We start from the raw sequence: 56,767 nt of genomic DNA on the forward strand, positions 1-56,767 counted from the left end.
GGTCAGTGACCGGCCGCTGCTCGGTGGTACCCAGTCCCGCGAGGCGAAGGCGGACGGCGAGTGGAACGTCCGGCGGGTCTCCGGATCCGCGTCGGCGAAGTCGTACCGCTGCCCGGGCTGCGACCAGCAGATCCCACCGGCCACCCCGCACGTCGTCGTGTGGCCGGACAACCCCAGCCTGCTCGGCGCCCTCGGCGGTGCGCAGTCCCTCGACGAGCGGCGGCACTGGCACACGGCGTGCTGGCAACGGAGCCGCTGAAAGGTGTGCGGATGAAGCTTCCGGTCACGGCGTACGGCGAGACGGGATCGCCGGTCGTGGTGATGCACGGGCTGTTCGGCTCGGGGCGGAACTGGATGACCGCCGCGCGCCGGCTCGCGGACCGGCACCGAGTGTTCGCGCTCGACCTGCGCAACCACGGCACGTCGCCGCACGTCGCCACGATGAGCTACCCGGAGATGGCCGACGACGTCCGGGAGACGATCGAGTCGCTCGGGGTCGGGCCGGTCGCGCTCGTCGGGCACTCGATGGGCGGCAAGACGGCGATGCTCACCGCGCTGCGGTACCCGGCCGCGGTCGAGCGGCTCGTCGTCGTGGACGCGGCGCCGGTCGCGTACCCGCCGGCGTTCGTCGAGTACGCGCGGGCGATGCGGACCGCCGACCTGTCGTCGGTCACCCGGCGCGCCGAGGTCGACGCCCAGCTCGCGGACGCCGTACCGACGCCGGGGACCCGGGCGTTCCTGCTGCAGAACCTGATCCTGGACTCCGACGGCGCCCGGTGGCGGCCGAACCTGCCGGTGATCGAGGCCGCGCTGCCGGCCATCTCCGGCTGGCCCGCGGTCGAGGGGCTGCACTACGACGGACCGACGCTGTTCATCTACGGCGGCAAGTCCGACTACGTCCAGCAGGACCACCGCGCGACCATCGCGACGTACTTCCCGCACGTCCAGTACGCCGAGGTACCCGAGGCCGGCCACTGGGTCCACGCCGAACGCCTCGACGACTTCCTGGCGGCTCTGACACCGTTCCTCCCGTGACCCCGGCAAACGGTTGTCAGTAATCCATTGACCTCTGACTGGCTGCGTCGGTAAGTTTTCAACCCAGTTCCTGCAGGATCCACGATCTGGGTTGGGTGTGGTGGCGATGGTGGTCCGGACCGGCGCGCAGCGGCTGGCCGAGGACCCGGGGCTGGTGCCGGACGGGCGCCTGGGACTGATCACGAACTTCACTGGCGTGCTGCCGGATCTCACGCCGACGCCGGTGGCGCTGCGTGCGGCCGGGCTGCCGTTGACGGCGCTGTTCGGTCCCGAGCACGGCCTCCGCGGTACGGCGCAAGCGGGTCAGAGCGAAGGCGAGGGCGTCGACCCGGACACCGGGCTCCCGGTCTTCGACACGTACCGGCGCAAGGGGCGAGAGCTCGACGACCTGTTCTCCGGCGTCGACGTGCTGCTGTTCGACATCCAGGACATCGGGACGCGGTTCTACACCTACATCTGGACGATGTACGACTGCCAGCAGGCGGCCGCGCGGCTCGGTCTGCCGTTCGTCGTGCTTGACCGGCCGAACCCGCTCGGGGGAGTTCGCGTCGAAGGGCCGATCCTGCAGCCAGGGTTCGAGAGCTTCGTCGGGCGGGCGCCGATCCCGCTGCGGCACGGGCTCACGGCCGGCGAACTCGCCCGGCAACTGGGGGAGGCGACGGTCGTCGAGCTGGAGGGGTGGACGCGAGACAGCCGCGGCGTCGAGCCGTGGGTGCCGCCGTCGCCGAACATGCCGACGCCGGACACGGCCCTGGTCTACCCCGGCACGGGTCTCTTCGAGGGCACGAACCTCAGCGAGGGCCGCGGTACGACGCGACCGTTCGAGACGATCGGCGCGCCGTACGTCGACGACCGGCTGGTGCCGGCACTGCGGGCGTGCGAGCTGCCCGGCGTGATCTTCCGGCGGACGTGGTTCGAGCCGGTGTTCCACAAGTACGCCGGCCAGGCGCTGTCCGGCGTACAGCTGCATGTCGTGGACCGGGACGCGTTCGAGCCGGTGCGGACCGCGCTGGTGATGCTGCGGGTGCTCAACGAGCTGTATCCCGACGACTTCGACCTGCTGCCGTCGCTGGACAAGCTGTGGGGTTCGGACTCGCTGCGGAAGGCGCTGGAGGCGGGCGACGACCCGGTCGAGCTCTTGCCCGCGGCAACGACACCGTCCGGCTGGGTGCGTCCCGACGTCCTGCTCTGCGGAGGAGCCTCATGATTCGTTCGTTCCAGGTCGGTGACGGTCCGGCGCTCGCCGCGGCGTGGACCGCCGCCGCGCCGGCCGATCCGATCGGCTACCAGCGCTTCCGGGACCTGTTCCTGCTCGACCGCAACTTTGATGCGGCCGGCCTCCAGGTAGCCGTGATCAATGATCAGATCATCGGCGCCGCGTACGCCGTCCGCCGCCTGATCGCCGTCGACGCCGACGACCTGGAGCCTGCGTCCGGCTGGATCCCGTTCTTCTTCGTGCACCCGTCGTTCCGGGGACAGAGGATCGGCCGCGACTTGTTGTCCGCGGCAATGGACTGGCTCCGGTCGCAGGGCCGGTCCGAGGTGTTCTTCTCGTCGTACACCCCGAACTACTTCCTCCCCGGCCTGGACGCGGAGCGTTACCCACAGGCCGCCCGGCTGCTCGGCGCTCTGGGCTTCGAGCGCCGGTACGACGCGGTCGCGATGGACCGCGGCCTGGTCGGGTACGCCGTTCCGGACGACGTCCGGGAGCGGATCGACGCCCTGACGGCCGAGGGCTACACGTTCGGCACACCGTCCGGCGACGAGCTGACCGCGCTGATCGCGATCGCCGGCGCGGAGTTCAACCCGGACTGGGCGCGCGCGATCCGCGAAGGCGTCGTGTCCGGACTGCCACTCGATCGCATCGTGGTGGCACGCCAAAACGGTCAAGCACAGTCCGGCCGGGCGATCCTCGGCTGGGCGATGCACGGGACGTACGAGGCGGTGATCGACCGGTTCGGTCCGTTCGGCGTCCTGCCGGCCTCCCGCGGCACCGGGCTCGGGAAGGTGCTGCTGCACCTGACGCTCGAACGGATGGTCGCCGCCGGCGCGCACAGCGCCTGGTTCCTGTGGACCGGCGAGAAGTCCGCCGCCGGGCAGCTGTACCTGAAGACGGGGTTCGAGATCACCCGCACGTTCACCATCCTCCGGGCGCCCCTGCACCCGGCTGGCTGAAAGGAGTGACATGAGCATCGCCAGAGGTTTGCGGCTTGCTGTTGTCCTGGGGCTCCTCGCTACGGCCGCTGCCTGCGGCGGCGGCAGCGGCTCGGGCGGCAGTGGCGACAAGGTCGAGCTGACACTGCTGAGCCACTACAGCGACGGCCCGTCGAAGGACGGGCTGGACAAGATGATCCAGCAATGGAACAAGGACAACCCGAAGATCCAGGTGAAGGCGCAGGTGGTCAAGTTCGACGACCTGCTGACCACGATGACAGTTCGGCAGACCGGCGGTCGCGGCGCCGACATCGTCAGCGCGTACGGCCTGTGGGGCGGCCAGCTGATGAAGGCGAACGTCGTCGCGAAGGTCCCGGACGATATCGCCACGAAGATCAAGGCCGAGTACAGCCCGGCCGCGCTCGGCGCCGTCACCACCGGCGACACGTTGCTCGGCTACCCGACCGAGCTGAACACCTACGTGCTCTTCTACAACAAGAAGATCCTCGCCGCGGCCGGTGTCGCCAAACCGCCGACGACCTGGGCCGAGCTCGCCGACGCGGCCCGCAAGACCGTCAAGCGTGATGCTAAAGGCAACATTCAGGTCGAAGGCCTGAGCCTGATCCAGGACGGCGACAACAAGTCGGTGCATCCGTTCCTGTCGCTGCTCGACGCGGCCGGCGGGAAGTTCCTCGGCCCGGACGGTACGCCGCAGTTCGACAACGCCGAGGGCAAGGCGGCGCTGAAGTTCGAGGCCGACCTGGCCGCCGCGAAGGCGACCAACCCCTCGATCATGCCGACCAAGCAGTTCCGCAGCGGCGGGGTCGCGATGGCGATCCAGGCCGGCTGGTGGATCGGCAGCCTGAAGACCCAGATGAAGGACAAGTACGGCACCGATGTCGGGGTGACCGCGATCCCCGGTCCGACGCCGGGCAGCAAGGGCTCGCTGGCGTACGGGTTCTTCATGGGCGTGAACCAGCGCAGCAAGCACGCGGACGAGGCGTGGAAGTTCCTCACCTGGATGAACGAGCACAAGGCGGCCGAGGGTAACGTCACGGAGACCGGCAAGTGGCTGGCCGACCAGGGCCTGATCCCGCCGCGGACTGCCGACCAGGCGGAGTACAAGAAGTCGCTGTCCGACCCGAACCTGGCGCCGATCTACGACGCCGCGACGTACGCGATGGCCGAGCCGAACCAGCCGGGTGCGTACGAGGCGAAGACCGCGCTGCACAACGCGCTCATGGGTGTGCTCGCCGACGGCAAGAGCCCGGACGACGCGCTGGCGCAGGCCGCCAAGGCGGTCAAACCGCAATGACGACCGCGGTCAGCAGGGTCGGTGCCGTCGCGGCGCCGGCCCGGCGGCCCGGCAAGCTGCATCGCGAGGGACGGGCCGCGTACCTCTTCCTCGCGCCGGCGCTGCTGTTCTTCTGCGTGTTCCTGATCCTCCCGTTCATCTTCGCGATCGTGCTCGCGTTCTCGGACTGGGGCGGATTCGACCTCGGCACGCTGAAATGGTCCGGGATCGGGAACTTCCGCGAGGTGCTGAGCTTCGACGGGACCTTCGTCAAGCCGATCCTGGTGAACACGCTGCTGTTCGCGTTCGGCTCGGTGTTCCTGGCGACGTTCGGGTCGGTGCTCGTGGCCTACTGCATCGACCGGCTGGCGTTCCCGGGGTTCTGGCGGGTGCTGTACTTCCTGCCGGTCGTCGCCACGGTCGTGGCCATCGGCAACGTGTGGAAGATGATGTACCAGCCGGCCGGGCTGATCAACGGCATACTCAACAAGCTCGGCGTGAACAGCGTCGGCTTCCTGTCCGACTCGTCGTACGCGCTGCCGTCGGTGACCGTCGTACACGCCTGGGCCTCGATCGGCGGCGCTGTGCTGATCCTGACCGCGGGGCTGAAGGGGATCCCGGAGATGTACTACGAGGCGGCCGAGGTGGACGGCGCGAACTCGTGGCACCTGTTCTGGTCGATCACCCTGCCGTTGCTCCGGCCGGCGTTGCTGTTCGTGCTGATCACGCAATTCATCGGCGGGCTGCAGTCGTTCGCGCTGATCATCGTCATGACCGGCGACGGCGGGCCGGTGAACGCGACCAACGTCGCGGCGTTCGAGATGTACCAGCGGGCCTTCAAGTACGGAGCCTGGGGGACGGCCAGCGCGATGGCGATGGTGTTGTTCGTGATCATCCTGGCGATCACGCTGCTGCAGCTGAGGATCGCCCGGCGGCGCGGAGAGGAGACCTCGTGAAGCGGCGCGGCAGGTTCCCGTGGTTCGCGTACCTGGTGGTGGTGCTGGGCGGCGTCGCGATGGTGATGCCGTTCCTCGACATGGTGATGAGCTCGTTCAAGGGCCCCGGCGAGTACGGCGTGATCCCGTACAAGCTGCTGCCGTCGTCGTTCGGCCTGGACAACTACCGCGAGGCGTTCTCACAGCTGGAGCTCCCGCGGTTGTTCCGCAACAGCGTCATCGTCACGGTCAGCGTGACCGTGTCGGTGCTGATCACGTCGGCGCTGGCCGGGTACGCGCTGGCCAAGCTGCGGTTCCGCGGCCGCGCGGTGATCTTCCGGTTCATCCTCGCGACCATGATGCTGCCGCCGTTCCTGCTGCTGATCCCGACGTTCTTGATCATGCTCAACTGGCCGTTGGCCGGCGGCAACGACATCCTCGGCCGCGGCGGTGACGGCGGGCTGACCACCAGCCTGCTCGCGCTGATCCTGCCGTTCACGGTGTCCGGCTTCGGGATCTTCCTGATGCGCCAGTTCATGGTCTCGCTGCCGGACGAGATGCTCGAGGCGGCCAAGATCGACGGCGCGAACCAGTGGCAGACCTGGCGGCTGATCGTGCTGCCGCAGACCAAGCCGGTCGCGATCACACTCGGCCTGATCACGTTCATCGGCACCTGGAACGAGTACATCTGGACGCTGCTGATCTCGTCCTCGGACCCCTCGTTGCAGACGCTGCCGGTCGGCATCCAGCTGCTGCAGAGCTTCCTCGACCCGGACCGCACGATGCCGATCGTGATGGCCGGCCTGGTGATCAGCACGCTGCCGGTGCTGGTCGTGTTCCTGATGTTCCAGAAGTACTACGTGCGTGGCGTCGTACTCAGCGGCCTGAAGTGAGGAGACCCTTGTGACCAGAACAGTGCTCGCCGTCGGGGCGCACATCGGCGACATGGACCTGACCGCCGGGCCGACCCTGGCCAAGCTCGTGCTCGAGGGCGCGTCGGCGACGATCGTCGCGCTGACGCCGGGCGAACGCGGTCACCCGCGGATGACTCCGGCGGAGTACAAGACGCAGAAGATTGCGGAGGGTACGGCGTTCGCGGAGGCGATCGGCGCGGACTTCACGGTGCTCGACCACAGCGACGGGTTCCTCCCGTCGACCGACGACGTGGCGCTGCAACTGGCCCAGATCATCCGCGAGAAGCAGCCCGACACGATCATCACGCACTGGAAACACTCCATCCACCGCGACCACGAACACACCGCGGTGCTCGCCGAGCGCGCCCGTTTCCTGGCCGGGCTGCCACTCTCGGCCGACGACGACTTCCCGGCGATCACGGCGTACCCGGAACTCGCCGCGAAGGTGGCGGCGCTGCCCCGGCACGGCGTCCGATCGTTCCTGCACGCCGAGAACTGGGAGGACATGGAGGGCTTCACGCCGTCGCTGTACGTCCCGATCCCCGACGAGGCCTTCTACCTCTGGGTGAACGCCATCCGCCACCAGGCCTTCGCGCGCGGCGAGACGTACGGCTTCCGCTACATCGACTACTACACCGCCCTGATGACCACCCGCGGCTGCCTCGCGTCGTACCCGCGCGCTTGCGCGTTCCACACCAGCCAGTCCCCGGAGGTCAGCAAGCTCGCGGGTCCGTAGATTACGTCGTGCTGGTGATCGAGAGGAGTGGGCTGTGGCTAAGGTTCGGTTGGTCGTTCAGTCGGACGATTTCGGGATGTGTCATGCGGTGAACGCCGGCACGGTGCAGGCGTTCCGCGAGGGGATCGTGACGCAGGTGTCGACCATGGCGGCCTGTCCGTGGTTCACCGAGGCGGCGGCCCTGGCGCGGGAGTTCTCGATCCCGGTGGGCGTGCATCAGACGTTGACGTGCGAGTGGGACAACCTGCGCTGGCGGCCGTTGACGGACGGGGCGTCGCTGGTGGGGGAGGACGGCACATTCCGGCGTACCGTGGCCGAGGCCGCGGCGGGCATTTCCCCCGAGGACGCGGTGCGGGAGCTGTCCGCGCAGGCGGCGAAGTTCGCCGCCGAGGGACTGACGCCCGAGTACCTCGACTTCCACATGGGATCGTCGGTGCCGTCGGCGTACGACGAGGTGTCCGCGGCGCTCGGCAAGCCGTTCATCTACGGGCCGGACTGGTCGTCCCGCTTCGCGTCGATCGAGATCCTGAGCGACCGCGACGCCGCGGACAAGAAGCCGTGGATGCTCGCGTATCTCGACGCGCTCACCCCCGGCGTACACCTCCTCGTCACCCACTGCGCCGCCGCCGACCCCGAACTCACCGCCCTCCACCGCCCCGGCTCCGACACCTACCGCTGGGCCGAGGAATACCGCCTCTCCGACCAGGCCACCGTCCTCGACCCCGACATCCACCAGTCGATCAAGGACCGCGGATTCGAGCTAACGACCGTCCAAGCCGCCTTCGCCAGCTGACCTCTGCCCGCCGAGTCGTGGATTTCGGCTGTCGTTGTCAGCACAATTCACGACTCGGCGATCGGGGGCGGAGCCAATCGCCACGACTCGACGGGTCAGCGCTGCGGGCCGGTCGCACGTAAGGCGCCTGGTGGGGCGCCGGTCGCGGACTTGACGTGACGGGTCAGGTGGCTGACCGAGTGGTAGCCCGTCAGGTCGGCTACGGCTTGGAGGGGAAGGGTCGAGTTGCGGATGTGGGCGAGGGCGTGGCGTAGGCGGACTGCCTGGAGCGCTGCCTGGGGGCTCGTCTTGCGGAGGCGGGCGAACGCGGCCCGGAGGCCGGAGGGTGAGATGCCTAGGTCGGCTGCGACCTGGGTGATGCGGAGGCCGGTGGCGAAGCGTTCCTCGAAGAGCTGTTCTGCTTGGGCGACCAGTTGTTCGGCCGGTGTCTGCGGTGGGGTGGCTGCGGCGCGTTTCAGGCGGAGGTCCAGTTCGGCGAGGAGCAGCGAGCGGATTTCGCCGTCGGTTTCCCGGACCAGGGTGTCGAACACGCGGCGCAGGGTGTGGTCGGTGTCGTCGTAGCACAGGCGCGGCCACGGGTGGGTGGTTGCGGCGTCCACCTGGAGGAAGCGGTTCGCGTACCCGGTGCGGCTCAGCTCGGCGTGCCACGTGTGCGGCGGGGTGAGGAGCACGGTGCCGGGCGTGGCGTCGTACGTCTCGTCGCCGACGGGGCAGGTGATCCGGCCGCGAACGTAGTACACGAGCTCCCATGAGGTGTGTGCGTGCGGCGGGTAGTCCTTGCCGGGCGCGGCGGTGTGGACGCCGGCGCCGAGGAGTCGTGGCGATTTGTGCACAAGCCCTGTCGCCTCCTGCATTGTTTCGCGGGTACGTCGGGTCGATGCTGGCATCGATTCGTGCATCTTGTGAAGGAGTGCTTGGGATGGATATGACGACCGCGCTGCGCGAGCTCGGCGTGACCGACGACGTACTCACGCAGGACGAGAAGGACCAGCTCGACCGCGACGGGTACCTGCCGCTGGAGGGAATCCTGACGGCGGACGAGGTGGCCGCGATCAACGAACGGCTGGCCGAACTGACCGCCGCCGAGGGGGACCGGGCCGGCCTGGAGGTGCATCAGGAGAAGGGCACGGACCGGCTCGCGGACCTGGTCAACAAGGACCCGAGGTTCGAGGTGTGCTTCAGCCACGCGCGGGTGCTGGCGGCGATGCGGCACGTACTGGGCGAGTTCCGGCTGTCGTCGCTCAACAGCCGCGCGGCACTACCCGGCGAAGGGCACCAGGCTCTGCACGCCGACTCCGGCCATCCGGTCGAGCCGGGTGCGTACGAGGTCTGCAACTCGATCTGGCTCCTCGACGACTTCACCCCCGAGAACGGCGCGACCCGCGTCGTCCCCGGCTCCCACCGCCGCGGCACCATGCCCGCCGACGAAATGCCGGACCCCGCCGCCCCCCACCCCGACCAGATCCAACTCACCGGCCGAGCGGGCACCGTAGTCATCTTCAACAGCCACCTCTGGCACGGCGGCACCCAAAACCACACCGACAAACCCCGCCGAGCCATGCACTCCTACTTCGCCCTACGCCACCTGCCCCAGCAACTCGACCAGCAGTCCTACCTCCGCGTGAACACCTACAACCGCCTGACCCCCGCCCAGCACTACATCCTCGACGTCACCGCCTGAGCGTTCCGTCTACCCGATTTGCCTTGAAAGTGTCTAGCGATAGCCTAAAATCATGGTCAGTGAGCAGCCGACACGGAAGATCGTGAAGGCGTTCAGGGGCGCCGGTTGGCGGCGGGTCAGGACGGAGGGTTCGCACAGCTTGTACGAATGTTCCTGCGGGCAGCACACGTTCGTGCTGCCGGACGGCCACCGGATGATCTCTCCGGGGATCGTCCGGAAGGTCGAGAAGGCACTCGCCGAGTGTGAGGAGGAGCGGTGAAGACCTACGAGGTGACGGTCAGTCGGGAGGACCGTTGGTGGATGGTTGCTGTTCCGGAGCTCGGGGGAGTGACGCAGGCCCGGCGGTTGGACGAGGTCGAGCGGATGGCTCGGGAATTCATCGCGGTGTCCACCGACGTTCCGCTCTCGAAGGTCGCGGTCGAGGTGACCGGAATCGAGGCCGACGGGCAGAACCTGCTCGAGGCGAAGACCCTGGTCGACGGCCTTCGTCGCCGGGCGAGAGACCTCGAGGCGCTCGTCGCCGAGCTCACCCGGGAGGTTGCGTCCACCCTCGCGGACGCGAGCGTTCCCGTGCGCGATGTGAGCAGCGTCCTCGGCGTCTCCCACCAACGTGTCTCGCAGTTGGTGCAGGCAGCCGTAAACGAAGAATCCGGCCGGAAGGTGATGCGACAGGCGCGGCACGAGTTCGCCCACGACCTCGTCATCAGCCTCGACGACGGACGATCCCTCCAACTGATCGAGATCACCGAACCGAAGCGCAGCCGGACCGCAAAACCGGAGATCGAACAGGGCGCCCGGGAGAACGATCGTCGGGTTCGGAAGGCCGTGCGTCCCCGCTCGTCCAAGCGCACCAGCCCAGCCGCTCGCTGACCTCGTGCGCGTAGACCGATGAGGAGCTATCGAGTGCATGCGGCCGACGTCCGGTCGGCCTGTCGCGTAGAGATTGCGAGAGTGCTTGGCTAGCGCCCCATCTCCTCGCTGGCGGCGGCGGTAACCTCGGCCACACGGCCGGCTAACAGCGGCGGCAACGGCAGGTGTACGAGCTGTATGCCGTCGACGAGCGCCCCAGCTACCTCGGTCGAGAGGTATTCGAGGAAGTCGGCGTTGGTGACGACCAGCAGCCGATGACGTGACTGCACGAGCGACAAGTAGTACAGCTCGGCGATCGCGTAGCGCAGCTTGCCGACCGGCTTCCTGCCGCCCGAGGTTGCGCCTGAGCTGTTGAGAACGGTGGCGACGACGGTGCCATCGGATGCGACAGCGTTGAAAGACCTCGTGCCACCGGTGAGTAGACGAACTGTGTTCTTGGCGAAGGGAACGCCGTACTGTCGCTCGAGGTCACCCCGAGCCCAGTCGATTGCCTCCTGCAGCGCAGCAGTGTTTGCCACCGGCTGAGCGTACCGTGCATCCGCTCGCCATCCGAGCTGTTGAGCTCGAGGTCGATCCTCGAGCTCAACGGCTCTCAGGAGGCGTCGGCTTTGCGGACCCAGACTTCTCGGATGATGAGGAGGATGGCGGCGGCGGAGGGGATGGCGAGGAGGGCGCCGACGACGCCGAGGAGGGCGCCGCCGAGGAGGGCGGCGATGACGGTGACGGCGCCGGGGATGTCGACGGCGCGGCGCATGATGCGCGGGGCCACGATGTAGTTCTCGACCTGCTGGTAGATGATGCCGTAGATCAGGCAGGCGATACCGATCCAGAGACCGCCGGTGAAGCCGATCAGGGAGACCACGACGACGCCGATCAGGCCGCCGACCATCGGGATGAAGTCGCAGAACATCACCACGATCGCCAGCGCCACGGCGTACTCACGCAGGCCGATGATCTCCAGGAAGATGAACATGCAGACACCGGCGCACAGCGCCACCATGAACTGGCCGCTGACGTAGCCGCCGACCCGGCCGAGGACCTCGTCGCCGAGGATCGAGACGCGGGTACGGCGGGTGCGGGGAACCAGGCTGTACGCCGCGCGCTTCACCGAGGGGAGCGACGCGAGGAAGTACAGCGTCAGCACCAGGATCGTGAACGTGTTGAACAGCGCGCCCGCGACCACCCTGCCGACACCGAGGATCCCGCCGAACGCGCGCTGCGCCAGCGCCGGGTCCTGGATGTAGTCCTGGGCCTTCTGGATGAAGTGGTACTTGTTGTCGAGCTCGTTGAGGGTCTTCGACTTGGTCAGCAGGTCGAGCCACTCGGGTGCGTTCTTGATCAGGCTGTTGATCTGGTCGGTGACCACCGGCACGATCGCGAACCCGACGCCGGCGACCGCGAGGATCATCAGCAGGAACACGACGCCGACCGACAGACCGCGCTTCAGGCCGCGGCGCATGAACCACTCGACGAGCGGGTTCAGGCCGACGGCGATGAACATCGAGACCAGCAGCAGGATCAGGACCGAGCGGGCCTGGCCGGCCGCGTTCCACAGGCCCCAGGCGACGAGCACGCCGAGCGCGGCGAAGAAGCCGAACGTGAACGGGTTGCCGCGGCGCAGCGGCGGGCCCGGCGTACCCATACCGACCGACGGATGCCGCTGCTCGATCAGCAGCTCGTCCGCGATGTCCGTATCCGCCAGATGCCCAGCCGCCGCAGCCTCCTCCGCGGAGACATCAGCCTTGTCGGCCGACACGTCCGCCTTGTCGGCGAAGGCGTCGGCCTCGTCGGCTGAAGCATCCGCCTGCCGCGCCGAGTCCGCCGCCTCGTCGGACGACACGTCCGCAGCGCGTGCGGAGTCGGCTGCCTGGTCGGATGACGAGTCGGCGGCGCGTGCGGAGTCGGTCGCCTCGTCCGCGGAGGAGTCGGCCGCGCGTGCGGAGCGGGCTGCCTCGTCGGACGACACGTCCGCGGTGTGTGCGGAGCCGGCTGCCTCGTCTGCGGAGGAGTCGGCGGAGCGGGCGGCGTCGGTGGCCTTGTCCGCGGAGGAGTCGGCGGCTTCGGCTGCGGCCTCCGCCTCGTTGGCGGAGGTGGTGGCTTGGGTGGCGGCTTGTTCGCTCTTGCCGGCGGCGGCTTCGGCCTTGGCGGCCGCGGACTTCGCTTCGCGCGTCGCCTCGGCGAGGTCCGCGTCCGGGGTCGCTGTGGAGGTGTCGTCGCCGGGTGGCGTCACATCTTGTCCTTCGGGGATCGCGCGCTCGAGGTGGTCGTGGTGTCGCCCGCGGACGGCGTGCTCCCGGACTTCGCCGGGGCGGACGGCCGCGTCTGGCCCCGAGTCTCCTCGCTCGCGAGGTCACTCAGCCGGAACTCGTCCACCATCGTGGAGTCCTTCGGCTCCTCGGCGTCCTCCGCGGCGTCGTCGGCGTCGGCCGGCCCGCCGGCGGACCGGCTGGTCTTGTCCGCGAGGTCGTCGGCGTCCTTCGGGTCGACGCGCAGATTGGTGTCGATCCGGGTCTCGTCGACGCGCGCGTCCCCGGCCCCGGCACCGACGAACGGGCTCGCGCCGGTGAACGGCCCCTCTTCGTCGTCGTCGTACGGCGTGTCGCTCGAGCCGGACGCGGCCGGCGTCGCTCCGGGGAAGGGGTTGTCCTCCGGAGTGGTCGCCGGGTACGGGTTGTCGTCGTCGGCCGGAGCATCAGCCGGGGACTCCGCAGGGAACGCGGCCGAGCCGGCACCGGACGCCGCAACATCGGACGTGACCGAGCCCGACGAAGCCTCAGGCGCGAACGTGCCGGCAGCCGAGCTCGACGAAGCCTCGGGCGAGAACGCGCCAGCAGCCGGGCTCGAGGTGGCCTCGGGGGAGAACGTGGACGACCCCTCTCCGGAGAACGGGCTCACCGCCGGGCCCTCGGAAGCGAACGGGCTGCCCGCGCTGGAGCCGGGTGTGCCGAACGGGCTGCCGCCCTGGGTCCCGCGGCCGGACGGACCGTTGTCCGCGAGACCGGACGACGACTCGGTGCCCCGGGCAAACGGGTTCACGTACGGCGCCGCGGCGGTCTCGGAGTCGAGCTCGGCCGCCTGGCGGGCGATGTTGCTGGCGATCTCGTTCAGGCCGGCGATCTGGGTGAGGATGCCGTCTCGGCGCTTCGCCAGCCGCTCGGTCTCGCGGGCGACGACGGTCCGGGACCGCTCCGCCTCGTCGGCGGCGTTCGCGAGCTCGGCCTCGGCGCGGGTCCGCGCGGTGGTCAGCAGCTGCTCGGCCTCCCGGCGGGCGCGCGACAGCGTCCGCTCGGCCGACTCCTCGGCCTCGGCGCGGACCTTGCGGGCCTGCTCGGTCGCCTCGGCCACCCGGCGCTCGGACGCCTCGGCGGCCTCCTTCATCTGGGTGGTCAGGTTCTCGGTGTCAGCGGCGATCTGCTGGTGCTTGTCGGCGAGCTCCTTGGCCTGCTGCTCGCGCTCGTCCGCCAGCCGCGCCCGCAGCGCCGCCGACTCGCGCTGGATCGCGGTCCGGATCTTCTCGGCCTCGTGCAGCGCGCCGTTCTTGAGCGTGCTGGACTGCGACTCGGCCGTCAGTTGCAGCTGCTCCGCCTTCCGCTGGGCCGCCTGCAGGACCTCGGCCGCCTCGGTCTCCGCGGTCCGCCGCAGCTCGGCCGCATCACCCTCCGCCGTACGCCGCATGCTGTCGGCCTCGTTGAGCGCGACGGTCCGGATGTCCTCGGCCTCGCGGTCGCCGGTCGCGCGCGCGGCCGACGCCTCCTTGGCGGCGTTCGCGCGCAGCTCCTCGGCCTCGCGCTTGGCCTCCTCGAGCGCCTCGGACGCCTGGTCCTGGGCGAGCCGGAGGATCTGCGCGGCGCGGTCGCCGAGCCCGGCGTACGACGGGTTGGCGCTGGCCTCCAGCTGACGCCGGGTCTCCTCGAGCTGCTGCTGCATCGGCGCGACGCTCTGCTGCAGGCTGTCGGCGCGGTTGCGGGCCTCGACCAGCTGCATCTCCAGCGCGCGGACGTAGTCGTCCACGGCCTGCTTGTCGTACCCGCGGCGGCTGACCGGGAAGCCCCCGGCCGCGGTCGCCGTGCGATCGAAGAACGGCAGGCTCGACTCGTCAGGCATTTCCCGAGATTCCCTTCTGGCGGCTTTCAGTGAATCCCCCACCATAAGCCTGTCAGAACCCGGTTCAAACGCCCAATCGCACTACCTGTTACGGAAGCGATTAATGGCGTCCAGGTGCTTGTCGCGCAGTGCGGTGTCGCGGACGCCGAGGCCTTCGGTGGGGGCCAGGGTGAGGACGCCGACCTTGCCCTGGTGCAGGTTGCGGTGCACGTCGTACGCCGCCTGCGCGGTGTCCTCGAGCGGGTAGACCTTGCTGACGGTCGGGTGCACCATGCCCTTGGCGATTAGCCGGTTCGCCTCCCAGGCCTCGCGGTAGTTGGCGAAATGAGAGCCGATGATCCGCTTCAGGTTCATCCACAGGTACCGGTTGTCGTACTCGTGCATGAATCCCGACGTCGACGCACACGTCACGATCGTCCCGCCGCGCCGCGCGACGTACACCGAGGCACCGAACGTCTCCCGGCCCGGGTGCTCGAACACGATGTCCGGGTCGTCGCCGCCGGTCAGCTCCCGGATCCGCGCGCCGAGCCGCTTCCATTCCTTCGGGTCCTGGGTGGTCTCGTCCTTCCAGAACCGGTATCCCTCGGCCGACCGGTCGATGATCAGCTCGGCGCCCATCGCGCGGCAGATCTCGGCCTTCTCCGGCGACGACACCACGCAGACCGGGATCGCGCCGCCGTTCAGCGCGAACTGGGTGGCGTACGACCCCAGGCCGCCGGACGCGCCCCAGATCAGCACCACGTCGCCCTGCTTCATGTTGGCGCCGTTGGCCGACACCAGCTGGCGGTACGCCGTGCTGTTCACGAGGCCGGGGGACGCCGCCTCCTCCCAGGTCAGGTGCGCGGGCTTCGGCATCAGCTGGTTGGACTTCACCAGCGCCAGCTCCGCCAGGCCGCCGAAGTTCGTCTCGAAGCCCCAGATCCGCTGCTCGGAGTCGAGCATCGTGTCGTTGTGCCCGTCCGGCGACTCCAGTTCGACCGACAGGCAGTGCGCGACCACCTCGTCGCCCGGCTTCCACGCGTTCACGCCCGGGCCGGTCCGCAGGACGACGCCGGCGAGGTCGGAGCCGACCACGTGGTACGGCAGGTCGTGCCGGGCGGTCAGCGGCGACAGCTTCCCGTACCGCTTCAGGAACGAGAACGTCGAGACCGGCTCGAAGATGGACGTCCAGACGGTGTTGTAGTTGATCGCGCTGGCCATCACCGCGACCAGCGCCTCGCCCGGGCCGAGCTCGGGGGTCGGGACGTCGTCGAGGTGCAGGCTTTTGCGCGGGTCCTTCTCCTTCGCGTCCAGGCCCTCGAACATCGTCGCCTCGTCGGCGTGCACGGTGATGCCCCGGTAGTGGTCCGGTACGTCGAGCTCACCGACGGCGGCAGTGTCGCCGGAGAGGATCGCATCGAGGATCTGCTTCACGAAAGTACCTCCTGGAACGGCGGTCTGTGTGAGCGGAACTTACCGTCGAGTATGCACGCGTGGCTGTGCCCTGTAACACAGCGGAGGACGGGTGAGACGACCGTCACTTTTCCAGTCCACCGTTGTCAGTGGTCTTATCGCAGTCGCGTATGCAGCCGCACCTGCGTGAAGCCGTCGCCCGACCGCAGTTGCGCCAGGTCGCACAGCTGGTTGGCCAGCCAGACGCCCCGGCCGCCGAGCCCGTCCAGCGGCGGCAGCACCCGCCCGATCAGCAAGTCGTCGATCCGCCCACGGTCGAGCACGTCGCAGATCAGCGTGCCGTCGGCGATCCACAGCGCCAGCCGGCCGCGCCCACCTCCGAACCGGATGCTGTTCGTGCAGATCTCGTGCAGGGCCAGCGACAGATCCTCGAGCCGGTCCCGCGACACCCCGTGCGACGCCGCCTGCCCGCTCACCCACTGCCGGATCTCCCCGAGGTCGTCGGGCCCGAACTCCCAGTGCTCGGCGCGGTCCGGGATGTCGTCCAGCGCGGTTCGGAATCCCTTCTCCGCAAGGGCTTCCGCCGCCGAATGCGTCGCCGTCGGGTCGATTCCCACGGACGCCTCGTACGCGCACCACAGCCGGAACGACCGGTCGTGCGCGAAGGCGATGCCGGTCAGCGCCTCGTGCAGCAGCACCTCGTCGTACGCCGCCTGGCTGCGGCCGGGGTACGCCGGCTCGCCGAGCGCGCGGACCGGGCCGGGGTGCTGGTCGAGGACGTCCCGCCAGAACGGGATCAGCCGCGCGGGGTTGCCCCCGGCAACGGTGATGTCGGTGAAGCAGACGTCGTGCCGCAACGGTCCGAGGGCGTCGCGCAGCACGGCGATCCGCTCCGGTGGCAGCACGGCCACGATGGTTTCCCCCGCCGCCAGCCCCTGCCGTACGAACCGGGCCGCGCGCTGCACGAACTCCTCGTCCGACGCGTGGACGAAGGCGTCGTGCTCGAACCCGGCCGGCGCACCATGGGAGGAATCGGTGGCGCTGTCCTTCAGCACCCGCACAGCTTAGGCCCTGTCCGGCAACTCGGGGCGGTGTTCTAGCGAGCCGTCACGCCGGGTGGGAGACCGGTGGCTCCACGAGTTCGACGAGCACGCCGCCGGCCGATTTCGGGTGCACGAAGTTGACCCGCGAGCCGGCCGTACCGCGCTTCGGCTCGTCGTACAGCAGCCGGGCGCCGCGCTCCCGCAGCACCTCGGAGACGGCGTCCAGGTCGCGGACCCGGTACGCGAGCTGCTGGATCCCGGGACCGCGCTGGTCGAGGAACCTGGCGATCGGCGAGGCGGCCGACAGCGGCGCCAGCAGCTGGATCGAGGAGCCCGAGTCGCCGACCGACAGCATCGCCTCCCGGACGCCCTGCTCCTCGTTGACCTCCTCGTGCGCCACGGTCATGCCGAACACGTCGGCGTAGTACCGGACGGCCTCGTCGAAGTCGGGCACCGCGATGCCGACGTGGTCGATCGCGTCGAACAACTGATCCATGCCGCCAGCGTGGCCCAGGACGTCTGCGGAGGCCATCGAAAGTGGCCCACCCGACACGATCCGTGTGACCCGTCTGACGTGCTCGAGCAGCGGCGTACCAGTGCCTGCGCAGGTATCGTGACGGCATGTCTGACACGCGGAACTCAAGCGTCATCGTCGCCGGTGCACGGACCCCGATCGGGCGGTTGCTGGGTGGCCTCAAGGGCTTCACCGGCGCCGAGCTCGGCGGGTTCGCGATCAAGGGCGCACTGGACAAGGCCGGCGTCGCGCCGGACCAGGTCGAGTACGTCGTCATGGGCCAGGTCCTGCAGGCCGGCGGCGGTCAGATCACCGCCCGTCAGGCCGCGGTCAAGGGCGGCGTCCCGATGGACGTCCCGGCCATCACCATCAACAAGGTCTGCCTGTCCGGGCTGAACGCGATCGCCCTCGCCGACCAGCTGATCCGCGCCGGCGAGTACGAGATCGTCGTGGCCGGCGGCATGGAGTCGATGACCAACGCGCCGCACCTGCTGCCGAAGTCCCGCGAGGGCTTCAAGTACGGCGACACCACGCTGGTCGACTCGATGGCGTACGACGGGCTGTGGGACGCCTTCACCGACCAGGCGATGGGTGCGCTGACGGACCAGCAGAACAACACCGTCGAGAAGCTCAGCCGCGCGGAGCAGGACGAGTTCAGCGCCCGTTCGCACCAGCGCGCCGCCGAGGCCTGGAAGAACGGCCTGTTCGCCGACGAGGTGGTCCCGGTCGAGGTGCCGCAGCGCAAGGGCGACCCGATCGTGGTCGACAGCGACGAAGGCGTCCGCGGCGACACCTCGGTCGAGGCGCTGGCCAAGCTGCGGCCGGCCTTCGGCAAGGACGGCACCATCACCGCCGGTTCGGCCTCGCAGATCTCGGACGGCGGCTGCGCGGTCGTCGTGATGAGCAAGGCGAAGGCCGAGGAGCTCGGGCTCAGCTGGATCGCCGAGATCGGCGCGCACGGCTCGGTCGCCGGACCGGACTCGACGCTGCAGAGCCAGCCGGCGAACGCGATCGTGAAGGCCTGCGCGAAGGAAGGCATCGCGCCGGCCGACCTCGACCTGATCGAGATCAACGAGGCGTTCGCGGCGGTCGGGATCGCGTCCGCGCGCGAGTTGCAGGTCGGCGAGGACAAGGTGAACGTGAACGGCGGCGCGATCGCGCTCGGCCACCCGATCGGGATGTCCGGCGCGCGTCTGGTGCTGCACCTGGCGCTCGAGCTCGGCCGCCGCGGCGGCGGTGTCGGCGCGGCCGCCCTGTGCGGCGGCGGTGGCCAGGGTGACGCACTCATCGTGCGGGTCCCCCAGAGCTGACCCAGAGCTGATGCCACGTCGTACGGCGCCTGTCGGCGAGCTGGTCGAGCGGGCCCGGGAGGGTGACTCCCGGGCCGTGGCCCGGCTGATCTCGCTGGTCGAGGACGAGTCGCCGCTGCTGCGGGACGTGATGGCCGCGCTGGCGCCGTACGCGGGCCATGCGCACATCGTCGGCATCACCGGGTCGCCGGGCGTCGGCAAGTCGACGTCGACGTCGGCCCTGGTGTCGGCGTACCGGGAGACCGGGAAGCGGGTCGGCGTCCTCGCGGTCGATCCGTCGTCGCCGTTCTCGGGCGGCGCGCTGCTCGGCGACCGGGTGCGGATGCAGGACCACGCGACCGATCGCGGGGTGTTCATCCGGTCGATGGCGTCGCGCGGGCATCTCGGCGGGCTGTCGTGGTCGACACCGCAGGCGCTGCGGGTGCTGGACGCGGCCGGGTTCGACGTGGTGCTGGTGGAGACCGTCGGCGTCGGGCAGTCCGAGGTCGAGATCGCCGGGATGGCGGACACCACGCTGGTGCTGCTGGCGCCCGGGATGGGCGACGGCATCCAGGCGGCCAAGGCCGGGATCCTCGAGGTCGGCGACATCTACATGGTGAACAAGGCCGACCGGGACGGCGTCCAGTCGGTCACCCGGGACCTCCGGGCGATGCTGGCGCTGGCCGAGCGCACCGAGGGGGCCTGGTCGCCGCCGATCCTGAAGACGGTTGCGTCCCGCAACGAGGGCGTCGCCGAGGTGGTGCAGGCGATCGAGGACCGGCTGGAGTGGATGCGCGGGAACGGCGTGCTCACCGACCGCCGGCGCAGCCGCGCCCGGGACGAGATCGAGGCGATCGCGACCACCGCGCTGCGCGCCCGGTTCGCGCACCTGCACGGTGACGCGCGGCTCGACGTCCTCGCGGCGAAGGTCGCCGACGGCGGCACGGACCCGTATTCGGCGGCCGACGAGTTGATCGCCGCGTTATGAGGTCCCGCGGATCAGTGGTGCCTGCTGCGCGCCACCACAGATCCGCGCGACCTCTGTGACGATTGTCTCGCCGTGCAACAGCCGGCCACGCAGTGTCACATTGTGTCTTTGCTTTTCGTTCACCAGGAGTTGTGCCGAATCCGGGCAAATACCGCGGGATTTACGCTGAGTACGGTGGTCCCCGTCTCAGGGCGGCGCGCCGATGGCTGCCGTGCCCCCCAATCCGTTACAGAATGGACCTTGTAGCTGGTGAGCATTGTGCGGTGGGCTGTGTTCAGTCAGTGACAATTGGTGACGGTCCGTGATACAAACTCAAACACAGTCGACCGAGTGGGTTAGGAACAAGGAGTGGCGACATGCCGAAGAAGCTGTTGATCTGGTCGCTCATCGCCTTTGCCGGCTTCTATCTGTTCACTCAGCCGGCCAACGCCGCCAACGCGGTAGGTGGCGCGTTCTCGGCTGTTGGTGACGCTTTCACCAGCGTCATCGCCTTCCTGACAGCGCTGTTCAGCTGATCTGCCGTTTCGAGTGTCCCGTGACGCGCCGTCGTGCGGGACACTTGGATGTACGGGGTCACACAACAGCGTGACAGGGGAGTGAGCGGATGGCCGGAATAGGCCTGTTCCGGATCTTCGACCCGAAGGTCCGGCGCCATCTGATCTCGGACGAGGGCGAAGTCGTCATCGACGAGGTCCGGCAGCACTGGGTGGTGTACTCGGTGCCGATGCTCGAGGTGGTGCTGGCGGCGGCGCTGCTGGTCACGATGGCCACCACCGCGATCGGCGGGCAGCCGGTGCTGCTGGCCATCGTGCTCGTGCTGTGCGCGCATGCCTTCTGGCAGTTCCTCACGCACCATCGGGACCGGTTCGTGGTCACCAACATGCGGGTGATGCGGATCCGCGGCGTGTTCTCCCAGACCGTCGCAACGACCCCGATCGCGCGGGTCCTCGACATCACCCTGCAGAAGCCGATCATCGGCAGGGTCTTCGGTTACGGCCACTTCGTCTTCGAGTCCGCCGCGCAGGACCAGGGCTTCCGCGAGATCAAGTGGGTCAGCCGGCCCGACGACCGCGACCTGACCATCCAGCGCGTCATCCAGCGCACCGGCCTGCGGGCCTCGGCAAGTGTCGACGTACTCCAGGGGGACGAGGACTCCGACGACGACGGCACCGGTCCGATCGGGATGGACTCGGCGCAGGAGGTCATCGCGAGTACGCCGGCGCCGGCCGCCGCGCAGCAGTCCCGTGCGGCGTCTCCGCCGTCGTCCGGCTCGAAGTCGATCTTCAACAGCGAGCGCGGCAACTGGACCGACAACGACTGACCCGCGCGGGTTCAGTGCTCGAGCGGTTGTCGCTGGGCGAGCCGGCGGAAATGGGCCCGGCGGCGTTCCCGGTGTGAGCGTTCGGGATGGTTGGGCGGGGCGACGGCCAGCGCTTGGTCCAGTTCGTTGACGGCTTCGGCGTACCGCTTGGTGCGGGCGAGCAGCTCGGCCCGGACCGCGTGCCGGCGGGAGCTGGGCGGGATCGCGTCGAGCAGTTCGAGTGCGGTGTCCACCTCGCCGGTTTCGGCGATCGCGACGACGCGGGCGAGGTCGGCGGCCGGGCTGGGGGAGACCTCGACGAGCAGGTCGTACAGCCGGACGATCTCGCGCCAGTCGGTGGCCGGGTAGCTGGGGACGCGCGCGTGCTCGGCTGCGATCGCGGCTTGCAGCTGATAGGCGTCGGCCTGCCGGGCGGATCGTTCGAGTGAGTCGTTGAGCAGCGTCACGCCGCGCGTGATGAGTTCCTGGTTCCACAACGAGCGGTCCTGCAGATCGAGCGTGACGACGTCGCCGGCCTCGTCGAGGCGGGCCGGTCGACGCGCCTCGGTGAGGAGCAGGAGCGCGAGAACAGCGGTCGGGGTGGGCTGACCGGGAAGCAGCGAATGCAGAAGCTCGGCCAGCCGGATCGCCTCGCCACACAGGTCGACGTCGTACGCCGCGTCGCCCTCGGCCGGTGCATGACCGGCGGTGTAGAGGCTGTGGATGACCGCGCAGACCGCGGGCAGCCGTTCGGGGAACTCGTCCTCTGTGGGCACCCGGTACGGGATCCGGGCGGCCGCGATCTTCTGCCGCGCCCGCACCAACCGCTTCGTCGTCGCCGCCTCGGTGGTGAGCAGGACGCCGGCGATCTGGGCGGGGGAGAGGCCGCAGAGGGTGCGGAGCGCGAGCGCGACCCGGGTCGGCGGGGACAGCGACGGGTGGCAGCAGGTGAAGATCAGCCGCAGCAGGTCGTCCTGGACGACGTCCTCGGTGTCGACCTCCCGCTTGGACAGCTCGATCAGGTCCGCGCCGTCGCGCTCCTTGGCGCCGCGCGACTGCTCCCGGCGGATGATGTCGATCGCCTTGCGCCGCGCGGTCACCGTGAGCCAGGCGCGCGGTTCCGGCGGTACGCCGGTGACCGGCCACGCTCCGAGCGCCGCCACCGCCGCTTCCTGGACGGCGTCCTCGGCGAGCTGGACGTTGCCGACGGTCCGGATCAGGGTCGCGAGGATCCGCGTCCCCTCGATCCGGATCGTCTCGGCGAGGGCGTCGTGGTTCATCTGGCCAGGATGACCGGCCTGACCTCGACGGCGCCGCCCCAGGCGGCCGGGATCTCGGCGGCGATCCGCACTGCTTCCTCGAGGTCGGCGGCCTCGATCAGGTAGTAGCCGGTCAGCGCTTCCTTGGTCTCGGCGTACGGTCCGTCGGTGGTGACCACCGGTCCGCCGCGGGCGCCCTCGACCCGGACGACGGTCGCCGTCGCGGTCGGGTGCAGCACGGCGCTCGCCTTGACCTGCTCGGCGAACTCGGCCCCGAACCTGCGGTACTCGGCCAGCTCCTCGGCCTGCTCGGGCGCCCACCAGTCGACGTCGGCGGTGTAGGTCAGTGCTAGGTACTGCGCCATGGGAGTCCTCCTTCTCGTCTGTTGTGAAGGGAACGAACGCCAACCCCCACAGAGGACATCATCACTGCGAAGCCTCGGAAATTCTTCCGCGGAAGGCGCGCACCACGTTCGGGTCGCCGACGACCTCGATCGTGTCCTCGCCGGCCCTGCCCCACAACCACAGATAGACCTGCGCCGGATCCCCGGTGACCTCCGCCGCCGCATCGCCGTCGGCCCCTTGCCGTACGTCGACCCGCGTCGCGTCGGCGGACACGGTCCAGGAGCGGCCGGCCGTGGTGAGCCGGACCGTCGCGTCGATCGGGTACGCCGTGTCGCCCTCTTCCCACCACGGACCGCCGAGCGTCGGGTACAGGATCTCGTCGATGCCGTCGAGGGCCAGCTCGGGATCGATCGGGCTGACCGCGTCGTGCGCCTGCTCGACGTCGATCCGGTGCACGACGGTCTCGTGCGCCATCCGCCGGTGCCAGAACGCCGACGTCGGGTCGCGCGGGCTGAACGTCCACGTCGGCGTCCCGGTCCCGGCCGCCGTCAGCGCGTCGACGATCGCCGCCCGCGCGTCGTCGTACCACTCCAGAGAGGTGCGGCCGGAGAAGTCCGGCGGCCACGGGTCGGGGAGGGCGCCGAGCTTCAGCACCTCGACCTTGTGCACGTAGACCGTCGCGACGTGCCGCACCACGTCGTCGACCGTCCACCCCGGGCAACTGGGCACGGCCGCGTCGAGCCCGGTCCGCGCCACCTCGCCGAGCCGGGCGCTCTCGACCCGCACATGCTCCAGAAAGTCCATGCCCGAACCATCGCAGGGCCCATGGACAGTTTCAGGCGCACGCCTTCAGACGCTTCGCGCCTTGAGCGCTGCCTCCCAGTCCTCGGTCTCGGTGTGACTGATCTCGACGACCCGCTCGGCGAGCAGTTTCACCGGGTCGCCGGCCTTGGCGTACCGGCCGGCCTTCTGGGCGTACAGCCAGGCCTCGTTCCGCAACTCCTGCGCGGTCCGGGTGTAGGTCGGGTAGGAGTCCTTGAACCCGAACAAGGTCCGGATCCCCTCGGCCAGCGCGATCACACCGCCCAGCGTCGGAGCGAGCCAGGTGGGCGCCTTGATGGCCACGGAGATCGCGATCACCAGGGCGGCCAGGAGTTGCACGGTGCCGAGCGCGCGGTACCAGATGCGGGCCCGCCGGGACTGCGCGGCGTACCAACGGAACCGGATACTGATCAGCTGCTCGGCGGGCGCGTCGGTCCCCAGCGCGGGGAAGTCCGAATCTCTGAGTCTTCTCGACATGGTGGGACAAGTGTGGGGTTAAGGTTCCGCCCATGGCCAGGAAGAGGGCGTTGCCGTTCGATCCGATCGACGAGGCGTCGCGGCAGTGGGGCCGGCGCTGGGGCGCCGTCGAGCAGATGCGGGCCGTCACATCGCTGATGCGCGCGCAGCAGATCGTGATCAACGAGCTGGACGAGATCCTCCGCAAGCACGGTCTGACCTTCGCCCGGTTCGAGGCCCTGGTGCTGCTCACGTTCTCGCGCCGCGGGTCGCTGCCGCTCGGCAAGATGGGGGAGCGGCTGCAGGTGCATCCGACCTCGGTGACGTCGATCGTGCGCCGGCTGGAGGCGGCCGGGCTGGTGACCCGGACGCCGCACCCCGACGACGGCCGCGCGGTGCTCTGCGAGATCACCCCCGAGGGCCGCGACCTGGTCGAACGCGCCACCGCCGACCTGGTCGCCGCGGACTTCGCGCTGTCCGGCCTCACCGACGACCAGTTGAAGATGCTCTGGTCCGTCCTCGAACCCCTCCGCCACAACGCCGGCGACTTCGCCTGACGGGCGGACGCCCACCACTCACCAACCGCGCCACGAACCACGCCGGCACGCTCGAGGCCGGGCGACCCGGCGCGCTCCGCTGAGGTTGGTGAGTGCTGGGCGTCCGGCAGTGGAAAATAGTTGGACGTCCTAGTATTTTGGGACCAGTCTCTAGGGAGGTCTGACTGATGGATGCCGAGCAGATCGCGGCCGGCCGGAGCCGGTGGCAGCAGCGGTACGACGCGGCGCGCACGCGGGAGGCGGATTTCACCACGCTGTCCGGCACCGAGGTCCGGCCGGTGTACGGGCCGCCCGAGGGGGTCGACGACCCGCGGATGGAGCGGATCGGCTGGCCGGGCGAGTTCCCGTTCACCCGCGGGCTGTACGCGACCGGGTACCGCGGCCGCACCTGGACGATCCGTCAGTTCGCCGGCTTCGGCAATGCAGAGCAGACCAACGAGCGGTACAAGATGATCCTGAACGGCGGCGGTGGCGGCCTGTCGGTCGCGTTCGACATGCCGACGCTGATGGGCCGCGATTCCGACGAGCCGAAGTCGCTCGGCGAGGTCGGGCACTGTGGTGTCGCGATCGACTCGGCCGCGGACATGGACCGGCTGTTCAAGGACATCCCGCTCCAGGACGTCACCACCTCGATGACGATCTCCGGCCCCGCCGTACCGGCGTTCTGCATGTACCTGGTCGCCGCCGAGCGCCAGGGCGCGGACATCTCGAAGCTGAACGGGACGCTGCAGACCGACATCTTCAAGGAGTACATCGCGCAGAAGGAGTGGCTGTTCCCGCCGGAGCCGCACCTGCGCCTGATCGGCGACCTGATGGAGTACTGCGCGACCACGATCCCGGCGTACAAGCCGCTCAGTGTCTCCGGCTACCACATCCGCGAGGCCGGTTCGACGGCCGCGCAGGAGCTCGCCTACACCCTCGCCGACGGCTTCGGGTACGTCGAGCTCGGGCTGTCCCGCGGCCTGGACGTCGACGTGTTCGCGCCCGGCCTGTCGTTCTTCTTCGACAGCCACCTGGACTTCTTCGAGGAGATCGCCAAGTTCCGCGCCGCCCGCCGGATCTGGGCGCGCTGGCTGCGCGACGTGTACGGGGCGAAGACCGACAAGGCGCAGTGGCTGCGGTTCCACACCCAGACCGCCGGCGTTTCGCTGACGGCCCAGCAGCCGTACAACAACGTCGTACGGACCGCCGTCGAGGCCTTGGCCGCCGTACTCGGCGGGACGAACTCGCTGCACACCAACGCGCTCGACGAGACCCTCGCGCTGCCGACCGCGGAGTCGGCCGAGATCGCGCTGCGCACCCAGTCGGTGCTGATGGAGGAGGTCGGCGTCACCAACGTGGCCGACCCGCTCGGCGGTTCCTGGTACGTCGAGGCGCTCACCGACGAGATCGAGGCCGAGGCCGAGGAGATCTTCGCGCGGATCAAGGAGATGAGCCCGGACGAGACGATGACCGGCGGCATCCTGCGCGGCATCGAGGACGGCTGGTTCATGGCCGAGATCGCCGACGCCGCGTTCGAGTACCAGCAGAAGCTCGAGAAGGGCGAGAAGAAGATCGTCGGCGTGAACACCCTCACCGACACCGTGTCCGGCGAGCTGGAGATCCTCCGGGTCTCGCACGAGGTCGAGGTCGAGCAGTGCCGGGTGCTGGCGGAGCGCAAGTCCCACCGCGACGAGGACCGGGTACGTCGTACGCTATCGGCTCTGGTGGAGGCGGCCAGCGGCACTGGCAACCTGATCGAGCCCATGCTGGAGGCAGTGCGTGCGGAGGCCACGATGGGGGAAATCTGTCACGTTCTTCGGGAACAGTGGGGAGAGTACCGGGAGCCCGCCCGATTCTGACGAGCCGCCGCCGTCCGGTCAGGACGGCGCCCGCGATCCGGCCGACGGCCGCCGGGTTGTGGTCTGCGGTTCGGACCGGACGATGCTGCGCGTGGTGACCGAGCTGGTCAGTTCCGGCGAGCGGGTGACCGCGATCGTGAACCCGGCGTCCCGGCACTACGACCGGATCGGTGAGCTCGGCGCGACCGTGATGGGCGCGCGGGTGATCAGCGAGGGGCTGCTGCGCCGGGCAGGGGTCGACGCGGACGACGACGGTACGCCGTCGACCGCCCGCGCCCTGGTGCTGCTGGACACCGACGACGTCCACAACGTGCACACCGCCCTGACCGCACGGGACATGGATCCGGAGCTGCGGATCGTCGTACAGATGGTGAACCCGCGGCTCAGCAAACAGCTGAACGACCTGCTCGGCGACTGTGTGGTGGTCAACGGGCCGTCGCTGGCCGCGCCCGCGTTCGTGTCGGACGCGCTCGAGGACGACGAACTGACCTGGATGGAGCTCGGCGGTCAGCGCGTCGTCGTGGGGCCGGCCGACCTGATCCGCGAGCCACACACGACGGTGCTCGCGGACACCACCTCGTCGGCCACACCGCAGCTGCTGCCGGCGTCGAGCGCGGACCCGGACGGCGACATCGTGCTCGGCACCGGCGTACGGCCGATCTGGCGCAGTCGCGACGTCCGCCCCGCGGGCTGGTTCATGGCGGTTCGCGACATCCTGGACAGCCGGGTGCGGAAGATCGCCGCGGTGATGGCGCTCCTGGTCGCGGCCGGTACGGCGATCGTCCACTACTTCGGCGGGATCGAGTGGTGGCGGGCGCTGTATCTCGCGGTCGGCGTGGTGACCTCGGCGGGGATCGACGACGACAAGTTCAACGACGCCCAGCCGTGGGTGAAGGTCAGTGCGGTCATGGTGCAGCTGACCGGGATCGTGCTGATGGCGCTGCTGACCGCGGTCGTGGTCGACTCGCTGATCGGCGCCCGGCTGTCGCGGATCATCGGCGGCGTCCGCGGCCGGCCGCGCAATCATGTCGTGGTGTGCGGCCTCGGGACGGTCGGCGCGCGGGTGCTGGAGATCCTCACCGAGCGGGGCGTCGCGGTCGTCGGCGTCGACCAGGACGAGGACGCGCCCGGTGTCCTGGTCGCGCACCGGCTGCGGATCCCGGTCGTGATCGGGGACAGCAGCAACGAGGAGACGCTGCGGTCGGCCGGCGTCCAGCGCTGTCAGTCGGTGCTCGCGATCACCGACGGCGACATCACCAACCTGGAGTCGGCGATGGTGGCCCGGGACCTGAACCCGGAGGCCCGGATCACGATGCGGATGTTCGACCACGACCTCGCGCAGCGGGTCGAGCGCCGGCTGGGTCTCGGCCACAGCCGGTCGGTGTCGATGCTGGTGGCGCCGGCGGTGGCGGCCGCGGTCGCCAACCGGCGCAAGCAGGTGACGATCCCGGCCGGACGCCGCGTCCTGCTGCTGACCGAGGTGAACGTCGAGTCCGGGTCGGTCGCGGGCGGGCTGCGACTCGGCGAACTGGACGAGGCCGGCGGACTGCGCGTGCTGGCCCGGCAGGATTTCGACGGCCCGTGGGACTGGGATCCGGAGCCGGACCGGGTGCTGCGGCCGGGGGACCGGCTCGCGGTCGCGGGCACCCGCAGCGGGCTCGCCCGGCTGCTGATGGCGACCCGGGCGCAGCGCGGTTCGGTCGCGTCGTAGAGGATAGAGCTGTGAACGGTACGTACGGATTGCGAGGACAGTGGTGAGCCAGTCCAACTTCTCCCGTCCCGGGGCGATCGACCTGTCGGCCCTGCGCAAGCCTGCTGGTGCGCCGGCACCCGGAGGCCCGGCGGGCGGTGCGCCGGCCGGCGGCGGCGGTGCCGCGGGGTCGTACGTGCTGAACGTGAGCGAGCCGACCTTCCAGAGCGACGTCATCGAGCGCTCGCTGCAGGTCCCGGTGGTCGTCGAGTTCTGGTCGCCGCGCTCGCAGGCGTCGGTCGCGCTCGGCCCGGTGCTCGCCGCGCTGTCCACGGAGTACGCCGGGAAGTTCCTGCTCGCGCGGATCGACATCGACGCGAACCCGCAGCTCGCACAGGCGGTCGGCGTGCAGACGGTTCCGCTGGTGATCGCCGTCCTGCGCGGGCAGGTCGTGCCGCTGTTCCAGGGCGCGCTCGGCGAGCCGGAGGCGCGGCAGTACCTCGACCAACTGCTGACGGTCGCGGTCGCGAACGGGATCTCCGGCCGCGCCGAGCCGGTCGGCCCGGCGGCGGACGGTCCTGCTGCGGACGAGGAAGAGCCGCCGAACCCGCGGTACGAGAAGGCCGAGAACGCGATCGGCACGGGCGACCTGGACGGCGCGATCGCGGCGTACGAGGAGCTGCTGAAGGAGACGCCGAACGACGCCGAGGCGAAGTCGGGGCTGGCCCGTGTGCAACTGGTGAAGCGGACGCAGGACGTGCCCGCCGATGTCCGGACGCGGGCGGCCGACAACCCCGCGGACGTCGAGGCGCAGATGCTGGTCGCCGACGTGGACCTGATGGGCGGGCACGTGGACGACGCGTTCGCGCGGCTGATCGCCACCGTCCAGGCGACCGCGGGCGACGAGCGGAACACCGTGCGGCTGCACCTGCTCGAGCTGTTCGAGGTCGTCGGCGCGGACGACGAGCGGGTCGGCAAGGCCCGTCGCCGGCTGATGGCCGCCCTGTTCTGATCGCGTGTGAATCGGCTGGCCGGAACCGGTCGGCGTGAATTCTTGTAAATAGCGCCGGAGTGCTCTGAGAATTCTTCACATGAGCGCTGTCGAGTCGCCGCCGCCGAGCCTGGAGGCACGCATCCACGGCCTGCTGCCGGCGCTCAGCCCGGCCCAGGCGCGGATCGCCGCCGAGGTCCTGCGGGATCCGGCGGCGGTCGCCTCGTCGACGATCGGGCAGCTGGCGGCCCGGTGCGGTACGTCGCTGCCCAGCGTCACGCGGTTCTGTCTCGCACTCGGGCTGTCCGGGTACGCCGAGCTGCGCCTGACGCTGGCGGCCGAGAGCGGGCGGAGCAGTCCGAGCTGGGAGCGTGGCACCGGCTCCGAGGTCGGCCCGGACGACTCGCTCGACGACGTACTGCGGACCCTGCTGCGCGCCGACACCCGCGCGCTCGAGGACACCGTCGCCGCGCTCGACGTGGACGCGCTCGGGCGCGCCGTCGAGGCGATCTCGAACGCCCGCCGGATCGACCTGTACGCCGTCGCCGGGTCGGCCGCCGTCGCCGAGGACCTGCGCCTGCGGCTGCACCGGATCGGGCGCGGCGCGAGCACCTGGAGCGACGTGCACACCGCGCTGGCCAGCTCCGCGCTGCTCGGCAGCGGTGATGTCGCGATCGGGATCTCGCACAGCGGCGAGACGCTCGAGGTCCTGGAGCCGATGACCCGGTCCGGCCGGCAGGGCGCGACGACTGTTGCCATCACCAACTATCCGCGGTCGCCGCTGGCGCAGGCGGCCGACATCGTGCTGGTCACCGCGGCCCGCGACGTCACGTTCCGCACCGGCGGCCTGTCCGGGCGGCACGCCCAGATGATCGTCCTCGACGCGCTCTACCTCGGCGTCGCGCAACGCGACTACCCCCTGGCCGAACAGGCCTTCGACGCCACGGCCGACGCGGTGTCGACGCATCGCCACCGTTCCTGAACTCCCGCACTCCGTTCGACCGCCTTCCGAAGGAGAGTCATGCAGAGTCCACACCAGACCCTTGGCCCGAGCCGCCGCAGCCTGCTGCTCGGCGCGGGCGCCACCGCCCTCACCGCGGCGTCCGCCTCGGTCGCCTCCGCCTCCACCGCCTCCGCTTCGATGGCTTCGGCTGCTGCCGAGGTCGCCGTACCGTCGCCGGACGTGCTGCCGCTGACGGGCGGGCCGGACTTCCCGATCGGGTTGTTCTGGCCGCCGCACCCGTTCGCGAGCACCGCGGAGCGGTTCGCGGAGATCAAGAACGCCGGGTTCGACTTCGTCATCTCCGGCAACTACGCCGGCGACGGCAACATCTTCACCTACCAGCTCGGGCTGGCCCGGGACGCCGGCCTGAAGATGCTGATCTCCGACGACATCCAGATCCGCAACATGTCCCGCTGGTTCTCGATCTCCGACACCACGACGGACTTCCTCAGCATCACCCCGGCCGAGGCCAAGGAGCTCTACACCCGGGCCCGGAACGCGTACGGCCCGTACTCGTCGCTGGCCGGCTTCAACTTCTACGACGAACCTGGCGCGGGCTGGTTCGCGACGCTGGCCAAGGCGCTGGCGATCTCCCGCGAGCTCGCGCCGCAACTGCTGCCGTACATCAACCTGTTCCCGTCCGACGACGCGTCGTACTACCGGAGCTTCGTCGACGTGGTGAAACCGTCGCTGATCTCGTTCGACCGGTACCCGCTGCTGTCCGAGGGCCGCGAGGACGCGAACTACTTCCACAACTGGGCAATCGTCCGCGACGCCGCGCTGCACGGCGACATCCCGTCCTGGGTGTTCATCCAAACGCTTGCCTACAACAACCATCGCGAGCCGACCGCGGCCGAGCTGCTCTGGCAGGTGAACATCAGCCTCGCGTACGGCGCGAAGGGGATCCAGTACTTCACCTACTGGACGCCGGAAGCCGCCCGCGGGGAAGGGTTCGGGCCGGCGCTGATCACGGTGGACGGCGAACGCACGTCGCGCTACTACGCCGCGCAGCAGATCAACACCACCTGGCTGCACCAGGTCGGACGCGAGCTGAAACCGTTGGTGTCCGAGACCGTCGAACATGTCAACGAAACCCCGCTGCCGAACGGGACCGTCGGTTTCACGCCGACGAGCCTGGTGTCCGGAATCTCCGGAGATCCGGTCGTCGTCGGCACGTTCCGCCCGCGGGACACCACCTCCGGCGACCGCTGGCTGCTGGTCGCCAACCGCTCCCACAGCACCCGCGCCCGTGCGGTGGTCTCGCTCAACAGCCAGACCGTCGGCTCGGCCGGAATCTTCCAGCCGGCTCGTCAGCAGTACGCCCCACAACGCGTCGGTCAGATCCCGGTGACTCTGGCTCCGGGCGCCGCGACCCTCATCAAGCTCACCGCCAAATAGTCACGTCGTCTGCCCGGTGTAGATGCCCATGGCCCGGAAACGGAGGGCTGGGGCCGCGTACTCCTCCAGGGCGTGCGCGGTCCAGCCCACCATCCGGGCCAAGGCGAACAGCGCGTCTCCGGCGTCCGGGCGGAAGCCGTACGCGTGCATGATCGCGGCGATCGCGAGGTCGCTGTTGGGGAACGTCGGCGTCCGCTCGGCGACCGCCCGGATCGTGCCGACGATCGGGTGGTCGCCGAGGAGTTCGAGCAGTACGTCGGCGCGCGGGTCGCGGTGCTGGTAGATCCGGTGGCCGAAGCCGGGGACCGGTTCGCCGGATCGCAACTGGTCCGAGAGTGCCTGCACCGGATCCCGTTGCGCGCGCTCCAGAAACTCGTAGGCGAGGGTCGGTGCGGCGCCGTGGTACTGCCCGTCGAGCGCGCCGAGGCCTGCCCAGACGACGGCGTACAGGTTCGCGCGGGCGCTGGCCGCGACCCGGGCCGCGATGGTGGAGACCGCGAGCCCGTGGTCGGCGAGCAGGATCAGCGCGGCGTCGAGCACCGCCGGCCGCGGTTCCGCGTCCGAGAGCTTCGGCCAGAGTTTCCCGCCCACCGTCGTACCGACGGCCGTAGGCCCCGGCAGCGCCGCGATCAACGTCCCGATCAACCTCCCGGCCGCCGCCGTCACCGAAGCCGCCGACAGGTCGAACCGCAACGGATCCGCAGCCCCCAACACCGCCACCGCCACCCGCAACCGATCCGTCGACCGAGCCCCCTCCGGCACCACCTCCATAGCTCGCCGAGCCAGCAAGACCCCCTCCCGATCCGCCGTGAACAACCCCTCTCCCGCAGCCACAGTCGTGGCGCCGGGTGTCCAGAGGAGGGTGGCTACCTGTTCGATGGTGGCGGTTGTGGCCAGGTCGCGGGCGGACTGGCCTCGGTAGTAGAGGGTGTCGTTCTCGAGGAGGGTGAGTTCGGATTCGATGCGTTCCACCACGCCGGAGTGTTCGACGGAGCGGGCGGCGAGGCGTTCGACGTCGGCGGCGGGGAACAGGCTGCCGCGGCGGCCGCGGGCGCGGACGCTGGTGAGGAGGCCGCGGCTGACGTAGGCGTAGACCGTCGCCGGTTTCACCTGCAGGCGGCGCGCCACCTCGGCGGTGGTCAGGTAATTCTCGTCACCTTCGCCCGGCATTCCCCGCTCCTCGCAGCGTTCATGTTGACTGGATCAATATTGACAACTGTTGATTGCCTGTCAACTCTGAAGCTATGTCATCAACGATCACTGCACCGCCCGGCCTGCGCAATGTCGTCGTCACCGAGACGACCCTCGGCGACGTCCGCGGCGACGAAGGGTTCTACCACTACCGCCAGTACTCGGCGATCGATCTCGCCAAGTCCAAGACGCTCGAAGACGTCTGGTACCTGATGTTCGAGGGCCACCTCCCGACCGACGCCGAGCGCGCCCGCTTCACCGCCGAGCTCGCCCCGCTGCGCGTCCTCCCCGCCGAGGTCGCTGCGGTCCTCCCGGCGGTCGCCACCGCCGGTACGACGTTCAACCCGCTCGCCGGTCTCCGCACCGCGCTGTCGCTGCTCGCCGCAGTGCGCGGTCTGCCGCCGCTGTGGGACGCCGACCCGGCCCGCCGCAAGGCCGACGCCATGCTGGTCTGCGCCGTGACGCCGACCATCCTCGCGGCCCTCTACCGGCTCCGCGAAGGACGGCAGCCGCTCGAGCCCCGCGCCGACCTCTCAGCAGCCGAGAACTGGCTGTACCTGGTGACCGGTACCGAGCCGACCGCCGTCCACGCGACCGCGATCGAGCACTACCTGGTCTCGACCGTCGACCACGGCTTCAACGCGTCGACCTTCACCGCTCGCGTGATCGCGTCCACCGGCGCAGACGTGGTCGCGGCCGTCGCGGGCGCGATCGGTGCGTTCTCGGGGCCGCTGCACGGCGGCGCGCCGGACCGCGCCCTCGCCAGCCTCGACGAGATCGGTACGCCGGACCGCATCGACGACTGGGTTCGCGCGAAGGTGTCCGCCGGCGACCGGATCATGGGCTTCGGGCACGCGGTGTACCGCACCGAGGACCCGCGCTCGCTGATGCTGCGCGACATCGCCCGCGGGATCGGCGGCGACCTGGTGGACTTCGCGACCACCGTCGAGCAGCGCATCGTCGACGTCCTCGCGGAGCTGAAGCCGGGCCGCAACCTCTACGCCAACGTCGAGTTCTACGCCGGTGTCGTGATGGAGCTGTGCGGCATCCCGCGCGCCATGTTCACGCCGACGTTCGCCGTCAGCCGCATCATCGGCTGGTCCGCCAACATCCTCGAGCAGTCCACCGACCCGAAGATCATCCGCCCGATCGCCACCTACGTCGGCCCGCAACCGCCGGCACCCGTCAGCTGAAGTGCATGATGCCGTCGTCGAGGCGGTTGTAGCGAAGCGTGAGCAGGTCGCGCGGGTAGTTCTGCCGTAGCCGCCACGGCCCCTGGGTGCCTTGGCGGGGGAGGAGGGCGGCGGCGCGGCGGATGTAGCCGGAGGTGAGGTCGACGACCGGGCGGGGCGGGGCGTCGTACTCGGCGGGGTCGATGTCGGGGACACAGATCCGGGTGCCGGTCGCGGTGAGGTGGTTGAGCAGCCGCGTGACGTACTTCGAGGTGAGGTCGGAGCGCAACGTCCAGGAGTTGTTGGTGTAGCCGATGCACCAGGCGAGGTTCGGTACGCCGCTCAGCATCATGCCCTTGTAGACGAAGGTGTCGTGCGGCGCGACCCGCCGCCCGTCGACCGTCACCTCGATGTTGCCGAGCGCAACCATACGGAGTCCGGTCGCGGTGACCACGAGATCGGCCTCCAGCTCCCGGCCGGACCGCAGCCGCAGTCCGGTCGGGGTGAACCGGTCGATCTCGTCGGTCACCACCGACGCCGAGCCGTTGCGCAGCGCCTTGAACAGGTCGGCGTCCGGGACCAGGCAGAGCCGCTGGTCCCAGGGCTTGTACCGGGGCGTGAAATGCGGATCCACAGGGATCGACGAAGGAAGCTGCTTGGCGACGGTGCTGTTCAGCAGCCACGCCGCGTGCGCCGGCCACTTCCGGAACGCGCCGTATACGGCGGTGCTCAGCGCGACGTTCTTCCCGCGGATGACGCTGTGCGCGAGCTTCTCCGGCAGTACGGCGCGGATGCGGTCGGACAGAGCGTCGCGCGCCGGACGGGAGGCGACATAGCTGGGCGACCGCTGCAGCATGGTCACATGCTCCGCCGTACCCGCCATCGCGGGCACCAGCGTCACGGCGGTCGCGCCGCTGCCGATCACCACCACGCGCCGGCCGGCGTAGTCCAGCTCGTCCGGCCAGTGCTGCGGGTGCACGATCTGCCCCTGGAAGTCCTCCTTGCCGTCGAAGTCGACGACGTACCCCGAGTCGTAGTCGTAGTACCCGCTGCACACGTAGAGGAACGAGCAGGTGTACGCCGTGTCCGCGGTCCGCACCGTCCACACCGCGTCCGCGGACGACCACGAGGCGCTGACGACGCGCTGGTTGAAGCGGATGTGCTTGTCGATGCCGTACGCCGCGGCGGTCTCGTGCAGGTAGTCGAGGATCGCCGGACCGTCGGCGATCGCCTTCGCCGCCTTCCACGGGTGGAACGGGAAGCCGAGCGTGAACATGTCCGAGTCCGACCGCACCCCCGGGTACCGGAACAGGTCCCAGGTGCCGCCGAGCGCGGCACGGCCCTCCAGCACGGCGTACGTGCGGTCCGGGCTGCGGGTCTGGATCCGGTACGCCGCGCCGATGCCGGACAGGCCGGCGCCGACGATCAGGACGTCGAGGTGCTCCATGTACCCCACGGTAATAAAGATTCTTGCCGGGTGTTGTCGATTCCGTGTCGGGGCGTTCGTCAGCAAGATGTCCAAGTAGGAAGCGCACGGAGGAAGCGCGAGACAAGGGGAGTCCGAGATGGCGCAGTACATGTTCCTGCTGTTCGACAGCGAGGAGTGGTACGACAACCTGACCCGCGACGAGTGGCAGCACGCGATGAAGCTGCACGGGGAGTTCGCGGCGGCGGTGGAGAAGGCCGGGGCGCGGATCCTCGGCGGGGAGGCGCTGGAGCGGTCCAGCACGGCGAGCACGGTCAAGAACCGTGAGGGCGCGGAGCCGCTGGTCACCGACGGGCCGTTCATCGAGACCCGGGAGGCGCTCGGCGGGTTCTACGTCATCGAGGCCCGGGACCTCGACCAGGCGCTGGAGCTGGCGAAGCTCTGCCCGTCCGGCAACATCGAGGTCCGGCCCGTGATGCCGACGTCCGAGGACGCCGCACCACCGGCCTGAGCGTGTCGTCGACCCCGGGTACGCCGGCGTACTGCCGCGCCGGCGTACCCGTCGGGCAGGGGGAGAAGGTGACCGAAGCCGTTGAGGTGACCCGGGTGGTGGACAGGGTGCACCGGGAGAGCTGGTCGACCGTGCTGGCGTCCGTGGTGCGCTTGACGCGCGACCTGGACCTGGCGGAGGACTGCACGCAGGACGCGTTCGTCCGGGCGCTCCGCACCTGGCCGGACGGGATCCCGGACAACCCGGCCGGCTGGCTGACCACGGTCGCCCGGCGGCTGGCGCTCGACCGGCTGCGTCGCGAGACCAACCTACGGCGGAAGCTGCCGCTGCTGGTGGAGGAGCCCGGCGACGCCGAGCAGCCGACGGATCCGTTGCGGCTGGTGTTCACCTGCTGCCACCCGGCGCTCGCGCGGGAGTCGCAGGTGGCGTTGACGCTGCGGCTGATCTGCGGGCTGACCACGCGCGAGGTCGCCGCGGTGCTGCTGATCGCCGAGGCGACGGCGGCGGCGCGGATCACCCGGGCGAAGAAGAAGATCGCGGCGGCCGGGATCCCGTACCGTATCCCGGCCGATCACGAGCTGCCGGCGCGGATGGATGTGGTGCTGACCGTCGTCCACCTGGTCTACACCGCCGGGTACGTCGCTACCGGGGCAGAGCTGACCCGGACCGACCTGACCGGGCGGGCGATCGAGCTGGCGCGGTTGCTGGAGCGGCTGATGCCGGACGAGCCGGAGCCGCAGGCGCTGCTCGGGTTGCTGCTGATGACCGAGGCGCGCGGCGATGCACGGGTCAGCACCGACGGCGAGCTGGTACTCCTGGCGGACCAGGACCGGTCGCGCTGGAACGGGAAGCTGCTGGCCGAGGGAGTCGCGCGGGCCACCGCGGCGCTGCAGCGCGGGCACGGGCGGTTCGCGCTGCAGGCGGCGGTCGCCGGTCTGCACGTGACCGCGCCGTCGTGGGAGCAGACGGACTGGCGTCAGGTGGTCCGGATGTACGACGCGATGATGGTGAGCTGGCCGACCCCGATCGTCGCGCTCAACCGGGTGGCCGCCCGCAGTCTGGTCCCGGGCGCCGACCTGGAGGCGGTGCTCGCCGAACTGGATGCCCTCGGCAAGGAGCCGGCGCTCGCGACGTACGCGTACCTCCCGGCAACGCGGGCCGACGTCCTCACCCGCCTCGACCGCCGGCCGGAAGCGGCCGAGGCCTACGAGAAGGCGATCGAGCTGACCGCCAACGAAACCGAGCGCCGCTTTCTGACCGCCCGGTTCACGAGTCTGCGCTAGGCGCCCAGAGCCGGTCCGCGTCGCCTGCTTCGAGGCGGCCCCGGTAGACGTCGATCTTGTGATCGATGAGCTCGAGGCTGTCCTGCAGCGCGGCGAGTTGGGTGAGAATCTCCGACCGGTGCGTCTCCAGCAGCTCCAGGCGGTCCTTCTCGTTGCCGCGGCCGGCCGTGACGAGCTCGGCGTACTTGCGAATGGTGCGGATCGGCATCCCGGTGGCACGGAACCGGGTGCAGATCTTGATCCAGTCCAGGTCGATCTGGCGGTACCGGCGGCGCCCGCCGGCGGTCCGGTCGACTGTGGTGACGACCAGCCCGGCGCGCTCGTAGTACCGCAGTGTGTGGACGCTGACGCCGGTGTGTTCGGCGGCTTCGGCGATACTGATCCCGCGTTCGTTGACTTCGAGCACGCTCTAAATCCTAGCGTGGCCGGTATGACAACGCTCGAGGAAACCGTCGGCCCCCGCCGGTACGCCGTGCTCGCGATCTGTTGCGCGAGCCTGCTCGTCTCGGTGATGGACATCTCGATCGTGAACATGGCGCTGCCCGCGATCCGCGACGACCTCGGAGCGTCGACGGCCGGCCTGCAGTGGACCGTCGACGCCTACACGCTGGTGCTGGCGAGCTTCCTGCTGCTGGCCGGCTCCAGCGCCGACCGCTTCGGCCGCAAGCGCATGTTCCGCCTCGGGCTGATCGTCTTCGGGCTCGGCTCGCTGCTCTGCAGCCTGGCGCCTGGCATCGAGGCACTGGTCGCCGCCCGCGCCGTGCAGGCGGTCGGCGGCACGATGCTGAACCCGGTCGCGATGGCGATCGTGGTGACGGTCTTCCCGGACCGCGCCGAGCGGGCTCGCGCGATCGGGATCTTCGGCGCGACCGCCGGCCTGTCGCTGGTCCTCGGCCCGATCCTCGGCGGCGCGCTGGTCGACGGCCTCGGCTGGCGCTCGGTCTTCTGGGTCAATCTGCCGATCGTCGCGCTCGCGGTGCTCTTCACCAGCCTGTACGTGCCGGAGTCCCGCGCCGCCCGCGGCCGGCGCTTCGACCCGGTCGGCCAGCTCCTGGTCGTGCTGCTGCTCGGCAGCGTGGTGTCCGCGATCATCGAGAAGAACGCGTGGCGTCCGCCGTTGATCGTCACGGCGGTCGTCGCAGCGGTCCTGCTGATCGCGTACGAGCGACGCCGGGAGGAGCCGCTGCTCGAGCTGCGCCTGTTCCGCAGCATCCCGTTCAGTTCCGCGGTGGTGATCGCGATGTTCGCGTACACCGGGTTCGGCGCGTTCCTGTTCGTCACGACGCTGTACCTGCAGAGCATCCGCGACCTGTCCGCCCTGGACGCGGGTCTGTGCCTGCTCCCCGTCGGCCTGCTGATCACCGTGCTCTCACCGCTCACGGGCCGGGTGGTGGGCGCGCGAGGCCCGCGGCTGCCGCTCGTCGTGGCCGGTACGGCGCTGACGCTCGGCGCGATCGCCTCGCTCGGGATCGGGCCGGCGACCCCGCTGCCGGTCGTGCTCGGGATCTTTCTGCTCTTCGGCGTCTTCCTCGGCACGATCAACCCGCCGATCGCGAACGCGGCAGTGTCCGGCATGCCCGGGTCGATGGCCGGTCTGGCCGGCTCGCTCGCATCGGTCGGCCGGCAGACCGGTACGTCGCTCGGCGTCGCGGTCGCGGGGTCGATCATCGGCAGCGCGACGACCGATCCGCAGCGGTTCGTCCGCGCCGAGCACGTCGTCTGGTGGCCGACGGTCGCGGTCGGCCTCGTCGTACTGGCGCTGGCCCTGTTCAGTACGAGCCGCCGTGCCCATCGGACTGTGCAGGTAGCCCGAAGCGCGTGACGAGATCCGGGTCGCTGAAGACGTGGATGTGCGTCAGACCGGTGCGAGTCGGCGTGAGTACGGCGACGCCGTACGGCTCGCCCTTGAAGTACGCGCCGACCGCGGGCTGGCCGTTCGCGACGATCGGGAGCATCCGCCAGTCGCCGGGGGAGCCGACAGCGGCAGCCAGCACCCGCAGGCACATCACGCGGCCGTCGAACCAGGCCGTCGTACCGACCATCTCGATCGCGGCGTCCGCACGCAGGGCACGTTCGAGCGCCGCGGTGTCGGCGTTCTCGAAGCCGGTGACGTAGTCGTCGAGCAAGGCGCGAGCCACGGGGTCGGTGGGCTCCAGGACCTCGTCCTGCGACGGCGCCGTCTCGTCCAGGCGGGCCCGCGCGCGTTGCAGCGTGCTCTTCACGGCGGCGACCGAGGTGTCGAGCATCGCCGCCACCTCCGCCGCCGGGAACCCGAGCACCTCGCGCAGGATCAGTACGGCGCGCTGCTTGGGCGGCAGGTACTGCAGGGCAGCGATCAGCGCCAGCCTCAGACTCTCCCGCAGCGTGACGATCGACGCGGGATCGGCAGCGACGAGCGACTCGGCGATCGGCTCCATCCAGGCGGTCCCGTCCGGCTCGGCCGGCGGCGGGGCGGCGAGATCTGTACTCGGCGCGGCGATCCCCGACGGCAGCGCGCGGCGGCGACGTTGCTCGAGCGCGGTCAGGCACACGTTGGTCGCGATGCGGTACAGCCAGACCCGCACCGACGACCTGCCCTCGAACTCGCCCCACGACCGCCAGGCCCGCAGGTACGTCTCCTGCACCGCGTCCTCGGCCTCGTGCACCGACGCGAGCATCCGGTAGCAGTGCGCCAGCAACTCCCTGCGGAACGGCTCGGTCACCCCGAACTCACCCATCACCACTCCCTGGCTCGTCACCGCCGCCATCGCCCGTTCCTTTCGTTGCAGCTCTGTCACCGGTACAGACCGAGAACTCCGCGAAAAGGAATCGGTGTGCTTGACTTGAGTATGGCTACGCCGAACGCCGGGCCGCCGCTGTCGGCCTCGGAAGAGCGGACGTGGGCGATGGTCGCGCACATCGGGGTGCTGGTCGCGGCCTGGTTCGCGATGGGGTTCCTGTGCCCGTTGATCATCTGGCTGGTGTTCCGGTACCGCTCGGACTTCGTCCGCCGGCACGCGGTGGAGTCGCTGAACTTCCAGATCTCGCTGCTGATCTACTCCGCGGTCGCGGCCGTGCTGATCTTCGTCACGTTCGGGCTCGGGGTGCTGATCGTCGTACCGCTGGTGGCCATCGGCGCGGTCGTGGCGCTGGTGGTGATCATCCTCGCGACGGTCGCCGCCTCCGGCGGGAACGACTACAGGTACCCCTTGACGATTCGTTTCGTCCGTTAGGGTCGGCCCGGTGGAGCTCATCGGGCAAGGCATGGAAGGCGCCGTCTACGACCTCGGCGACGGGACGGTCCGCAAGATCTGGTTCGACCGGCGGCCGGAGGACGTCCGGCCGTTGCAGGCGTTCCTGGACGAGCTGCCGGAGCTGCCGTTCCGGACACCGCGGATCCGGGAGGTCACCGCGGGGGAGGACGGGCTGGCGATCAGCGTCGAGGACAAGCTGACCGGCGTCCCGCTGCACGAGGCCGGGCTGCCTGAAAAGGTCGCCGTGGACGCTTTCGTCTCGGTCGTCGAGGCGTTGGGTGCCACGCCACCAGGCCCGGCCGGCACGTCGCTTCCCGTCCTCAACCAGCCGTTCTGGGAGGGATCCTGGGGCGAGAGCCTCGCCGCGTTGGTACGCCGCCGCGCCGACGCCGCGGGCGTTCACCTAGCGCGCGACGTACCCGATTTCCCCGACCTGCTGGACAAGGTGCTGGCCGAACTTGCCGAGCTCGAGGGCGGGCTCAGTGTGGTGCACGGCGACATCTGCCCGCCGAACGTTCTGATGGACGGCACGCAGGTGGCGGCGGTGCTCGATTGGGGTTTCTTGTCCACAGCAGGTGACAACACCTTCGAGGCTTCCTTGGCGGCCGGCTTCTTCGACATGTACTCACCCGAAGCCCGCCGCCTGGACGACCTCCTGACCAACCGATTCGCAGAGCTGGGCCACGACCGGCACCGAATGCGCGTCTACCGCAAGGCCTACGCAATCATCACCGCAACCATCTACGACGAAAACGCCACCGACGGCCACTACACCTGGTGCGTCAGCCAGCTCACCAGGTAGCTCGCGCCCCTGCAAGAAAGAACAAAGAAAGAGATAGAGGGGACTTGGGTGCCTGGCAGGGATCGGCAGTCCGCCGGCGGTCCGCGTGTCCTGACCTGCCGCCGAGCGCCGGGGGGCGTCCCGAGCCCTGCGGCCGGTCATCGAGGACCCTGAAAGTGCAGGAGTGCGTGTCTGGGGCCGACCGGCATCAAGTGGTTCATGGACCAGCTCTGGATCCGGTGGGCCTGAGGGGTGCCGGGTTCGTCCTGCTACTCAGGCCTGCCGGGCCGGTGGCAGCGGCTGGGAAGTCCTCGGGACGCCGACGTGGCTGGCTGCGTGTTGACTTCCACCAGTGGTTCGCGGTCGGACTCGACGACGTCTGCGCGACCGTCGACCCGACCTGAGCGCAGGTGGTGATGTGTGGATGGTGGCGCGGACGGAGCGGGTGCTGTCGTACGCGGCCGTGGGCGCCGAGCCCAGTGTCGGCCGGGGTGTTTGCTGGGTGTGGGCCCACGAAAAGCCCACAAAATAAGGGGATTCCGGCTCGGAAACTGTCGGTGGGACCGTCTAGAGTCGATGCCATGGAACTCCTGGGCGAACGGCCGGCGTGGTCGATGGGTGGCGGCGAACTGCTGTCCACTCTCGACACGCTGGAGGCCGAGCTCGCTCGCCTGGAGTCGTACCGGTTGAGCGTGATCGCCGCGATCGAATCCACCGGGTACGCCGAGGAGCTCGGGGCCCGCGACACTGCTGAGCTGCTGCGTTTCCGGTACCGCCTGGATGCCCCGATCGCCCGCCGTACCCTGCGCCTCGCCCAGACCGCCACGCAGTATCCCGCCGTGTCCGACGCCCTCGAACGGACCGCCTCCTCCGCAACCACCGACGAACCCGACGACGGTGGATCCGACGCCACTGCCGACACCACTGCCGACGGCACCGGCGCGGCTGAGGGCGCGGCTGAAGCTGGCGTGGGTGGTGGGTGGTTGCTGCGGCCGGCGCAGGCGGCCGCCATCGTGTTCGGCCTCGACCGGGTCCGGTCCCGGGTCCCGGTCGAGCAGCTCGACGCGGCCGCGGAGCAGCTGGTTGGGCTGGCCGGTCACCTGTCGGCCGGCGAGCTGCGGACGGCCACAAAGGAGATCGCCGACTTGCTGGACTCCGACGGCCCCGAGCCCGAGGAACAGAAGGCGTATGAACGGGAGTCGTTGACGTTCTCGGCTGCGGACAACGGGGTGAAGTTCAAGGGTTTCCTGGCCAACGAAAACGCCGAACTCCTCCGCGCCGTTGTCCATGCCGGAGCCCGCCCGCACAAGACCGTCGACGGCGAACACGACCCCCGCACCCGCGACAAGCGCCAAGCCGACGCCCTGTCCACCGCCCTGAGCGTTGCCGCCGCCGCATGGGACACCCACACCGGCCCCACCGCAGGCACTGCAGGCACTGCAGGCACTGCAGGCATCGCAGGCATCGCAGGCACCGCAGGCACCACGGACGCCGCAGGCACCGCGGGCACCACGGACGGCGCGGACGGCGCGGGCACCGCAGGCCGCGCAGGTGCAGGGGTCGCCGCGGGCGCGGGCACGGGTGGTCAGGTCGCCGGGTACGGCGCCAAGGCCAACATCACCGTCACGATCGACCTGGACGACCTCAAAGCCGCCACCGCCGACGCGATCGGGCGCACCGTCTACAGCGACGGGCTATCGGCCGCCACGATCCGGCGCCTGGCCTGCGACGCAAACATCATCCCGCTGGTGCTCGGCTCGAACTCCGAACCCCTCGACGTCGGGCGCCTCGAACGCCTGGTCACCAAGGCGATGCGCCGCGCCCTGAACGCCCGCGACCGCGGCTGTGTGGTCTGCGGAGCGCCGCCGATCATGTGCGACGCTCACCACCTGATTTCCTGGCTTGACGGCGGCGAAACCAAAGTCTCGAACCTGGCTTTGCTCTGCCGTCGTCACCACGTCGACCTGCACAACGGCCACTGGCAGATCCGCATCACCAACGGCATCGTTCACGTCGCCCGCCCAAGCTGGGCGGAGCCCTCACCTACCCTCACCGCCGCCAGGCGCACGGCACCGCCGCACGCCCACCCAGCCGGCCTCGATGTGCGCTTGAGCGAGTCCGAATCCACCGCGCCCGGTCCGTGGGCGCCCGAGGACATCGCAGTGGAGAGCGTCGCTGACCGCTCTCGATGGCGGGCAGACGAAGCTGCCCTCCAGCAAGCGGCCGCCTTCGCAGCCACCGGTTGAAGCCGGACAACACAACAACCTCCTACCCGGCGGGCATGCGGGTGGGCCCGTTGTGCTGCGGCGGACAGCAAAGTGGGGCGGTCGTCGACGACAACGGCGCAGCCAAGTTCCACGCGGCCTCCTACCCGCGGCGCGCACACCCGCAGCGCTGCTGTTCGTGTCAGGTGACCGGAATCCTTCAAGGCACCTGCGGCAAGGTATGGCTCGTCCTGGCGCCCAGACCGAGCCAGTGAAGCAACCGCCTGCTCGGCAGACGACCTGCCTGGCTCGTCGCCCTCTGCCGGCCACACGCACCCCCGCGTGTTGCGGCTGCCGGTTTGTCTTCTGCCGCTCGTGCGAGCGCGGAACCCGCCCGCTACAAAGGCGGAACCGGGGGTGCCGCGAGGGCGGAACCGGGGTGCTCGCGGGGTCGGGTGGTGGAGCGGCGTGCACGCAGCGGTCCCACTTTGGCCGGTGCTGGCTACCTGGTCGTTTCGGATTTTGGGAGTTGATGGAGGGTGTTAGGGGCCGAGAGGTGCAACGAGGGCGTCGGTCAGCAGGACGAGGCTGCTGATCAGGGACGCGCTCAATCGCGCAGGCAAACCTACGGCTGACCGTCGAAGCCAGCCACTACTACAAATCTCTTTCCTTAGGTCTTCCCTGAAAGGCCTGCTTGAGGCCCTGCTCACGGTGTGATCGGGGAGCCGTTGCTGAGGTTGTGGAGTTCGTTGGGCGCGGCCAGGATCATCGGTAGGCGGCGGGCGTTGAGAGGCGAGACCAGGCCTGCGAGCTCGTCCGGCGCGTGCCAGGAGATCGACCGGATCTCGAAGCCGTCAGGTCGCAGCCGGTCGATCAGCGACGGGTCGTGGACGCCGCCGTCGTACAGGATCTCGACCGCGTCGCCCCAGCCCTCCCACCGCGGCAGCCAGTCGATCGCGAGGATGCCGAGCAGCGGTAGCGCCGTACCGAGCTCTTCCTCCATCTCCCGGGATGCACCAGTCGCCGGGTCCTCGTCCGGCTCGACCACTCCGCCGGGCAGCTCCAGGTCCTTCTTGTAGCTGACCTGGCACAGCAGCACTCGTCCACCGGTGTCGCGGACGACGACGTGCGCGATCACCCGCTTCTTCGGCAGCGCCGAATCCATCAACGCGGTCCAGCCCGTCACCGTGTCCGGACGCGGATCGTCGACGCGCATGCCGTACACGGCCACGTCGCGGCGCTCTCCCTCCACCAGCGCGGCCCCGCGCAGCACGCCCTCGCGCCGGAAACCGGACCGGATCGCGACCCGGGCGGAGGAATGCAACTCCACGTCGACCTCGACCTGCAGCCGCTCCAGACCGAGCTCACCGAACGCGTACTCGCTCAGCAACCGCAGCGCCCGCTGCGCCAGCTCCGTGCCGCCGTCGAGAGCCCAGACCACCAGGCCGGCACCCGGCGTGGTCCGCCGGACCTCGACGGTGCCGACCGGCTGCCCGTTCTCGACGTCGAACCTGACGACCACCTCGTCGTCGAGCGCGAGTCGCAGCGTCAGTTCACCATCGGTCAGCGGAGCGGTCACGCCGTGAACGCTACCCGGTAAACCGCAGGTACACCGTCGCCAGGGGTGGTACGGACAGCTCAGCGCTGCTCTCCAGCCCGTGCCACGGCGTGCCGTTGGCCTCCACCGCGCCGAAGTTGCCCACACCGGACCCGCCGTACGACGTGGCGTCGGTGTTGACGACCTCCTCCCAGCGGCCGGCGTACGGCAGGCCGAGCCGGTAGCCGTGGTGCGGGATCGCCGAGAAGTTCGCGATGCACGCCACGGCCGACTGACCCCCTGAGTCGTCAGGGCCGTACCGGACGAAGGAGAACACGTTGTTGCCGGCGTCGTTCGCGTCGATCCAGCTGAACTTCTCCGCGTCGTGGTCGGTCGCCCAGAACGCCGGGTTGTCCTTGTAGACGCGGTTCAGGTCGCGGACCAGGTCCTGCAGGCCCTGGTGGTCGCTGTGGTCCAGCAGCCACCAATCCAGCTCGCCCTTCTCCGACCACTCCGACTCCTGACCGAACTCGCACCCCATGAACAGCAGCTGCTTGCCCGGGTGCGCCCACATCATCGCCAGGTACGCGCGCAGGTTCGCCAGCTGCTGCCAGCGGTCGCCCGGCATCTTCCGCAGCAGTGAGCCCTTGCCGTGCACGACCTCGTCGTGGGACAGCGGGAGGACGAAGTTCTCGGAGTAGGCGTACATCATCGAGAACGTCATCTCGTGGTGGTGGAACTGCCGGTGCACCGGCTCGTGCTCCAGGTAGCGGAGCGAGTCGTTCATCCAGCCCATGTTCCACTTGAAGCCGAACCCGAGCCCGCCGAGGTGCGTGGCCCGGGTGACGCCCGGCCAGGACGTCGACTCCTCGGCCACCGTGATGACACCCGGTACCCGCTTGTAGAGCGTCGCGTTCATCTCCTGCAGGAACGAGACGGCCTCCAGGTTCTCCCGGCCGCCGTACTGGTTCGGCACCCACTGCCCGTCGGAGCGTGAGTAGTCCAGGTAGAGCATCGAGGCGACCGCGTCCACCCGCAGGCCGTCGATGTGGAACTCCTCGGCCCAGTAGATCGCGTTCGCCACCAGAAAGTTCCGCACCTGCGGACGGCCGAAGTCGAAGACCAGCGTGCCCCAGTCGGGCTGCTCGCCGCGGCGCGGGTCCGGGTGCTCGTACAGCGGCGTGCCGTCGAACCGGGCCAGCGCCCAGGCGTCCTTCGGGAAGTGCGCCGGCACCCAGTCCACGATCACGCCGATCCCGGCCTGGTGCAGCCGGTCGACCAGGAACCGGAACTCGTCGGGGTCGCCGAAGCGCGACGTCGGCGCGAAGTACGACGTCACCTGGTAGCCCCACGAGCCGCCGAACGGGTGTTCCATCACCGGCATGAACTCGACATGGGTGAAGCCCATCTCGTTGACATAGGCAACGAGCTCGTCGGCCAGCTCGCGGTACGACCTCCCCTTGCGCCACGAGCCGAGATGCACCTCGTACACGCTCATCGGCTCGGCGTACGCCTGCGCCGCGGCGCGCCGCTCGATCCACGCGGCGTCGTCCCACTCGTACGTCGACTCGTGCACGACCGACGCGTTCGCCGGGGGAGTCTCGGCCAGGTTCGCCATCGGGTCGGCCTTCTGCCGCCAGACGCCGTCGCGGCCGCAGATGTCGAACTTGTACCGCGTCCCCGGGCCGATGCCGGGCACGAACAGCTCCCACACGCCGGAGGAGCCGAGCGACCGCAGCGGATGCGCCCGGCCGTCCCAGAAGTTGAAGTCGGCGGTCAGCCGGATGCCCTGCGCGTTCGGCGCCCAGACCGCGAACGACGTACCGGTGACGGCGCCGCCCGGGCCCTCGTAGCGGCGGACGTGGGCGCCGAGCACGGTCCACAGCTGCTCGTGACGGCCTTCGCCGATCAGGTGCAGGTCGACCTCGCCGAGCGACGGGAGGTACCGGTACGGGTCGTCGACCTCGGTCGCGGGGCCGTCGGTGTAGGTGACCTCGAGCCGGTAGTCCGGGACCTTGTCGAGGTCCAGGACGCCGACCCAGACGCCGTCGTGCTCGTGCCGCAGGTCGAGGCGCTGCCCGTCGTACAGCACCGTCACGCTGTTCGCGTACGGACGGAGCGCGCGGACGGTGACGCCGTGCTCGCCGAGATGCGGGCCGAGCACCTGATGGGGATCGTGGAACGTGCCGGCGACCAGCCGCTCGAGGTCGGTCCGGCTGACCGGAACCGCTGTCACCACAGGCTTGTCGGCCGACACCACCGGCTCCTCAAAAGCTTCACGCTCTCCCATAAGCCCCATCCTGCCCGATCACGTCGTCGTACACGGCACCCCGTACCCGTCGACTCCCGAAGTACACAAACCCAGTCGGTCAGCGCCCAGATTCGGGGTCTAGCGTTCGGCCAACTGTGCGGCCGCCGACAGCGGGATCTGCAGCCAGGTAGGCCGGTTGCGGGCCTCGTAGAGGACCTCGTAGATCACCTTGTCGGCGAGGAACGCGTTCAGCAGCACGTGCTGGCCGCGCGGGTCGGTGCCCGCCACCTCGGCGTACCCGTCGCAGAAGGCCTGCTGGTTGCGCGTCGCCCACTCGGCCGCGCGGTACGCGATCTGCTGGTCGCCCTGGTGGTCTTCCAGCAGCGACCGGGCCGCGTAGTCGAACGAGCGCAGCATCCCGGCGATGTCCTTCACCGGGGTGTCCAGCGCCCGGCGCTCGACCAGCGACTTGGCCGGCTCGCCCTCGAAGTCGATCAGCTTCCAGCCCTCGATCGTGCGCAGTACCTGACCCAGGTGGTAGTCGCCGTGGATCCGCTGCACGGTCACCGGCTGGTCGTAGGCCGCGAGCGCGTCGAACCACCGGCCGAGACCGTCGCGGTAGGGCTGCAGGTCCGGGATCACCGAGGCCGCGTGGTCCAGTCGCCGGTGCATCGCGTTCGCGTGCTCGACCAGCTTGGCCGGCTCCCAGACGTCGGTGCCGAGCGCCTTCGCCAGCTCCGAATGCACCTGCGCCGTGCTCGCGCCGAGCCGGTGCGACTCCGGCGCGAAGTCACCGCCGACCTCCTCGGCGTGCAGGTCGGCCTCGGCGTACAGGTCCCGCACCGACGAGGTCGCGAACGACCAGCCGTCGGTCGAGTTGTTCTGGAACGCCGTCATCATCGCCAGCTCGCCGCTGTCGGTGCCGCCGCCCGCGCGCGGCCACCTGCCGCGCGCCGACCCCAGCACCTCCGGGACCAGCTCGGACCCGGCCTCGGTGAGCGCCGACTCGATCTCGACCCCGGGGTTGCTCCCGGGCTCGAGCCGGCGGAACACCTTCAGCAACGCCACGTCGCCGAACACCAGCGACGTGTTGCTCTGCTCCACGGTGAGGACCAGGGACTGTGCGTCCGGCGGCACCTCGACGTGGTGGTCCGGCGCCTGGACGGGATGGAACTCCAGCCCGTCCAGCTGCCGTCCGTGCGTCAGCCCGTCCAGCCAGTACGGCGTCGCTTCCTTGTCGTGCAGCGCGTCGTACACCCAGACCTCGGTGTCGCCAAGGTCCGGCTCGACCCACTCGCCGACCAGCGCGTGGCCGAGGTTCTCGACCGGTGCGTGGTGGTAGCTGAGCGGCAGCTGGTACACCCGGATCGGGATCTCGATCCCGGGCGGACCCGCACAGTAGACGAACCCGATCCGGACCGCGGGCCAGGCGTCCGTGTCCGACAGCCAGGCCGAGGTGGCCATCGCTTCGACATGAACGTCGTGTCCCTTCTCGCCGAACCACCTCTGGCCCGCGCAGAAGGACTGGACCTGGTCCAGATGGGAAGTCACTTAAATGCTCTCCTCGTGGTTATCCGGCTTCGCCACCGGCAGCCGGAACCAGTAGAAACCGTGGGCACCGAGGGTCAGGAGGTAGGGCAGTTCCCCGATCGTGGGGAAGTGCACACCACCGAGAAGTTCGACCGGCTCGACGCCCTGCCACTGCCGCAGGTCCAGCTCGATGGGCTGCGGGAACCTGGACAGGTTGTTCACGCACAGCACCACGTCGTCGCCGAACTCCCGGACGTACGACAGCACGCTCGGGTTGGAGCCGCCCAGGTCGGTGAAGGTGCCCATACCGAACGACGGGTGCTGCTTGCGGGTCTGGATCATCCGCCGGGTCCAGTGCAGCAGCGACGAGGCGTTCTCCATCTCGGCCTCGACGTTCACCGCCTGGAAGCCGTAGACGGGGTCCATGATCACCGGCAGGCTGAGCTTGCCCGGCGTCGCGGTGGAGAACGAGGCGTTGCGGTCCGGCGACCACTGCATCGGGGTCCGGACGCCGTCGCGGTCGCCCAGCCAGATGTTGTCGCCCATGCCGATCTCGTCGCCGTAGTACAGGATCGGGGAGCCGGGCAGGCTGAGCAGCAGCGCGGTGAACAACTCCATCTTGTTGACGTCGTTGTCCAGCAGCGGTGCGAGCCGGCGGCGGATGCCGATGTTGGCCTTCATCCGCGGGTCCTGCGCGTACTCGCCCCACATGTAGTCGCGATCCTCGTCGCTGACCATCTCGAGCGTCAGCTCGTCGTGGTTGCGCAGGAAGATGCCCCACTGGCAGGTGTCCGGGATCTCCGGTGTCTGGGCCAGGATCTCCGAGATCGGGAACCGCGACTCGCGGCGCACGCCCATGAAGATGCGCGGCATCACGGGGAAGTGGAACGCCATCTGGCACTCGTCGCCGCCGGAGTCGCGGTCGCCGAAGTACTCGACCACGTCGGCCGGCCACTGGTTCGCCTCGCAGAGCAGGACGCGGTCCTCGTAGTTCGCGTCCACCTCCTTGCGGACCCGCTTCAGGAACTCGTGGGTACGCGGCAGGTTCTCGCAGTTGGTGCCGTCGGTCTCGAACAGGTACGGCACCGCGTCCAGGCGGAAACCGTCCACGCCGCGGTCCAGCCAGAACTTCAGCGCCTCGATCATCGCGTCGCCGACGGCCGGGTTCTCGAAGTTCAGGTCCGGCTGGTTCGAGTAGAACCGGTGCCAGAAGTACTGCCCGCGGACCGGGTCCCAGGTCCAGTTCGAGGACTCGGTGTCGACGAAGATGATGCGCGCGTCGGAGTACAGCTCGTCGGTGTCGGACCAGACGTAGAAGTCGCCGTACGGACCGTCCGGATCCTCCCGCGACGCCTGGAACCAGGGGTGCTGGTCCGAGGTGTGGTTCATGACGAAGTCGACGATCACCCGGATGCCGCGGGCGTGCGCCTGGTTGAGGAACTCCTCGAACTCGGGCACGGTGCCGATCTCCGGCATCACGTTGGTGTAGTCGGAGATGTCGTACCCGCCGTCGCGCAGCGGCGACGGATAGAACGGGGGTAACCAGAGACAGTCGACGCCGAGCCACTCGAGATAGTCGAGTTTCTCGGTCAGGCCCTGCAGGTCGCCGATGCCGTCGGCGTTCGAGTCCTTGAAGGACCGCACGAGGACCTCGTAGAAGACGGCCCGCTTGAACCACAGCGGGTCACTCTTCGTCAGTCCGTGGTGCTGCTCCGGCAGCATGTCGGTCACGCTCACCTCCATCGGGTGTCTCCAAACCTAGCGGTACTGCGGCTGGCACTGCTGCGCGCCGCCACGACGTGACGACGCTGTGTGGACTCGGACGGACATGCACTTGTCCTCGTACCCCGTTGCGGCAAGGTTAAAAGGAGGAACTGCGCGTGGGTCCGGACGACTCCGGTGATGTGGTGACGCCGTGGGTCGGACGGTCCCGCAAGGCGTTGCGCACAGTCTGACGGCCCTTCGGCAGTACAAGCAAATAGGGCTCGCGATCCGGTCCTGCTGCGATTCGATGACGACCCGCGGCCGTCAGCGACGACGCCCTTCGTTCTGCCTCTCGGCCCCCTGATCCCGCCGGATCCGCCCACCCCCACGCCACAACCGAGGCCGCCGCTGCACCGCCCCCTTGGCGTCCGCAACCCCCCGCCGAGGATCCTTCTCCGCCAGCACTTCCGCAGCCGTCATCACCTTGTCCGGCTCCAACGCCTCCGGCTTGCCGGGCTCCGCCGCACCCTCTTCCACCGAACCGGTCACGGTTCGATCGTAGGACTGTGCTGGGGTCAGTTTTCCGGGATGTCCACGTCGACGACGAGTTGGTCGGGGGCGCCGGATTCGGCTACTGCGCGGGTGATCTGGGTGCGGAGATCTTCGAGGGAGGCCTCGCGGGTTTCGCCTTCGCCGGAGACGAAGATGTCCGGGGTGAGGGCGGCCTCGGCGATCCAGGTGCCGTCCTCGTCCTGGGCGGCGATGTAGGGCAGGTGGAGTTGGTGTCGCACGGTGTCTCCCGGGGTCATCCGCGCGGGTCCGCGGCCTTGCGCGGACGGCGCGCGTACTTGGTGAAGCCGGCTCGCTCGGCGTCGGCCTCGGTGCGGAACCAGACCTCGGGCTTGGTCCGGCCGTAGTACGGCGAATCAGGCGTGTGGAAGAGCATCGACTGCGCGTTCCCCTTGATCGTGAACCCGTCCGGCGGCCCCTGATGCGGCACCGCGTCGGCCGAGCCCTCGCCGTACCTTCCCGCCGGTACGACGGCCGCGTCGCCCGCGCCCGTCTCCGCGCCCGGCTGGATGTGGTCGAACAGCGTCGGCTCCCCGTCCATCAACTGCGAGAACTCCGCCCGCTTCTCCGGCGCCCGAACGGCGGCCGGTGCGTCGGCACGCGGCCCCTCCGCGGCAGACAGTTCCGCCGCCGCGGGCGACTCGCCACCGGCGGACGGCTCCTGGGCGCCAGGCGGCGTGCTGCCGGCGGACGGCTCGTGGGCTGCGGACGGCTCATGCGCTGCAGGCGGGTCCTGGGCGCCCGGCGGTTCGTGGGCTGCGGGTGTGGGGATCGGCTCGGGTGCGGCCGGGCCCGGCTGGGGTGGTGCCGGCGCAGGTGCTGTTGGTGCGGGGGCGTCGGCTGTGGGGATCGGGGGAGTGGCGGTGGCGGGGCGGCGGTCCAGGAGGTACCAGGTGATGCCGGCGCCCAGGAGGAAGGCGAGCAGGGAGCCGATCCAGTTGTCGCGGAGGAGCCAGCTCATCGGCGGGCTCCTCTCGCCGGCGTGCGGACCAGGCGGTGCAGCAGCCAGGCGGCTGTGCTGCCCAGGACGAACGCGACCAGCAGCAGAATCCAGGTCTCGGCGATCAGCCAGCTCATCAGTTCCCCCGGTGGGGACGACGGTGTCCTCCGAAGGGGAGAGGCATTCGGACAGAGCAGGAGTGCACCACGAATTGTCGGCTGTGCATGGAAGGATTCCTTTCGTGTCCAGGTACCGTCTTGCACCGGCTCCACAACAGGAAGATTTGCTTCTGGAGCAATGCAAGCATGCGCGGTACGTGTGGAACCTCGCGCGCGAGCAGTGGTCGATGTGGCAGCCGGGCAGGCGTGCCAATCCACCCGGGTACTTCGAGCAATCTCGCCAATTGACCGAAGCCAGGGCCGAGAACGCATGGCTGCGGGCTGGATCGCAGACTGTGCAGCAGGAGGCGCTGCGAGACTTCCGGCAGGCTGTGACCCATTTCCTGGCGAAGACGCACGGCCGCCCGACCTGGCGAAGAGCCGGTGTGCACGAGGGATTCCGAGTGGTCGGGCCACAGGCCCGGCGAGTTCAGCAGGTCAGCAGGAAGTGGGGTCGGGTGCTCGTTCCGAAGGTCGGATGGGTCCGATTCCGGCTGGCCAAGGCACTGCCCGACGCGAAGTCGTACAGAATTACACGTGATCGTGCGGGACGGTGGCACATCGCGTTCACGAGGATCCCGGACCACGTTCCCGGGCCAGGATCCGGTGAGGTTGTCGGAATCGATCGAGGTGTCGTGGTGTCGGCGGCGCTGTCCACCGGTGAACTGCTGACCGTCCCAGGTCTCCGGAGCGGCGAGCGGACACGGTTGCGGCGCCTGCAACGCAGGATGGCTCGGGCAAGGCGCGGATCGAACCGGCGCGCGAAACTGCGAGCCACGATTGCCAGGCTGAAGGCTCGTGAGACCGATCGGCGGAAGAACTGGGTGGAGCAGACTTCCACCGATCTGGCACGCAGGTTCGACACGATCCGGGTCGAGGACCTGCACATCGCCCAGATGACTCGATCCGCCAAGGGGACGGCCGACCAGCCGGGCCGGAACGTCGCTCAGAAAGCCGGTCTGAATCGAGGTATCCTCGCCAGCGCCTGGGGCCTCCTCGTGACTCGCTTGGAGCACAAAGCGCCGGGACGGATCGAGAGGATCAGTCCTGCGTACACCAGTCAGACATGTTCGCGGTGCGGGATCGTGGACCGGGAGGCACGCGAGAGCCAAGCTGCCTTCCGATGCCGGTCCTGCGGTCACACCGCGAATGCCGACGTGAACGCGGCGGTGAACATCGCGGCCGGACGGGCCGTGGCAGCACGCAGAGACCCGTTGTCGGGGTCTGAGAAGCGTGAACCTCAACTCGCTACCTCCGCGTAGCACGGTTAGAAATCCCGGCCCCAGGACCGGGAGGACGTCAATTCCCCTGCACTGCTCGGATCTCGGCGCGGCGGTTCGCGACCCGCCCGGCGCCGGTGGCGTTGGAAGCGATCGGGAACGCCTCGCCGTACCCGTGCGCGAGGATCCGGTCCGCGCGCACCCCGAGCCGCACCAGCTCGGCCTTCACCGCGGCGGCCCGGCGCTCGGACAGCGGCAGGCTGGTCGCGGCGGAGCCGAGGTCGTCGGTGTGACCGGCCACCTCGACACGCACCGTCTGGCACGACTTCAGGACGGCGGCGGCCTTCACCACGGAGGGCTTGGACGCGTCGTTCACGATCGACGTACCGGACAGGAAGTTGATCCGGTACTCCCGGCTGAACGCGGCCAGCCGGCTCTGGAAGGTACGGCAGGGCTCGCTGAGCGCGGTCTTCGGCGGCGCCGGCAGCTCCAGCTCGTCCGCGATCACCGCGCCCGGAACGGCCGTCGCGGCGGCCCGGGCGATGGTGGCCTTGGTCGCCTGGTCCGGCACCTGACCGGACAGCGTCACGGTCTCCCCGTCGTACCGCACCGAGGCGTCGCCGCTCCCGATCGCGAGCGCGCGCAGCAACGCGGTCAGCGCCGACGCGCCGGCCAGCCCGTTCGCGGCGTCGATGGTCGTGCGGTCGTCGTACTCACGGTCCGGACCGAGCACCTGCTCGACCTCGGCACGGATCCCGTCCTTGACCGCCTGGCTCTGCACCGGCGCCTGCACCCGGATCGACCGGTCCGTCCGCCCGACCTCGAACGCCGGTACGTCGGAAGGCCGCGGCGCACTGCTGCTCGCGGGCGCGCTAGGAGTCGGCGTGCTGCCGGAGCTGTTCTCGACCGCGACCGATCGGACGCCGTCGACCCCGGCCACGATCTCCCGGACCACGGCCGGATCGACCCCGGACGGCACGATGATCCGCGCGCTCCGGCCGTCGAAGTCGACGGAGCCGGCCTCGATACCGCGGGCCTTGAGCGCGGCCTCGGTACGCTCGCGGAGATCGTCTTCGGTGGTGCCGGCGCGCGCCGGAATCAGCACAGCGGTCAGCAGCACAGGTACTGCGAGGGCCGCGAGTAACCAGATGACGAGCGGCCGCCGAACCAGACCGGGCACTGTTCCTCCGTGGATGCGGTCAGAGTGGCCGTGCCCGAGGAGACTACTCCGCCACCCTTGCCGAGCGCACACCCATCGGGGGAGCGTCGCAGGTTTTCCTGTCCTGTCTCGGACAGGACGCATATGTGCCAGCCTGCCGCGCAGTGAATCCCTTGACTTAGTTCGGGGCGTGAACCGTACTTATGGCGGGTCGTTTCGACTGGGAGGGGCTTCCTGTGTTGGCGATGGCTGGTAAGTCAGCGGACAGACCGTCCGACTCTTCGTTGATCATCGGCGTAGCCGCGACCACGGCCGAGCGCGTTCAGTTGGCCCGTCTGCTGGGTGAGGCCGACGCGCTGCTGCTGGTGTCGAACGCCGACCAGGCGCGCGCGTTCCTGGACCTGACCGGTGTCGCGGTGGCTCCCAGCGCCGCGGTTGCCGTACCGGCCGTCGCGGCGCCTGCGACTGCGGAGCGGCGGATCCAGGCGGTCCGGGCCCCCGAGCCGGTCGCCGGGCTGCGCCTCGACGTCGACCGCCGGGTGGTCCGCTGGAAGGACCGTGAGATGCCGTTGACCCGGCTGGAGCACGACTTCCTGCACTGCCTGGTGGCGGAACCCGGCCGGGTGTGGACGTACCAGCGTCTGCACCACGCGGTCTGGGGCAACGAGCACCTCGGCCGCGGCTCGCACATCCACTCGGTCGTCAAACGCCTCCGCCAGAAACTCGCCAACCTCGGCGCCACGGTCACCATCCACGCCGTCCGCGGCGTCGGCTTCCACCTCCTCCCCGCCACCTGACCGCCCCTGGTTGTCGTGCTGGTCGCGGTGGCGGTCCGCGTTCCGGGCCCGCTGTGCGTGGCCGGGCTGTACCACCTCCTGTGCAGGCGCCCCGTCCGCGCCGGCACAAGCCGACCGGCCCCGGACGAGGTCCGGGGCCGGTCGGGTCAGCAGAAGCTGACTGCTGCTTGATGGACTGCTACTTGATGGACTTCAAGGCGAAGTCCTCGGTGACCGGTTCACCGGCCAGGAGCTTCGTCGTACGGGTCTGGGGCTTGTAGCCGTCCTTCGCGGCGATCAGGGTGAGCGGGTTGTTGCGACGGTCGAGCCAGTAGGCGTACTTACCGTCCTTGTCGGTGATGAAGGTGTAGGACTGGGCCCACGAGTCCACCTGCACGATCGCGCCCGGGAGGGCGGCCGAGGCGCCGGACGAGCTGACGCCCGTGACGGTGCCCTGCAGCTTGCTCCAGGTGGTGGGCGGGGTGACGTTCATCGTCACGCCGACCGGAGCGACCGTGTAGGGGGTGTTCTCGCCGATCGTCACGGCACCGCTGTAGGTACCGGGCTGGTCGACGCTCGCGGTGAGCGTGACCTTGACGGTCGTCGACTGTCCCGGGGCCAGCGTGGCCTCGGTCTTGTCGATCGACAGCCAGCTCACGTCCGCCGACGACTCGGCGCAGTCCTCGAGACCCGGCAGGGCCTCGCTGTCCGCGGTGGCGGTGAAGCCACCGGACGAGCCACCGACCTTGTAGAAGCCGCAGGCCGCACCACCGCGGTACCGCGGCAGGTTGGCGTTCGGCAGCGCGGTCCAGGCGTCCGCCGACGGGTCGTACGAGAACCCGGCGTTGGTCACCGCACCGGCCTGGACACCGCCGACGATCAGCAGCTTCCCGCCGGCGACGGCGTACGACGCCGCCCAGTGGTCGGCCGGAGCGTCCGCGATCGCCGTCCACGAGTCCGCACTCGGGTCGTAGACGTACGCCGACTTCAGCGAGTTCGTGCCGTCGTTACCACCGGCGCAGTACAGCTGGCCGTCGATGGCGCCACAGGACGCGAACGCGACCGACTTCGGGTAGTTCGCCAGCGTCTCCCAGGCGTTCGCCGCCGGGTCGTACCGGACGACCGTGTTGCTCATCGGCAGACAGCTGGAGGTGGTGCACCCGCCGACGGCGTACAGCTTGCCGTCGAGCACGGCCTGACCGGCCGCGGCCCGCGGGGCCGGGTTGGCGGCCAGTGCGGTCCAGGCGTTGGCGGCCGGGTCGTACGACCAGGTCTCCGGCGCCGGGCCGGACGATCCCCAGCCGGAGCTGGCGATGATCTTGCCGCCGATGACACCGACGCTGATGGCGTTGCGAGCACCCGGCAGCGGGGCGATCGCGGTCCAGGCGAGCGCCGCCGGGTCGTACACGTAGCTGTTCCCGGTCGACGCACTGCCGTTGCCACCGGCAATCGAGTAGGTCTTGCCCTCGAGGCTGACCACCCGGTTGTCCATCACGCTGGCCGGGTAGTCGGCGATGTCGACCCACGGAGCCGCCTGCGGCTTCGCGGCGGCCGGCGCCGCACCGGTCTTGCCGGTCAGCATCCGGGCGAACGAGGTGTCCACGGCGAGCCGCTGCAGCGGGGCGCCGGGCCCGTTCTCCACCTGGGCCTTGGTCGTCGTGCTGCCGTTCGCGTTCTGCAGGACGAAGCCGCTGTCCTTCTCGCCGAACTTCACGTC

54 protein-coding genes (1 of these 54 cut by a window edge) are annotated in these 56,767 nt (G+C 69.7%); 31 read left to right on the plus strand and 23 right to left on the minus strand.

Going from position 1 to position 56,767, the window contains the following annotated elements:
• The 9 genes from ACWEOO_RS11225 to ACWEOO_RS11265 all read left to right on the plus strand — a co-directional run.
• The coding region (locus tag ACWEOO_RS11225) for a hypothetical protein (RefSeq protein WP_452142831.1) at positions 1-259 on the plus strand (259 nt) is incomplete at its 5' end.
• Between the two features lie 11 nt (positions 260-270).
• The gene (locus ACWEOO_RS11230; protein ID WP_359930193.1) at positions 271-1,035 is read left to right on the plus strand and encodes an alpha/beta fold hydrolase; all 765 of its coding nucleotides are present in this window, start codon (positions 271-273) and stop codon (positions 1,033-1,035) included.
• Positions 1,036-1,141: 106 nt separating this feature from the next.
• Positions 1,142-2,242 (plus strand): exo-beta-N-acetylmuramidase NamZ family protein, encoded by a 1,101-nt coding sequence (locus ACWEOO_RS11235; protein ID WP_452142832.1) that lies wholly within the window; start codon positions 1,142-1,144, stop codon positions 2,240-2,242.
• Positions 2,239-3,210 (plus strand): GNAT family N-acetyltransferase, encoded by a 972-nt coding sequence (locus ACWEOO_RS11240; protein ID WP_452142833.1) that lies wholly within the window; start codon positions 2,239-2,241, stop codon positions 3,208-3,210. Before ACWEOO_RS11235 ends, ACWEOO_RS11240 begins: the two co-directional genes overlap by 4 nt.
• Positions 3,211-3,220: 10 nt before the next feature.
• Positions 3,221-4,504: an extracellular solute-binding protein gene (locus ACWEOO_RS11245; RefSeq protein ID WP_452142834.1), complete on the plus strand. Its 1,284-nt coding sequence runs from the start codon at positions 3,221-3,223 to the stop codon at positions 4,502-4,504.
• Positions 4,501-5,439, plus strand: a complete 939-nt coding sequence (locus ACWEOO_RS11250) for a carbohydrate ABC transporter permease (RefSeq protein ID WP_452142835.1) — start codon at positions 4,501-4,503, stop codon at positions 5,437-5,439. Before ACWEOO_RS11245 ends, ACWEOO_RS11250 begins: the two co-directional genes overlap by 4 nt.
• The gene (locus ACWEOO_RS11255) at positions 5,436-6,311 is read left to right on the plus strand and encodes a carbohydrate ABC transporter permease (RefSeq protein ID WP_452142836.1); all 876 of its coding nucleotides are present in this window, start codon (positions 5,436-5,438) and stop codon (positions 6,309-6,311) included. Before ACWEOO_RS11250 ends, ACWEOO_RS11255 begins: the two co-directional genes overlap by 4 nt.
• A 10-nt stretch (positions 6,312-6,321) precedes the next feature.
• Positions 6,322-7,068 carry a PIG-L deacetylase family protein gene (locus ACWEOO_RS11260; protein WP_355699960.1) on the plus strand — a complete coding sequence of 249 codons (747 nt, stop codon included), beginning with the start codon at positions 6,322-6,324 and terminating at the stop codon, positions 7,066-7,068.
• Positions 7,069-7,102: 34 nt separating this feature from the next.
• Positions 7,103-7,861: a carbohydrate deacetylase gene (locus ACWEOO_RS11265; protein WP_452142837.1), complete on the plus strand. Its 759-nt coding sequence runs from the start codon at positions 7,103-7,105 to the stop codon at positions 7,859-7,861.
• A gap of 95 nt (positions 7,862-7,956) precedes the next feature.
• Here ACWEOO_RS11265 and ACWEOO_RS11270 read toward each other — a convergent pair whose 3' ends face one another.
• Positions 7,957-8,715, minus strand: coding sequence for an AraC family transcriptional regulator (locus tag ACWEOO_RS11270; RefSeq protein WP_452142838.1), 759 nt, complete (start codon positions 8,713-8,715; stop codon positions 7,957-7,959).
• Between the two features lie 65 nt (positions 8,716-8,780).
• Here ACWEOO_RS11270 and ACWEOO_RS11275 point away from each other — a divergent pair, with 65 nt between their 5' ends.
• The 3 genes from ACWEOO_RS11275 to ACWEOO_RS11285 are packed head-to-tail and all read left to right on the plus strand — an operon-like array spanning position 8,781 to position 10,412.
• Positions 8,781-9,542, plus strand: coding sequence for a phytanoyl-CoA dioxygenase family protein (locus ACWEOO_RS11275; RefSeq protein WP_452142839.1), 762 nt, complete (start codon positions 8,781-8,783; stop codon positions 9,540-9,542).
• 52 nt (positions 9,543-9,594) lie between these two features.
• Positions 9,595-9,801 (plus strand): type II toxin-antitoxin system HicA family toxin, encoded by a 207-nt coding sequence (locus ACWEOO_RS11280; RefSeq protein WP_452142840.1) that lies wholly within the window; start codon positions 9,595-9,597, stop codon positions 9,799-9,801.
• A complete protein-coding gene (locus ACWEOO_RS11285; RefSeq protein WP_452142841.1) occupies positions 9,798-10,412 on the plus strand; it encodes a type II toxin-antitoxin system HicB family antitoxin in 615 nt (204 codons plus the stop codon). The genes ACWEOO_RS11280 and ACWEOO_RS11285 overlap by 4 nt, the downstream gene beginning before the upstream one ends.
• Positions 10,413-10,501: 89 nt before the next feature.
• On the opposite strand, the gene ACWEOO_RS11290 is transcribed toward ACWEOO_RS11285, so the two are convergent.
• The 6 genes from ACWEOO_RS11290 to mce all read right to left on the minus strand — a co-directional run bounded on the left by ACWEOO_RS11290 (position 10,502) and on the right by mce (position 17,447).
• The gene (locus tag ACWEOO_RS11290; protein WP_452142842.1) at positions 10,502-10,930 is read right to left on the minus strand and encodes a hypothetical protein; all 429 of its coding nucleotides are present in this window, start codon (positions 10,928-10,930) and stop codon (positions 10,502-10,504) included.
• Positions 10,931-11,004: 74 nt separating this feature from the next.
• Positions 11,005-12,642, minus strand: coding sequence for an AI-2E family transporter (locus ACWEOO_RS11295; protein WP_452142843.1), 1,638 nt, complete (start codon positions 12,640-12,642; stop codon positions 11,005-11,007).
• A complete protein-coding gene (locus tag ACWEOO_RS11300) occupies positions 12,639-14,516 on the minus strand; it encodes a transposase (protein WP_452142844.1) in 1,878 nt (625 codons plus the stop codon). The genes ACWEOO_RS11295 and ACWEOO_RS11300 overlap by 4 nt, the downstream gene beginning before the upstream one ends.
• An 81-nt stretch (positions 14,517-14,597) precedes the next feature.
• Entirely contained in the window at positions 14,598-15,929 is a 1,332-nt protein-coding gene (gene ccrA / locus ACWEOO_RS11305) for a crotonyl-CoA carboxylase/reductase (RefSeq protein ID WP_359930220.1), read from the minus strand.
• A 134-nt stretch (positions 15,930-16,063) separates the two neighbouring features.
• On the minus strand, positions 16,064-16,963 hold the full coding sequence (locus ACWEOO_RS11310) for an anti-sigma factor RsbA family regulatory protein (protein ID WP_452142845.1): 900 nt from the start codon (positions 16,961-16,963) through the stop codon (positions 16,064-16,066).
• A 52-nt stretch (positions 16,964-17,015) separates the two neighbouring features.
• Positions 17,016-17,447 (minus strand): methylmalonyl-CoA epimerase, encoded by a 432-nt coding sequence (mce, locus tag ACWEOO_RS11315; RefSeq protein WP_452142846.1) that lies wholly within the window; start codon positions 17,445-17,447, stop codon positions 17,016-17,018.
• Between the two features lie 125 nt (positions 17,448-17,572).
• Between mce and ACWEOO_RS11320 the strand changes: the two genes are divergently transcribed.
• From ACWEOO_RS11320 to ACWEOO_RS11335, 4 genes are all read left to right on the plus strand, one after another.
• The gene (locus ACWEOO_RS11320) at positions 17,573-18,775 is read left to right on the plus strand and encodes an acetyl-CoA C-acetyltransferase (protein ID WP_359930226.1); all 1,203 of its coding nucleotides are present in this window, start codon (positions 17,573-17,575) and stop codon (positions 18,773-18,775) included.
• A 10-nt stretch (positions 18,776-18,785) separates the two neighbouring features.
• Positions 18,786-19,742: a methylmalonyl Co-A mutase-associated GTPase MeaB gene (meaB, locus tag ACWEOO_RS11325; RefSeq protein WP_452142847.1), complete on the plus strand. Its 957-nt coding sequence runs from the start codon at positions 18,786-18,788 to the stop codon at positions 19,740-19,742.
• Positions 19,743-20,098: 356 nt separating this feature from the next.
• A complete protein-coding gene (locus ACWEOO_RS11330; protein ID WP_355483178.1) occupies positions 20,099-20,257 on the plus strand; it encodes a hypothetical protein in 159 nt (52 codons plus the stop codon).
• Between the two features lie 89 nt (positions 20,258-20,346).
• Positions 20,347-21,063 carry a PH domain-containing protein gene (locus ACWEOO_RS11335; RefSeq protein ID WP_452142848.1) on the plus strand — a complete coding sequence of 239 codons (717 nt, stop codon included), beginning with the start codon at positions 20,347-20,349 and terminating at the stop codon, positions 21,061-21,063.
• Positions 21,064-21,074: 11 nt separating this feature from the next.
• Here the strand turns inward: ACWEOO_RS11335 and ACWEOO_RS11340 are convergent, their stop codons facing one another.
• The 4 genes from ACWEOO_RS11340 to ACWEOO_RS11355 form a co-directional block, all read right to left on the minus strand.
• A complete protein-coding gene (locus ACWEOO_RS11340; RefSeq protein WP_452142849.1) occupies positions 21,075-22,322 on the minus strand; it encodes an RNA polymerase sigma factor in 1,248 nt (415 codons plus the stop codon).
• Positions 22,319-22,666: a YciI family protein gene (locus ACWEOO_RS11345; protein WP_452142850.1), complete on the minus strand. Its 348-nt coding sequence runs from the start codon at positions 22,664-22,666 to the stop codon at positions 22,319-22,321. The genes ACWEOO_RS11340 and ACWEOO_RS11345 overlap by 4 nt, the downstream gene beginning before the upstream one ends.
• A 61-nt stretch (positions 22,667-22,727) precedes the next feature.
• Positions 22,728-23,450, minus strand: coding sequence for a maleylpyruvate isomerase family mycothiol-dependent enzyme (locus tag ACWEOO_RS11350; protein ID WP_452142851.1), 723 nt, complete (start codon positions 23,448-23,450; stop codon positions 22,728-22,730).
• Positions 23,451-23,495: 45 nt separating this feature from the next.
• Positions 23,496-23,945, minus strand: a complete 450-nt coding sequence (locus tag ACWEOO_RS11355) for a DUF4231 domain-containing protein (RefSeq protein ID WP_355699942.1) — start codon at positions 23,943-23,945, stop codon at positions 23,496-23,498.
• 32 nt (positions 23,946-23,977) lie between these two features.
• Here ACWEOO_RS11355 and ACWEOO_RS11360 point away from each other — a divergent pair, with 32 nt between their 5' ends.
• From ACWEOO_RS11360 to ACWEOO_RS11385, 6 genes are all read left to right on the plus strand, one after another.
• The gene (locus tag ACWEOO_RS11360; RefSeq protein WP_359930236.1) at positions 23,978-24,481 is read left to right on the plus strand and encodes a MarR family winged helix-turn-helix transcriptional regulator; all 504 of its coding nucleotides are present in this window, start codon (positions 23,978-23,980) and stop codon (positions 24,479-24,481) included.
• A 167-nt stretch (positions 24,482-24,648) separates the two neighbouring features.
• On the plus strand, positions 24,649-26,322 hold the full coding sequence (locus ACWEOO_RS11365) for an acyl-CoA mutase large subunit family protein (RefSeq protein WP_359930238.1): 1,674 nt from the start codon (positions 24,649-24,651) through the stop codon (positions 26,320-26,322).
• A 58-nt stretch (positions 26,323-26,380) separates the two neighbouring features.
• Positions 26,381-28,033 carry an NAD-binding protein gene (locus tag ACWEOO_RS11370; RefSeq protein ID WP_452143082.1) on the plus strand — a complete coding sequence of 551 codons (1,653 nt, stop codon included), beginning with the start codon at positions 26,381-26,383 and terminating at the stop codon, positions 28,031-28,033.
• A 43-nt stretch (positions 28,034-28,076) separates the two neighbouring features.
• On the plus strand, positions 28,077-29,024 hold the full coding sequence (locus ACWEOO_RS11375; protein ID WP_452142852.1) for a tetratricopeptide repeat protein: 948 nt from the start codon (positions 28,077-28,079) through the stop codon (positions 29,022-29,024).
• A 79-nt stretch (positions 29,025-29,103) separates the two neighbouring features.
• Complete coding sequence (locus ACWEOO_RS11380; protein ID WP_452142853.1) at positions 29,104-29,985, plus strand: MurR/RpiR family transcriptional regulator; 882 nt, start codon at positions 29,104-29,106, stop codon at positions 29,983-29,985.
• A 39-nt stretch (positions 29,986-30,024) separates the two neighbouring features.
• A complete protein-coding gene (locus ACWEOO_RS11385) occupies positions 30,025-31,404 on the plus strand; it encodes a hypothetical protein (RefSeq protein WP_452142854.1) in 1,380 nt (459 codons plus the stop codon).
• Here the strand turns inward: ACWEOO_RS11385 and ACWEOO_RS11390 are convergent, their stop codons facing one another.
• Positions 31,405-32,574: a citrate/2-methylcitrate synthase gene (locus tag ACWEOO_RS11390; RefSeq protein ID WP_452142855.1), complete on the minus strand. Its 1,170-nt coding sequence runs from the start codon at positions 32,572-32,574 to the stop codon at positions 31,405-31,407.
• 74 nt (positions 32,575-32,648) lie between these two features.
• On the opposite strand from ACWEOO_RS11390, the gene ACWEOO_RS11395 reads away from it, so the two are divergent.
• Positions 32,649-33,788 (plus strand): citrate/2-methylcitrate synthase, encoded by a 1,140-nt coding sequence (locus tag ACWEOO_RS11395; RefSeq protein WP_452142856.1) that lies wholly within the window; start codon positions 32,649-32,651, stop codon positions 33,786-33,788.
• Here ACWEOO_RS11395 and ACWEOO_RS11400 read toward each other — a convergent pair.
• Entirely contained in the window at positions 33,781-35,214 is a 1,434-nt protein-coding gene (locus ACWEOO_RS11400; protein WP_452142857.1) for a flavin-containing monooxygenase, read from the minus strand. The genes ACWEOO_RS11395 and ACWEOO_RS11400 overlap by 8 nt on opposite strands.
• 118 nt (positions 35,215-35,332) lie before the next feature.
• On the opposite strand from ACWEOO_RS11400, the gene ACWEOO_RS11405 reads away from it, so the two are divergent.
• On the plus strand, positions 35,333-35,704 hold the full coding sequence (locus ACWEOO_RS11405; protein ID WP_452142858.1) for a YciI family protein: 372 nt from the start codon (positions 35,333-35,335) through the stop codon (positions 35,702-35,704).
• Positions 35,705-35,706: 2 nt separating this feature from the next.
• On the plus strand, positions 35,707-36,987 hold the full coding sequence (locus tag ACWEOO_RS11410) for an RNA polymerase sigma factor (RefSeq protein ID WP_452142859.1): 1,281 nt from the start codon (positions 35,707-35,709) through the stop codon (positions 36,985-36,987).
• Here ACWEOO_RS11410 and ACWEOO_RS11415 read toward each other — a convergent pair.
• Positions 36,971-37,393 carry a MerR family transcriptional regulator gene (locus ACWEOO_RS11415; protein WP_355699930.1) on the minus strand — a complete coding sequence of 141 codons (423 nt, stop codon included), beginning with the start codon at positions 37,391-37,393 and terminating at the stop codon, positions 36,971-36,973. The genes ACWEOO_RS11410 and ACWEOO_RS11415 overlap by 17 nt on opposite strands.
• Positions 37,394-37,417: 24 nt before the next feature.
• On the opposite strand from ACWEOO_RS11415, the gene ACWEOO_RS11420 reads away from it, so the two are divergent.
• The gene (locus ACWEOO_RS11420; protein WP_452142860.1) at positions 37,418-38,809 is read left to right on the plus strand and encodes an MFS transporter; all 1,392 of its coding nucleotides are present in this window, start codon (positions 37,418-37,420) and stop codon (positions 38,807-38,809) included.
• On the opposite strand, the gene ACWEOO_RS11425 is transcribed toward ACWEOO_RS11420, so the two are convergent.
• Positions 38,757-39,734 (minus strand): RNA polymerase subunit sigma-70, encoded by a 978-nt coding sequence (locus ACWEOO_RS11425; RefSeq protein WP_452142861.1) that lies wholly within the window; start codon positions 39,732-39,734, stop codon positions 38,757-38,759. The two genes, ACWEOO_RS11420 and ACWEOO_RS11425, sit on opposite strands and share 53 nt — an antisense overlap.
• Positions 39,735-39,800: 66 nt before the next feature.
• Here ACWEOO_RS11425 and ACWEOO_RS11430 point away from each other — a divergent pair, with 66 nt between their 5' ends.
• The 3 genes from ACWEOO_RS11430 (at position 39,801) to ACWEOO_RS11440 (ending at position 43,247) form a co-directional block, all read left to right on the plus strand.
• Positions 39,801-40,199 (plus strand): DUF4870 domain-containing protein, encoded by a 399-nt coding sequence (locus ACWEOO_RS11430; protein WP_452142862.1) that lies wholly within the window; start codon positions 39,801-39,803, stop codon positions 40,197-40,199.
• 10 nt (positions 40,200-40,209) lie between these two features.
• The gene (locus ACWEOO_RS11435) at positions 40,210-41,022 is read left to right on the plus strand and encodes a phosphotransferase family protein (protein WP_452142863.1); all 813 of its coding nucleotides are present in this window, start codon (positions 40,210-40,212) and stop codon (positions 41,020-41,022) included.
• A gap of 560 nt (positions 41,023-41,582) precedes the next feature.
• Entirely contained in the window at positions 41,583-43,247 is a 1,665-nt protein-coding gene (locus ACWEOO_RS11440) for a DUF222 domain-containing protein (RefSeq protein ID WP_452142864.1), read from the plus strand.
• A gap of 664 nt (positions 43,248-43,911) precedes the next feature.
• On the opposite strand, the gene ACWEOO_RS11445 is transcribed toward ACWEOO_RS11440, so the two are convergent.
• The 6 genes from ACWEOO_RS11445 to ACWEOO_RS11470 form a co-directional block, all read right to left on the minus strand.
• Positions 43,912-44,784, minus strand: coding sequence for an NUDIX hydrolase (locus tag ACWEOO_RS11445; RefSeq protein ID WP_452142865.1), 873 nt, complete (start codon positions 44,782-44,784; stop codon positions 43,912-43,914).
• A gap of 10 nt (positions 44,785-44,794) precedes the next feature.
• Positions 44,795-47,032 (minus strand): 1,4-alpha-glucan branching protein GlgB, encoded by a 2,238-nt coding sequence (gene glgB / locus ACWEOO_RS11450; protein ID WP_452142866.1) that lies wholly within the window; start codon positions 47,030-47,032, stop codon positions 44,795-44,797.
• 99 nt (positions 47,033-47,131) lie between these two features.
• Positions 47,132-48,544: a maltokinase N-terminal cap-like domain-containing protein gene (locus ACWEOO_RS11455; RefSeq protein ID WP_452142867.1), complete on the minus strand. Its 1,413-nt coding sequence runs from the start codon at positions 48,542-48,544 to the stop codon at positions 47,132-47,134.
• Positions 48,545-50,266: a maltose alpha-D-glucosyltransferase gene (gene treS, locus ACWEOO_RS11460; protein ID WP_452142868.1), complete on the minus strand. Its 1,722-nt coding sequence runs from the start codon at positions 50,264-50,266 to the stop codon at positions 48,545-48,547.
• A 536-nt stretch (positions 50,267-50,802) separates the two neighbouring features.
• Complete coding sequence (locus ACWEOO_RS11465; protein ID WP_359930273.1) at positions 50,803-51,018, minus strand: hypothetical protein; 216 nt, start codon at positions 51,016-51,018, stop codon at positions 50,803-50,805.
• Positions 51,019-51,032: 14 nt separating this feature from the next.
• Positions 51,033-51,758: a sunset domain-containing protein gene (locus tag ACWEOO_RS11470; RefSeq protein WP_452142869.1), complete on the minus strand. Its 726-nt coding sequence runs from the start codon at positions 51,756-51,758 to the stop codon at positions 51,033-51,035.
• Positions 51,759-51,978: 220 nt separating this feature from the next.
• On the opposite strand from ACWEOO_RS11470, the gene ACWEOO_RS11475 reads away from it, so the two are divergent.
• Positions 51,979-53,157, plus strand: coding sequence for an RNA-guided endonuclease InsQ/TnpB family protein (locus tag ACWEOO_RS11475; RefSeq protein WP_452143083.1), 1,179 nt, complete (start codon positions 51,979-51,981; stop codon positions 53,155-53,157).
• Positions 53,158-53,194: 37 nt separating this feature from the next.
• Here ACWEOO_RS11475 and arfA read toward each other — a convergent pair whose 3' ends face one another.
• Positions 53,195-54,295, minus strand: coding sequence for a channel-forming protein ArfA/OmpATb (arfA, locus tag ACWEOO_RS11480; protein WP_452142870.1), 1,101 nt, complete (start codon positions 54,293-54,295; stop codon positions 53,195-53,197).
• Between the two features lie 224 nt (positions 54,296-54,519).
• Here arfA and ACWEOO_RS11485 point away from each other — a divergent pair, with 224 nt between their 5' ends.
• The gene (locus ACWEOO_RS11485) at positions 54,520-55,071 is read left to right on the plus strand and encodes a winged helix-turn-helix domain-containing protein (protein WP_452142871.1); all 552 of its coding nucleotides are present in this window, start codon (positions 54,520-54,522) and stop codon (positions 55,069-55,071) included.
• Positions 55,072-55,249: 178 nt separating this feature from the next.
• On the opposite strand, the gene ACWEOO_RS11490 is transcribed toward ACWEOO_RS11485, so the two are convergent.
• A protein-coding gene (locus ACWEOO_RS11490) for a S8 family serine peptidase (RefSeq protein ID WP_452142872.1) crosses the window boundary here: on the minus strand, positions 55,250-56,767 show its 3' portion. 2,886 nt of this gene lie beyond the right edge of the window; only the last 1,518 of its 4,404 coding nucleotides appear in the window; the start codon falls outside the window, past its right edge; its stop codon occupies positions 55,250-55,252.

The sequence above is a fragment of the Kribbella sp. NPDC004138 genome (genome assembly GCF_053603655.1).

Coding starts and splice junctions, on each gene's coding strand:
- ACWEOO_RS11275 (WP_452142839.1), top strand. CDS start 8,781: ATGGATATGACGACCGCGCTGCGCGAGCTCGGCGTGACCGACGACGTA.
- mce (WP_452142846.1), bottom strand. CDS start 17,447: ATGGATCAGTTGTTCGACGCGATCGACCACGTCGGCATCGCGGTGCCC.
- meaB (WP_452142847.1), top strand. CDS start 18,786: ATGCCACGTCGTACGGCGCCTGTCGGCGAGCTGGTCGAGCGGGCCCGG.
- ACWEOO_RS11300 (WP_452142844.1), bottom strand. CDS start 14,516: ATGCCTGACGAGTCGAGCCTGCCGTTCTTCGATCGCACGGCGACCGCG.
- ACWEOO_RS11230 (WP_359930193.1), top strand. CDS start 271: ATGAAGCTTCCGGTCACGGCGTACGGCGAGACGGGATCGCCGGTCGTG.
- ACWEOO_RS11365 (WP_359930238.1), top strand. CDS start 24,649: ATGGATGCCGAGCAGATCGCGGCCGGCCGGAGCCGGTGGCAGCAGCGG.
- ACWEOO_RS11390 (WP_452142855.1), bottom strand. CDS start 32,574: ATGCCGGGCGAAGGTGACGAGAATTACCTGACCACCGCCGAGGTGGCG.
- ACWEOO_RS11235 (WP_452142832.1), top strand. CDS start 1,142: ATGGTGGTCCGGACCGGCGCGCAGCGGCTGGCCGAGGACCCGGGGCTG.
- ACWEOO_RS11320 (WP_359930226.1), top strand. CDS start 17,573: ATGTCTGACACGCGGAACTCAAGCGTCATCGTCGCCGGTGCACGGACC.
- ACWEOO_RS11385 (WP_452142854.1), top strand. CDS start 30,025: ATGCAGAGTCCACACCAGACCCTTGGCCCGAGCCGCCGCAGCCTGCTG.
- glgB (WP_452142866.1), bottom strand. CDS start 47,032: ATGGGAGAGCGTGAAGCTTTTGAGGAGCCGGTGGTGTCGGCCGACAAG.
- ACWEOO_RS11380 (WP_452142853.1), top strand. CDS start 29,104: ATGAGCGCTGTCGAGTCGCCGCCGCCGAGCCTGGAGGCACGCATCCAC.
- ACWEOO_RS11280 (WP_452142840.1), top strand. CDS start 9,595: ATGGTCAGTGAGCAGCCGACACGGAAGATCGTGAAGGCGTTCAGGGGC.
- ACWEOO_RS11330 (WP_355483178.1), top strand. CDS start 20,099: ATGCCGAAGAAGCTGTTGATCTGGTCGCTCATCGCCTTTGCCGGCTTC.
- ACWEOO_RS11425 (WP_452142861.1), bottom strand. CDS start 39,734: ATGGCGGCGGTGACGAGCCAGGGAGTGGTGATGGGTGAGTTCGGGGTG.
- ACWEOO_RS11335 (WP_452142848.1), top strand. CDS start 20,347: ATGGCCGGAATAGGCCTGTTCCGGATCTTCGACCCGAAGGTCCGGCGC.
- ACWEOO_RS11355 (WP_355699942.1), bottom strand. CDS start 23,945: ATGTCGAGAAGACTCAGAGATTCGGACTTCCCCGCGCTGGGGACCGAC.
- ACWEOO_RS11250 (WP_452142835.1), top strand. CDS start 4,501: ATGACGACCGCGGTCAGCAGGGTCGGTGCCGTCGCGGCGCCGGCCCGG.
- ACWEOO_RS11485 (WP_452142871.1), top strand. CDS start 54,520: ATGGCTGGTAAGTCAGCGGACAGACCGTCCGACTCTTCGTTGATCATC.
- ACWEOO_RS11240 (WP_452142833.1), top strand. CDS start 2,239: ATGATTCGTTCGTTCCAGGTCGGTGACGGTCCGGCGCTCGCCGCGGCG.
- ACWEOO_RS11345 (WP_452142850.1), bottom strand. CDS start 22,666: ATGGCGCAGTACCTAGCACTGACCTACACCGCCGACGTCGACTGGTGG.
- ACWEOO_RS11440 (WP_452142864.1), top strand. CDS start 41,583: ATGGAACTCCTGGGCGAACGGCCGGCGTGGTCGATGGGTGGCGGCGAA.
- ACWEOO_RS11340 (WP_452142849.1), bottom strand. CDS start 22,322: ATGAACCACGACGCCCTCGCCGAGACGATCCGGATCGAGGGGACGCGG.
- ACWEOO_RS11395 (WP_452142856.1), top strand. CDS start 32,649: ATGTCATCAACGATCACTGCACCGCCCGGCCTGCGCAATGTCGTCGTC.
- ACWEOO_RS11270 (WP_452142838.1), bottom strand. CDS start 8,715: ATGCAGGAGGCGACAGGGCTTGTGCACAAATCGCCACGACTCCTCGGC.
- ACWEOO_RS11245 (WP_452142834.1), top strand. CDS start 3,221: ATGAGCATCGCCAGAGGTTTGCGGCTTGCTGTTGTCCTGGGGCTCCTC.
- treS (WP_452142868.1), bottom strand. CDS start 50,266: ATGGAGGTGAGCGTGACCGACATGCTGCCGGAGCAGCACCACGGACTG.
- ACWEOO_RS11400 (WP_452142857.1), bottom strand. CDS start 35,214: ATGGAGCACCTCGACGTCCTGATCGTCGGCGCCGGCCTGTCCGGCATC.
- ACWEOO_RS11420 (WP_452142860.1), top strand. CDS start 37,418: ATGACAACGCTCGAGGAAACCGTCGGCCCCCGCCGGTACGCCGTGCTC.
- ACWEOO_RS11405 (WP_452142858.1), top strand. CDS start 35,333: ATGGCGCAGTACATGTTCCTGCTGTTCGACAGCGAGGAGTGGTACGAC.
- ACWEOO_RS11350 (WP_452142851.1), bottom strand. CDS start 23,450: ATGGACTTTCTGGAGCATGTGCGGGTCGAGAGCGCCCGGCTCGGCGAG.
- ACWEOO_RS11470 (WP_452142869.1), bottom strand. CDS start 51,758: ATGAGCTGGCTCCTCCGCGACAACTGGATCGGCTCCCTGCTCGCCTTC.
- ACWEOO_RS11360 (WP_359930236.1), top strand. CDS start 23,978: ATGGCCAGGAAGAGGGCGTTGCCGTTCGATCCGATCGACGAGGCGTCG.